The organism is Clostridium aciditolerans (assembly GCF_016316925.1).
GTDB lineage: Bacteria > Bacillota > Clostridia > Clostridiales > Clostridiaceae > Clostridium_AM > Clostridium_AM aciditolerans.
Genome location: NZ_JAEEGB010000014.1, coordinates 115,344 through 173,014 on the forward strand (window position 1 = coordinate 115,344; position 57,671 = coordinate 173,014).

The 57,671-nt window shown below is 31.0% G+C and carries 47 protein-coding genes and 2 riboswitches (2 of these 49 cut by a window edge); of the genes, 46 read left to right on the plus strand and 1 reads right to left on the minus strand.

Features of this window, described 5'->3' with window-relative positions; translation table 11 throughout:
- From I6U51_RS12910 to I6U51_RS13045, 27 genes are all read left to right on the plus strand, one after another.
- On the plus strand, positions 1 to 712 hold the 3' portion of the coding sequence (locus I6U51_RS12910) for a glycosyltransferase family 2 protein (protein ID WP_211143026.1). Its footprint begins 245 nt before the window's first position; the window shows 712 of its 957 coding nt (coding positions 246-957); the start codon falls outside the window, past its left edge; its stop codon occupies positions 710 to 712.
- Positions 713 to 745: 33 nt separating this feature from the next.
- Complete coding sequence (locus I6U51_RS12915; RefSeq protein WP_211143027.1) at positions 746 to 2,200, plus strand: DUF6056 family protein; 1,455 nt, start codon at positions 746 to 748, stop codon at positions 2,198 to 2,200.
- A gap of 17 nt (positions 2,201 to 2,217) precedes the next feature.
- Positions 2,218 to 3,084, plus strand: a complete 867-nt coding sequence (locus I6U51_RS12920) for a glycosyltransferase family 2 protein (RefSeq protein ID WP_211143028.1) — start codon at positions 2,218 to 2,220, stop codon at positions 3,082 to 3,084.
- A 4-nt stretch (positions 3,085 to 3,088) separates the two neighbouring features.
- Positions 3,089 to 4,558: an undecaprenyl-phosphate glucose phosphotransferase gene (locus I6U51_RS12925; protein ID WP_211143029.1), complete on the plus strand. Its 1,470-nt coding sequence runs from the start codon at positions 3,089 to 3,091 to the stop codon at positions 4,556 to 4,558.
- A gap of 192 nt (positions 4,559 to 4,750) precedes the next feature.
- A complete protein-coding gene (locus I6U51_RS12930; protein ID WP_211143030.1) occupies positions 4,751 to 4,975 on the plus strand; it encodes a DUF1659 domain-containing protein in 225 nt (74 codons plus the stop codon).
- A gap of 63 nt (positions 4,976 to 5,038) precedes the next feature.
- Positions 5,039 to 5,257, plus strand: a complete 219-nt coding sequence (locus I6U51_RS12935) for a DUF2922 domain-containing protein (RefSeq protein WP_211143031.1) — start codon at positions 5,039 to 5,041, stop codon at positions 5,255 to 5,257.
- A 54-nt stretch (positions 5,258 to 5,311) separates the two neighbouring features.
- Positions 5,312 to 5,434 (plus strand): YvrJ family protein, encoded by a 123-nt coding sequence (locus tag I6U51_RS12940; RefSeq protein ID WP_211143116.1) that lies wholly within the window; start codon positions 5,312 to 5,314, stop codon positions 5,432 to 5,434.
- Positions 5,435 to 5,748: 314 nt separating this feature from the next.
- Positions 5,749 to 6,366, plus strand: coding sequence for a hypothetical protein (locus tag I6U51_RS12945; protein WP_211143032.1), 618 nt, complete (start codon positions 5,749 to 5,751; stop codon positions 6,364 to 6,366).
- 45 nt (positions 6,367 to 6,411) lie between these two features.
- Positions 6,412 to 6,957, plus strand: a complete 546-nt coding sequence (locus I6U51_RS12950; protein ID WP_211143033.1) for a sigma-70 family RNA polymerase sigma factor — start codon at positions 6,412 to 6,414, stop codon at positions 6,955 to 6,957.
- The gene (locus I6U51_RS12955) at positions 6,944 to 7,777 is read left to right on the plus strand and encodes a DnaD domain protein (RefSeq protein ID WP_211143034.1); all 834 of its coding nucleotides are present in this window, start codon (positions 6,944 to 6,946) and stop codon (positions 7,775 to 7,777) included. Before I6U51_RS12950 ends, I6U51_RS12955 begins: the two co-directional genes overlap by 14 nt.
- Positions 7,778 to 7,792: 15 nt before the next feature.
- Positions 7,793 to 8,980 carry a replicative DNA helicase gene (locus tag I6U51_RS12960; RefSeq protein ID WP_211143035.1) on the plus strand — a complete coding sequence of 396 codons (1,188 nt, stop codon included), beginning with the start codon at positions 7,793 to 7,795 and terminating at the stop codon, positions 8,978 to 8,980.
- A gap of 705 nt (positions 8,981 to 9,685) precedes the next feature.
- Positions 9,686 to 11,509 (plus strand): group II intron reverse transcriptase/maturase, encoded by a 1,824-nt coding sequence (gene ltrA, locus I6U51_RS12965; RefSeq protein WP_211143036.1) that lies wholly within the window; start codon positions 9,686 to 9,688, stop codon positions 11,507 to 11,509.
- Between the two features lie 361 nt (positions 11,510 to 11,870).
- A complete protein-coding gene (locus I6U51_RS12975; RefSeq protein ID WP_211143037.1) occupies positions 11,871 to 15,182 on the plus strand; it encodes a cell wall-binding repeat-containing protein in 3,312 nt (1,103 codons plus the stop codon).
- An 86-nt stretch (positions 15,183 to 15,268) separates the two neighbouring features.
- A complete protein-coding gene (locus I6U51_RS12980) occupies positions 15,269 to 16,957 on the plus strand; it encodes a WG repeat-containing protein (RefSeq protein WP_211143038.1) in 1,689 nt (562 codons plus the stop codon).
- A 142-nt stretch (positions 16,958 to 17,099) separates the two neighbouring features.
- Positions 17,100 to 17,501, plus strand: coding sequence for a hypothetical protein (locus I6U51_RS12985; protein ID WP_211143039.1), 402 nt, complete (start codon positions 17,100 to 17,102; stop codon positions 17,499 to 17,501).
- A gap of 362 nt (positions 17,502 to 17,863) precedes the next feature.
- Positions 17,864 to 18,934: a TolC family protein gene (locus tag I6U51_RS12990; protein WP_211143040.1), complete on the plus strand. Its 1,071-nt coding sequence runs from the start codon at positions 17,864 to 17,866 to the stop codon at positions 18,932 to 18,934.
- Between the two features lie 25 nt (positions 18,935 to 18,959).
- Positions 18,960 to 20,276 carry a TolC family protein gene (locus I6U51_RS12995; RefSeq protein WP_211143041.1) on the plus strand — a complete coding sequence of 439 codons (1,317 nt, stop codon included), beginning with the start codon at positions 18,960 to 18,962 and terminating at the stop codon, positions 20,274 to 20,276.
- 119 nt (positions 20,277 to 20,395) lie between these two features.
- Positions 20,396 to 21,541 carry a TolC family protein gene (locus I6U51_RS13000; RefSeq protein ID WP_211143042.1) on the plus strand — a complete coding sequence of 382 codons (1,146 nt, stop codon included), beginning with the start codon at positions 20,396 to 20,398 and terminating at the stop codon, positions 21,539 to 21,541.
- A gap of 209 nt (positions 21,542 to 21,750) precedes the next feature.
- Positions 21,751 to 22,161 carry a type VII toxin-antitoxin system MntA family adenylyltransferase antitoxin gene (gene mntA, locus I6U51_RS13005; protein WP_211143043.1) on the plus strand — a complete coding sequence of 137 codons (411 nt, stop codon included), beginning with the start codon at positions 21,751 to 21,753 and terminating at the stop codon, positions 22,159 to 22,161.
- A complete protein-coding gene (hepT, locus tag I6U51_RS13010; RefSeq protein WP_211143044.1) occupies positions 22,151 to 22,558 on the plus strand; it encodes a type VII toxin-antitoxin system HepT family RNase toxin in 408 nt (135 codons plus the stop codon). The genes mntA and hepT overlap by 11 nt, the downstream gene beginning before the upstream one ends.
- 96 nt (positions 22,559 to 22,654) lie before the next feature.
- A riboswitch (cyclic di-GMP riboswitch) is annotated at positions 22,655 to 22,737 on the plus strand.
- A 228-nt stretch (positions 22,738 to 22,965) separates the two neighbouring features.
- Positions 22,966 to 29,190, plus strand: a complete 6,225-nt coding sequence (locus tag I6U51_RS13015; RefSeq protein ID WP_211143045.1) for an SdrD B-like domain-containing protein — start codon at positions 22,966 to 22,968, stop codon at positions 29,188 to 29,190.
- A 177-nt stretch (positions 29,191 to 29,367) separates the two neighbouring features.
- Positions 29,368 to 29,453: riboswitch (cyclic di-GMP riboswitch) on the plus strand.
- Positions 29,454 to 29,466: 13 nt separating this feature from the next.
- On the plus strand, positions 29,467 to 30,339 hold the full coding sequence (locus I6U51_RS25335; RefSeq protein WP_211143046.1) for a transglutaminase domain-containing protein: 873 nt from the start codon (positions 29,467 to 29,469) through the stop codon (positions 30,337 to 30,339).
- Positions 30,340 to 30,517: 178 nt separating this feature from the next.
- A complete protein-coding gene (locus tag I6U51_RS13025; RefSeq protein ID WP_211143047.1) occupies positions 30,518 to 31,129 on the plus strand; it encodes a class D sortase in 612 nt (203 codons plus the stop codon).
- Positions 31,130 to 31,414: 285 nt separating this feature from the next.
- Positions 31,415 to 31,912 carry a MarR family transcriptional regulator gene (locus I6U51_RS13030; RefSeq protein WP_211143048.1) on the plus strand — a complete coding sequence of 166 codons (498 nt, stop codon included), beginning with the start codon at positions 31,415 to 31,417 and terminating at the stop codon, positions 31,910 to 31,912.
- A gap of 72 nt (positions 31,913 to 31,984) precedes the next feature.
- Complete coding sequence (locus tag I6U51_RS13035; protein ID WP_211143049.1) at positions 31,985 to 33,034, plus strand: HlyD family secretion protein; 1,050 nt, start codon at positions 31,985 to 31,987, stop codon at positions 33,032 to 33,034.
- Between the two features lie 14 nt (positions 33,035 to 33,048).
- Positions 33,049 to 34,227 (plus strand): ABC transporter permease, encoded by a 1,179-nt coding sequence (locus I6U51_RS13040; RefSeq protein ID WP_211143050.1) that lies wholly within the window; start codon positions 33,049 to 33,051, stop codon positions 34,225 to 34,227.
- Positions 34,224 to 35,420 carry an ABC transporter permease gene (locus I6U51_RS13045; RefSeq protein WP_211143051.1) on the plus strand — a complete coding sequence of 399 codons (1,197 nt, stop codon included), beginning with the start codon at positions 34,224 to 34,226 and terminating at the stop codon, positions 35,418 to 35,420. The genes I6U51_RS13040 and I6U51_RS13045 overlap by 4 nt, the downstream gene beginning before the upstream one ends.
- Before the next feature lie 133 nt (positions 35,421 to 35,553).
- Here the strand turns inward: I6U51_RS13045 and I6U51_RS24790 are convergent, their stop codons facing one another.
- Complete coding sequence (locus I6U51_RS24790; RefSeq protein WP_246517324.1) at positions 35,554 to 35,706, minus strand: four helix bundle protein; 153 nt, start codon at positions 35,704 to 35,706, stop codon at positions 35,554 to 35,556.
- 245 nt (positions 35,707 to 35,951) lie between these two features.
- On the opposite strand from I6U51_RS24790, the gene I6U51_RS13055 reads away from it, so the two are divergent.
- The 19 genes from I6U51_RS13055 to I6U51_RS13145 all read left to right on the plus strand — a co-directional run.
- Positions 35,952 to 37,286, plus strand: a complete 1,335-nt coding sequence (locus I6U51_RS13055; RefSeq protein ID WP_211143052.1) for a transglutaminase domain-containing protein — start codon at positions 35,952 to 35,954, stop codon at positions 37,284 to 37,286.
- A gap of 206 nt (positions 37,287 to 37,492) precedes the next feature.
- Positions 37,493 to 38,365, plus strand: coding sequence for an SLAP domain-containing protein (locus tag I6U51_RS13060; RefSeq protein ID WP_211143053.1), 873 nt, complete (start codon positions 37,493 to 37,495; stop codon positions 38,363 to 38,365).
- A 202-nt stretch (positions 38,366 to 38,567) separates the two neighbouring features.
- Positions 38,568 to 41,948 carry a cell wall-binding repeat-containing protein gene (locus tag I6U51_RS13065; protein WP_211143054.1) on the plus strand — a complete coding sequence of 1,127 codons (3,381 nt, stop codon included), beginning with the start codon at positions 38,568 to 38,570 and terminating at the stop codon, positions 41,946 to 41,948.
- 241 nt (positions 41,949 to 42,189) lie between these two features.
- On the plus strand, positions 42,190 to 42,642 hold the full coding sequence (locus I6U51_RS13070; RefSeq protein ID WP_211143055.1) for a MarR family winged helix-turn-helix transcriptional regulator: 453 nt from the start codon (positions 42,190 to 42,192) through the stop codon (positions 42,640 to 42,642).
- A gap of 83 nt (positions 42,643 to 42,725) precedes the next feature.
- Positions 42,726 to 44,066: a permuted SH3 domain-containing protein gene (locus tag I6U51_RS13075; protein ID WP_211143056.1), complete on the plus strand. Its 1,341-nt coding sequence runs from the start codon at positions 42,726 to 42,728 to the stop codon at positions 44,064 to 44,066.
- Positions 44,063 to 44,770, plus strand: a complete 708-nt coding sequence (locus I6U51_RS13080; RefSeq protein WP_211143057.1) for an ATP-binding cassette domain-containing protein — start codon at positions 44,063 to 44,065, stop codon at positions 44,768 to 44,770. Before I6U51_RS13075 ends, I6U51_RS13080 begins: the two co-directional genes overlap by 4 nt.
- Positions 44,770 to 45,981 carry an ABC transporter permease gene (locus I6U51_RS13085; protein WP_211143058.1) on the plus strand — a complete coding sequence of 404 codons (1,212 nt, stop codon included), beginning with the start codon at positions 44,770 to 44,772 and terminating at the stop codon, positions 45,979 to 45,981. Before I6U51_RS13080 ends, I6U51_RS13085 begins: the two co-directional genes overlap by 1 nt.
- A gap of 278 nt (positions 45,982 to 46,259) precedes the next feature.
- A complete protein-coding gene (locus I6U51_RS13090; RefSeq protein ID WP_211143059.1) occupies positions 46,260 to 46,895 on the plus strand; it encodes a hypothetical protein in 636 nt (211 codons plus the stop codon).
- 123 nt (positions 46,896 to 47,018) lie between these two features.
- Positions 47,019 to 47,717 carry an ABC transporter ATP-binding protein gene (locus tag I6U51_RS13095; protein WP_211143060.1) on the plus strand — a complete coding sequence of 233 codons (699 nt, stop codon included), beginning with the start codon at positions 47,019 to 47,021 and terminating at the stop codon, positions 47,715 to 47,717.
- A 3-nt stretch (positions 47,718 to 47,720) separates the two neighbouring features.
- Entirely contained in the window at positions 47,721 to 48,878 is a 1,158-nt protein-coding gene (locus tag I6U51_RS13100; protein WP_211143061.1) for an ABC transporter permease, read from the plus strand.
- Positions 48,879 to 48,955: 77 nt separating this feature from the next.
- Complete coding sequence (locus I6U51_RS13105; RefSeq protein ID WP_211143062.1) at positions 48,956 to 49,723, plus strand: tyrosine-protein phosphatase; 768 nt, start codon at positions 48,956 to 48,958, stop codon at positions 49,721 to 49,723.
- Positions 49,724 to 50,064: 341 nt separating this feature from the next.
- Positions 50,065 to 50,769 carry an RNA polymerase sigma-I factor gene (gene sigI, locus I6U51_RS13110; protein WP_211143063.1) on the plus strand — a complete coding sequence of 235 codons (705 nt, stop codon included), beginning with the start codon at positions 50,065 to 50,067 and terminating at the stop codon, positions 50,767 to 50,769.
- Positions 50,770 to 50,779: 10 nt separating this feature from the next.
- Positions 50,780 to 51,865, plus strand: coding sequence for an anti-sigma factor domain-containing protein (locus I6U51_RS13115; RefSeq protein ID WP_211143064.1), 1,086 nt, complete (start codon positions 50,780 to 50,782; stop codon positions 51,863 to 51,865).
- Between the two features lie 384 nt (positions 51,866 to 52,249).
- Positions 52,250 to 53,080, plus strand: a complete 831-nt coding sequence (locus I6U51_RS13120) for a hypothetical protein (RefSeq protein WP_211143065.1) — start codon at positions 52,250 to 52,252, stop codon at positions 53,078 to 53,080.
- A 126-nt stretch (positions 53,081 to 53,206) separates the two neighbouring features.
- The gene (locus tag I6U51_RS13125) at positions 53,207 to 54,610 is read left to right on the plus strand and encodes a cell wall-binding repeat-containing protein (protein WP_211143066.1); all 1,404 of its coding nucleotides are present in this window, start codon (positions 53,207 to 53,209) and stop codon (positions 54,608 to 54,610) included.
- A 30-nt stretch (positions 54,611 to 54,640) separates the two neighbouring features.
- Positions 54,641 to 55,324: a YveK family protein gene (locus tag I6U51_RS13130; protein ID WP_211143067.1), complete on the plus strand. Its 684-nt coding sequence runs from the start codon at positions 54,641 to 54,643 to the stop codon at positions 55,322 to 55,324.
- Between the two features lie 25 nt (positions 55,325 to 55,349).
- Entirely contained in the window at positions 55,350 to 56,036 is a 687-nt protein-coding gene (locus tag I6U51_RS13135; RefSeq protein ID WP_211143068.1) for a CpsD/CapB family tyrosine-protein kinase, read from the plus strand.
- A 151-nt stretch (positions 56,037 to 56,187) separates the two neighbouring features.
- A complete protein-coding gene (locus tag I6U51_RS13140) occupies positions 56,188 to 56,856 on the plus strand; it encodes a sugar transferase (RefSeq protein WP_211143069.1) in 669 nt (222 codons plus the stop codon).
- A gap of 41 nt (positions 56,857 to 56,897) precedes the next feature.
- Positions 56,898 to 57,671 carry the 5' portion of a UDP-glucose dehydrogenase family protein gene (locus I6U51_RS13145; protein ID WP_211143070.1) on the plus strand. The gene runs 576 nt beyond the window's last position, so 774 of the gene's 1,350 nt are visible here — the first part of the coding sequence; the start codon lies at positions 56,898 to 56,900; its stop codon lies off the right edge, out of view.

The following is a 57,671-nucleotide window of genomic DNA, read 5'->3' on the forward strand; positions in this document are numbered from 1 at the left end:
AGTCCTTCTTAATAATGATACAGTAGTAGAAAATACTTGGCTTTTAAATCTTGTCAATTGTATAGAGAAAGATAGAAAGATATTCTCTTGTTGCAGTAAAATGATAAGATATCATGAAAAAGATAAAATTGATGATGCAGGAGATGAGTATACTATTTTAGGTTGGGCTTTTAAAAGAGGAGACGGAGAATCCATAAAGCATTACTCTAAAAATAAAAAAGTATTTAGTAGCTGCGCTGGGGCTGCAATATATAGAAAAGAAATATTTAATGAAATAGGTTATTTTGACGAAAACTTCTTTGCTTACATTGAAGATTTAGATATAAGTTATAGAGCAATGATATACGGATATAAAAATTTATATTGCAGTAATGCTTATGTATACCATATAGGTAGTGCAACTAGCGGCAGCAGACATAATAGTTTTAAGGTTAAACTAGCAGCAAGAAATAATGCATATTTAGTATATAAAAATATGCCAATTATTCAGGTGTTATTTAACTTACCTTTCTTAATTGTGGGATGGAGTATAAAACTTTTATTCTTTTATTATAAAGGATTTGGTAAAGAATATTTAAGTGGCATTAAGGAAGGAATTATAAATCTAAAAAGGATTAGTAAAATAAAGTATAGAAATAAAAATTTTATTAACTATATAAAAATTCAGTGGTATATAACGATTAATTTATTTAAAGTTATATTAAAACTTTAAGTAAAATTACAAGAAATATAGGTGATTAAATTTATGATTTTTAAAGAAAAATATAAAAGATATATAAATTTATATATCAAATTTATGATGATATTAATATTTATATTAGTATGCTTATGTGGAGTTCTTCAGCCTATTATGGCAGACGATTACGTATATTATAATGATGTACATAACCTAGGCTTACTTAAATATATGAACAAATACTATTTTAATTGGAGTGGAAGAGTTTTTAGTACATTTACAATAGGTATTATAATGAAGAATGACTTTATTAATAATTTTATTGGAATTTTAAATGGAATAGTATTAATTTTAGTTATATTTTTATCTTTAATAATAGCATTAAAAAGAAAGCCCAAAGTTTTTTCTGAAGACAGACTAACATTTTTGCTTATATTTTGTACTGCCTGGTTTGGAATGCCTGTGCTAGCAGAATGTTTCTATTGGAAAACAGGTGCGGCATTTTATTCTTATCCTATTTGTTTAGCTTTAATATTTACTTTACCTTATGTGTTTTATATAAAAAATTTTAACTGTAAATATAGTAAATATAAAGCACTTTTTTCAATTGTTATGTTTTTACTTGGTATTATAGTGGGTTTTTCACATGAACAAATTTTTGTAGCTATCTTTTTCTCTAGTATAGTATTCTATAGACACTGTTTTAAAAAAGTTAAACATAAAGAAATTCCTTTATACTTAATATTGGGAACCATTGGTTTTATTATAGGTGGTATGATTCTAATATGTGCCCCAGGCAATTTTGCAAGAATGAAGACTGCAGAAGCCTCAGCTCTTTATAAAGTAGCCGCCCTAGGAGGATATTTTTTAATTTATTATTTTATAAATGGAGCTCAAAAGCTTTGGATTTGGATCGTTACAATTTTACTTGTTGTATATATAATAAAAATACAAAGTCCTAAAAAACATTTATTTACTAGAAATATAAAATGGTGTTTATTTTGGATTGTGGTCGCCTTTTGCAGCATTGCACCCATGTTTGTATTGGCTAGTTCAGTAACTGCTAGAACCTGTTCTTCATTCATAATATTTTTATGTATAGCTCTTGCAGCGCTACTTAATTGGGATTCTGATACTTTAAATAAATTTAATAAAAGTAGACTTGGGATAATAGTAACTGTATTTTTAGTCAATATATTATTTGGTGATTTATTAGTGGGTGTAGCCAATAATTATATGTTGGACAATCAGCTTAAAAAAAGAGACAGTTATATAGTTACCCAAAAAAGTAAAGGTATAAAAGATATAGAAGTAGCTCCCTTTGATATATATCCGCATGTAGCTACCTATATTTATGATATAAAAATTGATCCTAATCATTGGACTAATATTAGTGTAAAAGACTATTACAATATAAATTCTATAAAAATAAATTATTCACTACAAAAGCATGAAGTTGAAGAGTCTTTAGATATTGTAGAATCAATTAAACATTATTGGGAAAATAAATTTAAAAAGAAATAAATTTAGGATGTGCTTTTATGGATTTATCAATAATAATAGTAAATTACAACACGAAAGAATTACTAAAACAAACAATACAATCTGTTATAGATACGACAAAAAATATAGATTATGAAATAATAGTATCAGATAATAATTCCACTGATGGAAGCATAGAAATGGTAGAAGAATATTTTCCACAAGTTAACCTAATTAAAAACAAAGATAACTTAGGTTTTCCAAAAGGAAACAATGTTGCCATAAAAAAATCAATTGGTAGATATGTACTCCTTCTAAATTCTGATACAGTAGTTATAGATAACTGCCTTGAAAAATGTATTAAATATATGAATTCACATAAAAATATTGGAGTTTTAGGTTGTCGAGTTGTCCTTAAAGATGGACAACTTGATCATGCATGCAAGAGAGGATTTCCAACTCCAGAATCCTCTTTATTTTATATGTTAAAATTGTATAAGTTATTTCCAGATAGTAAAAAATTTGGACAATATACATTAAGTTATCTACATGAAGATGAAATAAATGAAGTAGACTCCTTAACTGGTGCTTTTATGATGCTTAGAAAAGAAACAATAGATGAAGTTGGTCTTTTAGATGAAGAGTTTTTTATGTATGGTGAAGATATAGATTGGTGCTATAGAATAAAGGAAGCTGGATGGAAAGTAATGTACTATCCAGAAGCTAAAATAATTCATTACAAGGGTGCAAGCAGTAAGAAGAAGCGTTTTAAGACACTTTATGAGTTTCATAGAGCTATGATTTTATTTTATGATAAACATTATAGACTTAAGTATAATATATTTGTTACTATATTGGTATATTTAGGTGTATGTGTAAAATTTATTTTATCTCTTTTTGTAAATATATTTAAGAAAAGAGGATAGGTTTATGATAAAAGAAAATCAAAAATATTTAAATAGGTTTTTAGTAGTAATGGATGCATTAGGTATAGCAGTAGCGCTTATATTGGCTTGGTATATAAGATTTAAAAGCGGAATTTTAAATGCTCCAGATGAAGGTGGATATTTGACCTTTAGAGAATATTTAAAACCTGTTATATGCATAATTCCTATTTATTTATTTATTTATAATATATTTAATCTATATACCCCTTATAGATTTAAGAGTATATATCAGGAATTTGTAAATATACTAAAGGCTAATATAGCTGGTATTTTAATTTTTATACTTGTATTATTTATATTTAAAGAAACAGATTATTCTAGATATCTTCTTTTTATTTTTAATGGAATATCCATATTTTTTACTACTGCTGAAAGAGTTCTTATAAGGGTGTTTTTAAGGCATGTAAGAAAAAATGGATATAATATGAAGCATATTCTCATAGTAGGCTATAGCCCTCTTACTATAGAACTTTTAAAAAGACTTAAAAGAAATAAACAGTGGGGATATAATGTATTAGCTATAATTGATAATAATAAGAATTTACATAAGAAAGATATAGAATATAGTACCTTAAGTGAATATAAAAAGTCTTTTGGAGAAGTAGCTGCATCCGTGCAGGTGCCAGAAGATATATGCGTAATTGACAAATTGCAATTTTGTTTGGATAACTATGACATAGATGAAGTTTTTATAACTTTATCTATTGATGAATATAATAAGTTAGGTCATATTATTAATACATGTGAGAAAAGTGGTGTAAGAACTCAAATTATACCTGACTATTACAAATATATTCCTGCTAAGCCATATGTAGAAGAGGTAGATGGTTTACCAATAATCAATATAAGATATATCCCATTAGATAATTTAGCTAATAAGATGATTAAGAGATTTTTTGATATAAGCATATCTTTAATAAGTATAGTTTTATTTTCTCCTATAATGTTAGCAACAGCTCTAATTATAAAACTAACTTCACCAGGTCCTATTCTTTTTAAACAGGAAAGAGTAGGGCTTAATAAAAAGACCTTTAATATGTACAAGTTTAGATCAATGCATATACAAAAGGATGAAGAAGAAAAAGTTCAGTGGACAACAGAAAATGACCAAAGAAAAACTAAATTTGGTTCTTTTATACGAAAAACAAGCATAGACGAATTACTACAGCTATTTAATGTGCTAAAAGGAGATATGAGTTTAGTTGGTCCAAGGCCAGAAAGGCCTTACTTTGTAGACAAGTTTAAAGAAGAAATACCAAAGTACATGGTAAAACATCAGGTTCGTCCTGGAATTACTGGATGGGCACAGGTTAACGGATGGAGAGGAGACACCTCTATAGAAAGAAGAATAGAGTGTGATATCTATTACATTGAAAACTGGAGCTTTTGGCTTGATGTAAAGATTATGCTTTTAACTGTATTTAAAGGCTTTGTAAATAAAAATGCATATTAAAAATGAGAGCTTATCCTTGTAAAGGCATCGGGGACTGCTTACAGTTGTAAGCGTGTGATAAGTTGGAATCAGAGATATGATAAATATGGTAGGAATAACAGAAAGAAGTCTGTTGTTCCTATTTTTTTACCTCAAAAACCTGCCTATCTCTCCTTCATCTGTGTATATATATGATGAAGGGAGTTGGTAAATATGGCTGCAACAGCAACAAAACTGCAGACTAATCTAGTACTAAAATACAAGGACGGTGTAGACCAAAAAGGAAAAGAAGTAATAAAGAAACAGAGGTTTTCAAAAGTGAAAACTACAGCCTCAGATCAAGACATCTATGACGTATCCTTAGAAATAGAAAAGCTTCTTGGGAAAACCTTAAATGAGATTATAAAAGAAGAGCAAAGCGGATTAATGAACGCATAGTAACTATTTAGGATGTAGTAAAAGTACTACATTCTAAATACAAAAATGAAGGGGGAAAATAATATGGCTAAAACATTAGTTATGAACTTTTTAAATGAATCAGGGAAAAAGGTGGCAATAAGAGTTAATAATATAAAGGAAGATGTAAAAGAAACAGAGGTAAGTGCTGCTATGGATGCTATAATTTCTAAAAATATATTTGCATCCAGCGGCGGGGATTTAAAAATAAAAGATTCAGCAGAACTTACAGATAAGACATCTACTGAACTACAAGTTAAGTAGACATAGCGCCTCTATACAAAGAAGGTGAAGATTTTGAATAGTGAACTGCTGAACATGGTAGGTAGTTTTGGATTTCCTATAGCAGTATCTGTGTATCTGCTAGTTAGGTTAGAAAGCAAGCTCGAGATGTTAACAGTTAGCATTAATAATCTCTCTAATGTAATAAAAAAATCTTAATAAAAAGGCTCATGCAAGAAATTTGATCTTGCATGGGCCTTTTTTTATTTGAAAACAATAAAAAATTTACAGCAAGAAATAAGTAGTAAAATGCATAATTGTATATTATATTGAGTTATTTTATAACAAATTACAACTAATATGGATAGGAAATGTATAATTAGATTGTTAATTGACATATTTTAGGATAAAATAACGAAGGATTTTTTTGAAAAAATGTCTCGGAGCTTAGGGGTAAATCGTCCCTATTATATGTAGAGGGATTTATAGAAGTGAAAAATATTATTCAAAATTAGTATGGGGGGATTATATTAATGCTATTTAAAAGATTAACTGAAGAAAAGAAGAAAGAAATAATGCAAAAAGTAATGAGAAGGGAAATTAAGGACTTGGATGAATTTATAGATGCATTTCAACCATTAATATGGAAGAGGTATTATATAGAATCTAAAAAAGTTTATAACCTCAATCAAGAAGATTTTAGTCAGCAGTGCAGATTAATAATAATAAAATGCTTAAAAAACTTTAAAGGTAATGTATTTGGAGAATTATGCAATTATATTGTTATATCTCTAAATAATGGAGTAAAGGATTTCGTAAAAAAGAAAATTAACTATGACAAGTACAATGTTTTAGGTCAGGAGCCAGACTATGTTTATAACTTAAAAGCATCATATTTAGAATACTCTTTAGAAGAAGAAATAGTGAACAAAGTAACTGTAGTGCAAAACTACGATAAATTTATAAAAAATCGAATACCAAAAAAACAGGAGGCAGTACTTATAGCATTTTGTTCAGGAGAAGAAGCGGTAAAAGATTATATTTTAAAAACAGGGATAAAGAATGAAAGTTTTAGAAAATGTCTAAATAGAGCAATTATTAGTGTAACAAAGATGGTTAAAATAGGTGAGTTACAACAATTGGAAGGATGATGAGGGGGTTTTAGTATAAATAATGAAGATATAAGAAACAAAATTATGCTAGCGAAAACAGGAGACAAAAAAGCACTAGAAGAAATAATTATAAAATTTACTCCTTTTATAGTGAAAACTGCTAAAAGAACTTACATAAGAGGATATGAATATAGAGATTTAATACAAATCGGACAAGTCTCTGTAATAAAAGCGGTGAATATGTTTGATGTAAATAGAATAGGAAGCTTTACTACCTATGTAATGAATGCAATTACTAGAAACTTTTACAACCTAATAAGGTGTAATGTAAAAGAAGGGTGCTGCTGCAGTCTAAATAGTATTATTGACTGCGGCGCAGAATTAATTGATGTAATACCATCAGAGGAAAATTTAGAAGAAGGCTTTGAAAAGAAAGAAGAGAGAATGCTGCTGAAAAAAGGATTAGATAACTTATCTTTAAAGGAAAAAGAAATTATATATTGGTTTTACTTTGAAAATAAGACGTTAAATGATTATGCTAAAGCAAAAGGAATATGCTACAGAACAGCAGTGGAGAGAAAAAAGAAAGCGCTAGAAAAACTTAGGGGGAATTTTTATGGCAACTTATAGACAAATACAAACATCCTTTTGGCAGGATGGATTTATAATGGAGCTTACACCGGAGGAGAAGTATTTTTACTTTTATCTTATGACAAATCAAAAGACAACTCAATGTGGGATATTTGAAATTCCAAGGTTAATTATAGAAGCAGAAACCGGTTATAATGGAGAAACTGTGGACAAACTTATAAAGCGATTTGTGGATTATGGAAAGATATTATATTGCAAAGAAACTAAAGAAATAATGATTGTAAACTGGATTAAATATAATTTTATAAATAGCAAGAACACTATGCTCTGCATAAATAAAGAGCTTAAAAAGGTTAAAAATAAAGATTTTGTAAATGGATTTTATAAAATATGTGTAGATATGGATTATCCTTTAGATATTATTTTTAAAGGAATAAATCTATATGAGAATAGTGATTCTGAGAAGGAAGAACTTAGCGGGGGCTTACAAGCCCCTTGCAATGACCTAGGGGAAGAAGAAGCAAAAAAAGAAATATATAAAAAAGCAGCTAATAAAGAAGCAAATAATACAGATGGAATAGGCCTAGTTATATGTGAATTTAATAAAAATATGGGGGAGGCTGCGCTAGAAGACATTGAAAAAATTGCTGCTTTTGCAGAGGAGTTTGATAATAAGGTCATACTTGAGGCTATATATGAGGCTGTAAAGTATAAAGCAAAAAGCTCTGCATACATATGGTCTATACTTGAAAACTGGAAAAGCTTAGGCTTGATTACTATGGACAAATTAAAAAAATATAGAAATATTAAAAAAGAATCTAATAAGTGCAATGCAGATGCCTATAAATACATAGAATAGGGGGATTAAGCTAATATGAATTTAAGTAATATAAGCAATATAGAAGCTGAGCTAAGTGTAATAGGAGCTATACTTGTAAAAAATGACGCTATATGCGAGGTTATAAATTTTTTAAAGCCAGAGGATTTTTATGATTTGAAAAATGGAATAATATATAAAAATCTAAAGGAATTGTATGAAAGTAACATACCTATAGACATAATAACTCTTGCTGAAAGACTAAAGGATACCTTAAAAGAAATTGGTGGGATAACATATCTAAGTAAGATTATTAATTCAACGGTTACATCTAAGGGCATAAAGGAACATGGAGAAATAGTAAAGGAAAAAGCCAGCTGCAGAGAGTTTTTAAAGATTCTTAACAGTTCTTTGGACAAACTAAGCAAAGGGGAATTTTCTTCAGAGCATTTGATTAGCTACACTCAAAACTCTCTTATAAATGCTAAAAGCTTAGAAAGCAGAGATACTGGAAGAGTTGAGAAAATAATGGAGAGCTTCATGGATACTCTTCAAACAAGGTATGAAAATGGTGGAGATATTCAGGGAATAAAAAGTGGATATAAATTAATAGACAGAATGCTTGGAGGTTTATCCAAGGAAGATTTAATAATACTTGCCGCCAGACCTTCTATGGGAAAAACAGCAATGGCCATTAATTTGCTTTTAAATACTGTATTAAAACAAAATGCTAAAACCGCCTTTTTTAATCTAGAGATGGGAATAAAGCAGATAGTGGATAGAGTTGTGTCTATACATACAGCAATACCTATGAACTCTATAAAAAATGCATCCCTTACAGAGGAGCAGTGGTATGATGTTACTAAATCTGCATCAATTTTAGCTCAATCTAGTATTAAGATGTATGACAAGATACTTACTTTAGCTTCAATAAAGGCTGAGTGCAGAAGACTGAAAATTAAAGAAGGTCTTGATATAGTTGTAATTGACTATTTGCAGCTTATAGACAGTGAAGAAAGACAGGAAAACAGAAATCAGGATATATCAAAGATAACAAGAAGCTTGAAGCTTATGGCAAAGGAGCTTGATATAACTGTAATAATCCTTTCTCAGCTTTCAAGAGCCCCAGAGTGTAGAAGTGACCATAGACCATTACTTTCTGATTTGAGGGAGTCTGGTAGTATAGAGCAAGACGCAGATATAGTTTTGTTTTTGTATAGAGATGAGTGTGCGACACGTTCCTAACTTAAAAGGTTAGGCATTAAAGAAAGTGTTTCTTCTTTAAGAGAACTGATAATTTGAAAAGTCAAATGAGGGAGTAACGTCTTGAATGGCTTTCTCTAATACTCCGAATAGCAATTTCTTTAATAAGAAAGAAATTGTTATAAGCTCGGTGAAGTCGGCTGAGATTACACCCTAAGGAGCGGAAGCTCTAGGAAAAGCGAACCAGAGGTGGTCGAGTGTAAGATAGGTCGGGAGTCCACAAAGTATCTATGGTAAGAATGTCTGAAAACGTAAGACTGACGAAATTCTGAATGTAAGAGTCTAAACTCTAATGAAATAGAAATGTTTCACCTACCTAAGTTGTAAGGCTTGTGAGGATGAGTAAAAATACTCGTTATGAAAATCCTTATACTGTTACAGGCAGTATCAAGCAAGCAGGCTCATAGGAATTACCTAAGGATATATGAAAGGATAGAATTATTGGAACGTGGTAAGCTGATAACATGGAGGACTTATTTCCATTGAAGTGTTAGCAAGGAAAGACTAAAGTTATAACTTGCTTTTATGTCAGTGAAAGCAGTGGCACAGTACCGTTGAAACTAGCGAAAGCTAGCGGAGGGATAGCCACAAGTCAATATTGTTAGAAATTTATTATTGCGTAATATTATTAGGTTCGAGTAAGACTAAAAGAAGCTGAAACTTAGAAATAAGGAAAGAGGCTGACTAATGACAACAGATGATAAGAAGATTAATAAGAAAGATCAACTAAGAAATAACGAATATTACAATTTTCAAGAGATACAAGATAACTTGTACTCTAAAAGTGAAAGAGGAGAAATTTTTAATAATCTTATTCCTATAATAAGTAGTAGAGAAAACATCTTATTAGCTTTTAGAAATATAAAGAAAAATAAAGGGAGCAAAACCAAGGGAACCAATAATACTACTATTAAAGATATTGAGAAGATGGGAGAAGAACAATTAATACTCTATATAAGACATAGAATTGCAAATTATTTCCCACATTCAATAAGAAGAAAAGAAATTGAAAAAGATAATGGTAAAATTAGACCTTTGGGGATACCCACTATGGAAGATAGAATAATACAACAGTGTATAAAACAGGTTATAGAACCAATAGTAGAAGCAAAATTTTATAAACATAGTTATGGGTTCAGACCTAACAGAAGCACTGAACACGCAATTGCAAGGCTATTTCACCTTACAACATGCAATAAACTTCACTATGTCGTAGACATAGATATTAAAGCTTTCTTTGATAACGTAGACCATGGAAAACTTCTAAAACAAATATGGAGTATTGGGATACAGGACAAAAATTTGATATGTGTAATATCAAAAATGTTAAAGGCAGAAGTTGAAGGATATGGGATACAACAAAAAGGTGTCCCGCAAGGTGGAGTAATATCAACAGTTCTTGCAAACATAGTGTTAAATGAGCTAGATTGGTGGATATATAGTCAGTGGGAAGGTATGAAAACTCAAAATACATATAAAAAGAATGAATGTAAAAGACCTGCTCTCAAAAAAAAATCTAATCTAAAAGAAATGTATATAGTAAGATATTGTGATGATTTTAAAATAGTTTGCAGAAATGCAAAGGATGCACAAAAAGCTTTTGTAGCAGTTAAGAGTTGGCTTCAAGAAAGATTAGGCTTAGAAATAAATACAGAAAAATCAAAGGTTATAAATTTAAGAAAAAACTACTCAGATTTTCTAGGATTTAAACTGAAAATAAAGCCTAAGAAGAAAAATATGGTAGCCAAATCTAGTATATGTGACAAATCAAAAAAGAAAATCATCAAAACTATTAAGGAAAAGATTAAATTAATTAAAAATAAACCCACAATAGAAAGTTGTAATAATTACAATGCAACAATATTAGGACTACAAAACTACTATAAAATTGCATCAAATTGTAATATGGATTTTCACAAAATAGCATTCTTAGTTAGAAAGAACCTATATAATAGTACAAAAAATATACGAAGTGGAACAGGAAGAAAAACAAAAATCTACGAAAGGGTATATGGAAAGTATAATTTCAATGTAATCTATATAGCCCAAATAGCGCTGTTTCCGATTGCAGGAGTAGTAACAAGACCATCACAAAGATTTCATCCAGAAATCTGTTCATATACAGAAGCTGGGAGAAATAAAATTCATGAAAAATTAAGCAATCGTATAAATTTAGGTATAAGATATTTGCTCGAAAATCCTGTTAAAAATGAAAGTTTAGAGTTTAACGACAACAGAATATCATTATATTCAGGACAACGGGGAAAATGCTATATTACTGGTGACCACTTAAATTTAACAGAAATAGAGGTACATCGTAAAATACCACAAAATAAAGGTGGAAACGATAATTATAGCAACCTTATACTTACAACGCAACAATTGCATAAATTAATCCACGAAAAAGATATGAATATAGTGAAATCAAATATAGAAAAAATAAATTTGTGTAATGATGGGTTTGAAAAGCTTATGAAACTTCGTAAACTTGTTGAAAATTACGTGAGATAAAAGAGTAAAATAATATTGATGGAACGCAGTGTGCGATGAAAGTCGCACGCACTGTGTGAAGGAGGGGAAAAGAAGGAGATAATATCAAGTTCTTACCTATTCCTATATTATAATGGAGACAGTGAAAGTAAGGGAATTATAGAATGTATAGTGGCTAAAAATAGAAATGGTGAAGTTGGCACTGCTAGGTTAAGATGGAAACCGGAGATTCAGAGAATTGAGAATATGAGTAAGTAATTTTAAATGCATATGGATAAATTTTTAAACAAGAATCTTGTCAACCTTAGTGTTTAAAATTTTGTATTTGTAGTATAATGTTCATATAGTAGATTATTATGGTAAATTAGGAGGGGTTATAACAATGAATTTAAACCGTAGAAAAGCTATGAGCCGAGCAGTTGCTATATCAATAGCTCTGGCATTAGCTTCACCAACAGTATTAGTTAAAGCTGCACCAGGACAAGTTACGAGAATTGGAGAATCAGATAGCTATGCAACAGCAGCTATAGTTGCTACTACAAATTGGTCTAGTTCCAAAGATGTGGTGCTTGTATGTGGTGAAGGATATGCTGATGCAGTAAGTGCCTCTGTGCTTGCAAAGCAGTTAGATGCACCAATACTTTTAACACAAGCTGCATCACTTAATGGAAATGCTAAGGATGCAATAGATAAGTTAAAGCCACAAAATATATATGTTATAGGTGGTAATGCTTCAGTATCTCAATCCTTAAGAAATGAATTAAAAAACAATAACTATAATTTGATAGAACTCGGTGGAAAAGATAGATATGAAACTAATGTATCTGTTGCTAAGCAATTAGTTAAATTGGGAGTTAGTGCTAATAATGTTATGTTAGTTAGTGGGGAAGGTTTCTCAGACATTTTATCAGCTACGCCTATGGCAGCTTCTAAAGGACAAATAATATTATTAGGAAATAACAATAAGAATACAATGAAGCCAGTGTTAGATTTTATAAAGTCTAATAATTCAAGTGTTACAGTTGTTGGTACAAGCTATTCTATTAATGATAATATATATAAAGCAGTAGGAGCTGTTAATAGAATAAATGGTGGAGCAGATAGATTTGAAACTAATTTGAATGTATTAAATTCATTTAGTAGTGATCTAAATACAAATAAGATATTTATTGCAAATGCTAGTGCTGATAGATATGCAGATGCTTTAATAGCTTCATCTTTAGCAGGAAAATACTCTGCACCACTAGTATTAGTAGACGATGAAAGTTCAACATCTACAGACAAGGCTTTAAGTTATATTAAAAGCAAGATAAAAACATCAACGGATTTAAATGTAATTGGAGGATCAACGATAGTTTCTGATAATATTGTTTCAAAGGTGAATCAATCAGTCCCTGTTGTTAGCAGTCCTACAGTAAAATCTATAGCTTGTAATGGACTAAATCAGATTAGAATCGTATTTAATACAGAAGTTGATGAAGATTCAGCAGAAAATTTAAAGAATTATCAGATTGATGGCAGTGATCTAGTATCAGGTGCTTGCTCTGCTGAATTACAGGAGGACAAAAGAACTATAGCTATTACGTTTTCAAACCCTTATACTCAGTCTAAAACTGTAAATTTTAAAGTTAAAAATGCAATATTAGACAAAAATTCAAGCGGTACCATAACTCCAATCGAACAAAAGGTTACTTTTTCCTCAACTGAGGTACCAACACTTAAGTCAGTAAAAGCCAGAGGTGGTAATAAGGTAGTAGTTGAGTTTACTGAACCAATAAGATTAGATGATAAGAATTTATATTTAATAAAAATTAATAGACAAAGCATTACAAATTATGGATTAAATAAAACTTATACTGTATTTGATAATAAATGTGGAGTATGGACAGATAAGGTAGAACTTTACTTTGATGGAATACTTCCAGAGGGAAACAATGTATTAACTATTCCTAATGGTACTTTAGGAAAGGCCTTTGATAACGCTGCTGGATTTTCTGCTCAATCTACATCCTTAAACTTTACTGTTGATGCAGCGCCAACGGGTACTCCAAAGGTGCTTAGTGTAAAGGGAGATAATACTGGAACAGTTTATATAACCTATGATAGACCTATGGATCAACAAACAGCTTTAGAAGATGGAAATTATAAGCTAAATGGTAATACAATTAGTGTAAGCTCATATGATATAAGCTTTGATAAAGACTCTAACGATACAGTAGTTAAAATCCAAGGATTAGAATATCTATTAAAGGATGGAGAAAATAAATTCATTATAGATGATGATGTTGCAGATACGTACGGAAATAGAATTACTCAATTAGAAACAACCTTTAGTAGAGGGTATGATACAGTTAAACCTAGAGTCACAAGTGTTAATGTAGTTAATGATACTACTATACGAATTAAATTTAATAAAGATGTTTATAACAGCTATGCCACAAATAAATCTAATTATGCATTAGTAAATTCTGATGGTACAGATATCAGTTATAAAATTAGTGATATACGACCAGTTTACAGCACAGGAGAAAACAGTAAGAGAACTTTTGATATTAAATTTGATAATAGTAATGCTTTGAAAGGATCAAAGTATACTTTAACTATTAGAAATATTAGTGATGATAGTTCATATAATAATGTAATGGATACTTACACTACAATTATTTCTGGAAATGGTGATGATAGACCAATTGTTACAGATGTGGTAAAAACCTCAGACTATGATCAACAAGTAGTTGTATTCTTTGATAAAGTTATGGATCAATCTTCGGCTTTAAATCCTGAAAATTATCGTTTCATGGATGGTAATGGAGAGTCTAAAAAACTACCAGTTAGTGCTACCATTACGCCAGGTGCAGATGAAAAAAGTGTAATTATTGATTTCCCATCTGGATATATAATAGATGGTGGAGCTGGAGAAAATCATATAAGTAGATTAAGTATTCAAAATGTGACTGATAAGGATGGAAATGTAATTGAGCCTTTTGCTGATATAATAAGCCGTAGTTATACTACTGGACCTAAGCTAATTGATAACACAGGAAAACTTACTTTTGCTGGTAATGATGTAAAGGTTAGATTTTCACTTACAGCTCCTTTAGACATTATAAATTTAAATGATTTTAGAGTTCATGGTCAAAAACCAGATAGTGCGATTATGATAGGTAGTGATGTAGTCCTTACATTTAGAGCTGGCGCTGATAAAAATGATAAAATAGAAAATATAAAGAATGCTGGAAGTACTGCTAGCATTAGTGTATCTGGTGGAAATTGTAAGGATGCTGCAGGAAGACCACTAAGATCTGGTTCTATTACTCTAGTAATGCCTCCAATTACAAACCCAAACTCATGGAGAGCTACTACTAGTAGATCGGCCTACAGTAATCCTTCTGTAGCTATAGATTTTAATCAAAATATTGATGACGATGTTAGAACTTCTTATTTGGATGACTTCTTGTTTAAAAATGCTACAACTGGGAAAACTCTTACTCCTTTAGATGTAAGTATAGATCGCGATCAGGTTATATATAAATTTAATGTAGGATCAATAAGTGTTGGAGATAAAATAGAAGTACGTGCAAATGATGATGCTAATCTTATTAATATAAGAGGGGAAGCGCATAACGGGAACTATTCGGTATATAGCCCATCGAAAGATGACTTAACAGGTAGAACTTTAAATGTTACAAACTAAATGATGCTTTTGGTTCAGGTAAAATCTTAATGTTTTACCTGAACTTCTTTTAATATATGAATAATATAATTTTGGAGGGAAAAATCTTGAATAAAAGTTTTAAGCGTTATTATGCTTTAGGTATAGGTTCCTGCATATTTTTTAGCACTTTGCTTTTTTATGGCGATATTAATAGTGTATCAGCACAAGGCAATGGAAGTTATGTTAATACGAAAATAAATACTCCTTTTCAAAATATATATGGTTATCAAGATGGTTTAGTGAGAGTACAAAAAAATGGATTGTTTGGACTCATGGACAAATCAGAAAGAATTATTACGGAACCTCAGTTTAATTCAATAGATTACTTTAGTAGTGGTATTGCTAAAGTGAAAAAGGGTACAAAATATGGTTTTATAGACAAGTCTGGGAGAGTAGTTGTGCAACCTCAATTTGATGAAATATCTGATTTTAAGGAAGGGCTAGCACAAATATATACTGGTGGAAAATGGGGACTAATAGATAAAAACGGGAAAATAATTTTAGCACCTAATTTTGATAACATATCTGATTTTCAAGAAGGCATAGCAAGAGTAAAGCAAGGAGAAAAATATGGGTTTGTAGATAAGTCTGGAAATGTTGTTCAGGATCTTAGATTTGATTATGCTTATGACTTTAATGATGGAATAGCTGTTGTTAAAAACAAAGAACAATGGGGAATTATAGATAAGTCAGGTAATTTTACTCAATATGATGCTGAAGATATGCACCCTTTTCAAAATGGAGTAGCTCCTGTAAAAAGAGGAGGATATTGGTGGCTTATAGATAAATCAGGAAAGGTTATTACCACAACTAATGCTGTTACAGCTGATAAGTATGATAACATAGATTCTTTTAATGAAGATTTATTTAAAGTACAAAGAAAGGATAAATGGGGGCTTGTAGATAAGCAAGGGGAAATTATTCTTGACATTGACTATGAGAGCATAGTACCAGCAAATGAGGGGTTAGGGATAATAGAGAAAGATGGAATATCAGGATTGATAGATAAGACAGGAAAAGTTATTGTAAAACCTAGATATCAAAGAATATTTGATTTTCAAAATGGTAAAGCTGTTGTAAAGTTAAATGATAAATATTATTTTATAGACAAATCTGGAGAACTTAATTTAAAGCCAAAAGCTGATGAAATGAGTTCATTTAAAGAAGGATTAGCTAGAATAAAAAGCGAAAATAAATATGGTTTTATAGATAAAGATGGTGAAGTCGTTGGAACTCTTAGATTTGATTACGTATCTGATTTTAATGAGGGATTAGCTTTAGCAAAAGTAGGTGACAAGTGGGGGATTATAAACAGAAAAGGAAATACTGTTATTCCCTTTGACTATGACTATGGGTCTACCTTTGACGATGGTTTAGCGGTATTAAAAAAGAATAGTGACAATCATGAAAATGATGCTCCGGACGATTATAGTTTTCTAGAAAATAAGAACATAAAATTTATGCAGGACAAGGTAGAAGTTGATTCTTCTAAGGTGTGGAAAATAAAATTTAGCAAGCCTATTGATGAAAGCACAATAATAGATAACATTGAGGTCCAAGATGATAAAGGCAATGTAGCAGATGTTTCTTTTCAAATGGAAAACTCTCGTACTATTGTCATTAAACCACCACTATCTGGATATAAAAAAGGAGAAAACTACAATATTATAATATTAAATGAAATTAAGTCCACAAGCGGAGAAGTGATAGAGCCGTCAGTTACGAGCATGAAATTTTCAGTAAAGAATAATTAGCTGTAACTTATATGAAAGAAGCTTTGAAAGCTCCTTTCATATTCAGTCCAACAAATATTCTAAATGGATTATATTGACACTTTGAATTAAAAAGTATATTATGATAAAATAATTTAGGATATTTAAAAGGGAGTGATTGAACATGAAAAGATTCACAAAGAGGTTAACAACAGTATCTATGGTAGTAGCTTTGCTTATATCTGTATCAGGATGCTCTTTTGGAAATAAAACTTCAAAGACTAACAATGATACAAAGCAGTCATCACAAAATACTCAAAATAATAATGGACCTAAGTTAGAACAAGACGTGAAAAGAACAGAACAGCTTAAGAAGGAAAAAGAAATAATTGATGGTCAAGTGTATGTTCAAAGTAATATGGTAACAGCAACTATGATAATAAAAGATAATGTAAAAGAAAGTGATGGAAAAGCCCTAGCTGATAAGTACGCTAAAGATTTAAAGGCAAGTTATAAAGATATGAAAGTAAATGTTCAAGCTGTGCAAAAGGGAAAAAATATTGCTAATATAACATTAGAAAAGTAAATATTATAAAAAATAACCTCTAGTTTGTATAAGCTAGAGGTTATTTTAATCTTATTAGATTATAAATAATTCAACTAGTAGTTTTACGAATTTTATTATTGGAATAGTTAACAAAAAATATAAGTTAAAGATATAGAAATATTTTCATCCATATGATAAAATTATTTCAAGATTGAAATATTTAGATATTAAGGAAATAGTACAAGTTATAACAATATTAAGGAAGGAGTTGCTGTAATAGCTTTTTATTTAAAAATATTAAGTGGTTCTTAGTTTCATATGGAACCTAAAAAATGTAATGTTTTAGCTAATGTTTAGAGATAAGATAAAAGAAGAATCAATTTAGGAGGTATAGATGCAATATGAAAAAAGTTAAATTAATTTGTATGTCCGCAGTTATGGCTTTAATGCTTTCTTCTACAACTTTTGTACAGGCTGCAGGAAATACACTGGATATAGATAATGCTATAAATAAAGCTATTGAAAATTCATATCAAATTAAAAATATAGACATATCCATAGAAAAAGCTAAAAATGATTATAAAGAGGCCACTAGAGGTTCAAGCGGAGGAAATGCCGATATAGAAGCAAAGTATAGCATATATCAATATACAAATTTAAAAGAAGCTGCAAAAAACTCAGTAAAGTTTAATTTATATAATCAGTATGCTGCTTTTATAAATGCTAAAGAGGCTTTAGATTTAGAAACACAAAAGTTTCAAAATGCAGAGGCTAAATATAAAAGAGCTCAATTACAGCTAAGTTTAGGACTTATAGGTAAGCCAGACTTAAAAGGTATTGAGCAGTCTTATTACAATGAAAAGTCTCAGTTAGATAAAGCAAAGAGAGCTTTTGATTCTGTTACAAAAAATATTAATCAACTTTCAGGTTCTAATATAGGTGATACATATAATAGTTTTGCTAAAGACATAGTAGAGGAAAAGCCCATTATAAAAAACTATGATGAATATGTAAATGATGCATTAAAATATAGGGCAGAAATTTTAAATGATAACGAAAATATCAAGGTAAAGAAGTTAGAATTTGATAGTGTTAGAAGCAGTGGTAACCCATATGTAACTTCACCTGAATATGTAGTTGGTAAGTTTGCAGTAACAAGTGCAGAAAATCAACTAGAAACAGATAAAATAGATATTTCTATAGAAATAAATGGATTATACAATGACTTACAAAGTAAAGTACAAAAACTTCAATCTTTAACAACAAATTATAACGCTGAAAAGAAAAAATATAATGAAGCTCTTCAGAGATATAATTTAGGGATGATTAGTAAAATAGATTTTGAAGATAGTTTATCAAGCTTTAAGGGGGCAGAAGATTCTCTGAAGTCTGCTCAAAGAGATGTGTATTTATCAAAATTGAAGCTTGAGTATGCATCAGGAATAGGAACCGGTGCTCAGAGTAGTAATTAATCTGTAGTAGAATAGGAGGACAGAAATGATGAAAAAAAATCTAAGCTTTTTAATTGCCTTAGCTCTTTCCTTAACTGTAAATACTGCGGTATTTGCTGATGCAGCTAATTCTGCTGTACCAAGTAATACTAATGTTATAAATACAAGTAGTGACAATATGACTATAACTTTAGATGACGCAATAAATAACTTAGAAAAAAATAATACAGAGTTAAAGCTTATGAATGATAAAGTAAACGCTTTATATAAACAGTATGATATAGATCATAATATGGCTACATCAACAGATACTAGTCTATTAGAGGCTAACATACAACTCTTTAAAAGTAACTTAAACAATAATATTTTTAGACTTCAATTTGATATTCTTCAAAATAAATATTTAGGTGCTAAGTTAGTACAAGAAGTTATACCATTGAGTGATGAGTTAAATATAAAGAAGGCTAAAAATGATAGAGATGAGAGACTAAATGTAATAAAATTTGATTTGCAAAGACAGTATATGAACGTTTTAAATTCTAGAGAGCAAATTGATAACATAAATAAAACTATAGCAAATATAGATGAAAAAATAAGACAAACTGAAGAAAAAATAAAGGTTGGACAGGCAGCTTCTAATGCATTAGATAGCTTAAATGTTCAAAAAACTCAGTTAGAAGCTCAAAAAGATGATATACAAGATTCTATAGAGCAATCTTTATTAAAGATAAAACAGTATTTAAATATAGGTTTAGGAAAAACATTAAATTTGACGCCAGTAAAAAAAGACTTTATTGTTTTTGATGATAAAGATATATTAAATAAAATAAATGATTCAGTTAACAAAGATTATTCCTTAGTCCTGTTAAACGGTAAGATTGATTTATTAAAAAGGACAGAGGATATATATTCTAAATATTCCCATAATTATTTTTCGGATACTAGAAATTTAGCTCAACAAACAGGTGCTAACTATATTGCAAGTGAAGCTAATGCTAAATCTCAATTAGCAGGTGCACAAACGGATTTAATATCAGCTAAAGCTGGTTTGCCGCAAGCTTTATTGGCTAATTATTATGCCTTAAAGAATAAAGAAGGTTCAGTACAAACACAAATCCTTACTGAAAAAACTGCGCAGGATACTTATGATAAATTAAAGAAGAATTTTGAGGTTGGAATGATAGACAAAGTTACTTTAGATTCAGCGGCTTTAGAATTAGATAAACAAAAGAATCTGACAGAAAGGGCTGTAAATGAATATATGGTAGCTCAAGATGAATTTAATTATATGTTACAAGGCCATGCCTCTGGATATCCAAATATGTCAAAACAGTCTATGGGGACGCCTGGAATAGGTTACTAAGTTTAATGGACAACAAATAGTGTGGAGGTTAAAGTCCTAAATGGACTTTAACGGGTAACTTGTGAGCGGAAGCGAAAATCTTAAGTTACCCAGTGTGACCACTAAAAGGAGGAAAGTTTATGAAAAAGAAAATAGGTTTTTTAATTGCTATGGCTATTACCTTAAACGTAACAACTACCTGTTTTGCAGATGCAGCTCCTGCACAAAGCAATGTAGTTAACTTGACCCTAGAGCAAGCTATTGGTAATGTGGAAAATAACAATGAGGAATTGAAAAATATTGATACTAAAATAGAAGCTGCAAATAGACAGTATGATTGGGATAGTCAGCAATCCTTATATATATCTCAAAATAACAATGAGTCACAATATGGACCAGGAAAATATTTAAATGCAGTAATTCAAAGGGATTTGACTCCTTTAACTGACAAGAAAAGTATAGATGATATAAAAAATACTAAAAGCGAAAGGCTAAATACTATAAAGTTTGATTTAGAAAAAAAATATTTGCAGGTTATAACCTATCAGCAGCAAATAGATGCCCTTAATAAATGCATTGTAGATATAGATCAACAAATGAATCAAATACAAGAAAAGATAAATGTAGGTCAGGCAACTAAGGATCAATTAAATCCATTAAAGGTTAAAAGAAATACACTAGTATCTTCTATAAGTGGTCTACAAGCTTACATGCAAACTCCTTTATTTACTATAAAAAAATATCTTAATATAGATATGAATAGTGAATTGAAACTTTCTGCTGCTAAAAAGGATTTTGCTAAGTTTGATGATAGTGATATAGAAAACAAAATAATCACTGCAGTAAAAAATGATTACAGCTACGGAAGCCTTCAAAAGGATATTAATCTTTCAAAGCAAAGACTGGACATAACTACGAAATATGTTTATGATTCTGTAACTGAACCTATGAATACAGAATTGAGTCTTAAGGATTTACAGAATAAATCAGCGGACACTTATACAGCAACAGAGGTAAAACTATGGAATTCATATTATAACTTGAAAAACAAGGAAGATGCAGTACAAACTCAAAATACAGCATTGGAAGTTGCACAGATGAGTTATGACAAAGCAAAGCAGAGCTTTGATAATGGATTGATAGATAAAGTTACTTTAGATTTTGCTGAGTATAATTTGGATAACCAAAAGGTTACCACTCAAGATGCAATAAATGACTATATGGTATCTAAAGAACAGTTTGAATATATGTTAAATGGACACGCTTCTTCTGGAAGTATAAATTAGAATAAAAAACTTGGCTAAAGCCAGGAGGAAAACTACAGAAATTTATAGAGAATAAGTTTCTGTAGTTTTTATTTTAAACGAATATTTAATTAATTCCAGATAAGTGTATTTGATTGAAAAAATGAATATGATACAATGAAATAAATAAAACTAAAGCAGTGATAGGAATATTAAAGAAAGAAGAATAAAAAAGAAAAGTGGTGTTATATTTGAATATAGATAAGAGCTGTGTAGAAAAAATAAAAAAGTTATTAATAGAAAAACTAGAACCTTATATAATATATATTTTTGGTTCTAGTGCAAAAGGAGTTTTTAGAGAAGATAGTGATGTAGATATAGCTTTTTTAAGTGATATGAATTTAAGCGAATATGAAGTTTTTATAATAGCTCAAGAACTAGCAGATATATTAAAAAGAGAAGTTGATCTTATAGACTTGAAAAATGCTTCTACAGTATTTAAAGCACAAATTGTTGGGAATGGAGAAGTAATATATTGTAATGATGATACAAGAAGAATGTATTTTGAAATGAGGGCTTTTAAAGAATATGCTCTTTTAAATGAAGAAAGAGAGAGTATACTTAAAAATATTAAGGAAAGAGGTAATGTTTATGGGGAATGATGTGATTTTCAATAAAATAGCGATTATTGAAAGATGCTTAGTAAGAATTAAGGAAGAATATAATAATAATCCTAAAAACTTAGATAATTACACAAAACAAGACTCTATAATTTTAAATATTCAAAGAGCTTGTGAAGCGGCAATTGATTTAGCAATGCATATAGTTTCAGAGAAAAAATTAGGCATACCTCAAAATAGCAGGGATGCTTTTGAAGTATTAGAAAAAAATAAATTAATAGATAGTGAGTTAATGAAAAAGTTAAAATCTATGGTGGGATTTAGAAATATAGCAGTACATAATTATCAATCTGTAAATTTAAAGGTAGTTGAAGAGATTATAGAAAAACATATAGATGATTTGAAAATTTTTACTTCTATTATCATAAGCAAAATATAGCAAAATTATAGATATAGTATTTTTAAGAAGCTTGATTCAGTTCATGAACATACGGCTAAAATAACTGAAGATATTACAGAAACTAATATGAAAAATATTTTATAAGGGAATCATAATTTGTGTATTTAATTGGGCACTTTATACGCAGTGAGTTAGTAGTGCAACCGACCGTTATATATTTAATATAATGGTCGGTTTTTTGCATATAAAATATATTTTTAATAAAGCAAAAATAGTAAAAACAATTAATTTTTAAAAGCCAATATCTTAGTCATTATACTATTTATATGCGCAGATGCTTTGTAAGAGTTTTGTAAGTGAAAGGTGATAAAATTATGAATAATAACTAATATTTTTATGATTACAACACTTGAGGGACTTTGCAAGTAAATGAAAGGAGGTATAAATTGGTTAAATTAAGAAAAAACAAGGTTTTAACCCTAATGGTGCTAGTATCCTTTATCTTAAACATTTTTTCATTAGCTTTTGAGAATAAGGCAAGAGCAGATACAAATGACATTAACTTTACATTAGAAAAAACTGTAGATAAAAGTGAAGTTTTTGCTGGAGAGGACTTTACCTACACAATAAAATATGCAAATCCCAATACTACTACAGATGCTCATAATGTAGTTATAACAGACGAGCTTCCAGGTAATATAAAGTATGTGTCTTATACTCCATCAGAAGATATAGCAGTAACAACAACAGGTAGTATAAATGGACATGACTTAATAACCTTTACTTTTAAGGAGCCTTTAAAGGCCGGTAAAACTGGATTTGTTAAGATTATAGCAAGATTTCCAGCGGGAACTACACAGGGAGGGACTACTAACTCAGCAATTAATGTGGCAAAGATTAAAGGTGACTATGGGGATGAGGTAACGAGCAATCCAGTTACTGTTACACCAAAGGTAAAAGATCCTGATTGGAGTATAACTAAAACTAAGACAATTCCATCAGGAACTCCAGCGGTAGGTGGAAATGTAACATATCAAATAACTCTTAAGGGTAATAGTGCTACTGGAGGATTAAATCTTCATGGTGTGAAATTGGTAGACACTATTCCTGCTGGAGGAGAATACATTTCTTCATCAAATGGAGGAGTATATGATAGTGGAACTGGAAAAGTCACTTGGGATATAGGCAATGTAAATGTAGATACTTCAGTAAATAGAACTGTAACTGTAAAATATCCTAGTGTTAAAGTTGAAGATTCAGTTACAAATGCAGTAGATGGATATGTGCAATTGTTTGGAGACACTAAGGTGTTAACTAAACAAGCTACCTTTACTCATGGCTTTGCAGCAGCTGCTCCATCAGTAGCTAATTTCACTAAAAATGGAAGACAGGCTGACGACAGGTATTCTGTAGGGCAAACTGCGCAGTTTACCTTAAGCAATATTCAAAATACAGGAAATGTGCCTCTTGATAAAATTGAGATAGTAGATAGCATACCTAAGGAAATAACACTTACATCTATAAGCACTGGAGCTTATAGTAATACTGCTAACGTAGAAGTTCAATACGAAATAAATAGCAGTGGTTCATGGCAGAATTGGCCGGGTACTCCAGTTCCTTCGAATACCAACAAAGTTTTAGATACAAATAGTATTACTCCTAATCCTGGAGAAAAAATTACAGGTGTAAAGTGGATATTAACTAATGGAGCTGAGGGTATTGCTCCAGGGTTTAGGAACACATCTGCAATAGCAGTAAATGGAACTGTATCAAAGCCAGACACTGGAGATAAAATAACTAACAACGCAACCCTTACTGCAACTAAGGATGGAATTCCTCCTATTATAAAAAACGCAAGTAAGGTAATTTCGGTTATAGACCCAATGCCTTGGTTAGTACCTACTAAAACCGTTAAAAACGGACAAACTAAATTTAATATGAATGATACTGTGGAATATAATTTAAGAATACAAAATCATGCTTTTGCCACAGGAGATTATATTAATCCTATAGCAGTAGATATACTTCCAGCGGAAATGGAAGATGTGCAAATTATAGGCTGTGATAGGAGTCATAGTAATATCAGTAATGACCCAGTTGTTGATACAACTCAAACAAAAATAATTGGTGGAGTAACGCACCGGATATTAAAGTGGAACTTTACAGGAACTCTTACACCAGGACAGTATGTAGATGTTAAATTTAGCGCAAAAATAAAGGATAAAACCCTAAGTGGTAAATACACAAATGAGCTTTATATTACAACAAATGATCAAAGTGTATTTGAAAACCCTATTAATGAATTGATAGATGATACTAATGATTTAGATGGAGATTCTAGCAGTACAGATAAAGTAGTTAAATCCAGTAGAGATGTATTTGTAAACTTTGTTGGAACTGCAGATTCGCAAAAGTGGGTTAAAGGAGAGTTAGACACTGACTGGAACTACTATGATATAAGCAATAGGCATGGTTATACGCTGCCAGGAGGTATTGCAGACTATCAATTAAGAGTAAAAAATACAGGAGCCAACGGACCTATAAACAATATTGTCATTATTGACGTGCTGCCATATATAGGTGACATAGGTGTAATTGATACTAAAGCTAGAGATTCTGCATGGAGACCATATCTTGTAAATAGAATAACAGGAGAAAATGGAGGGCCACTTCCAGCAGGTGTTAAAATTTATTATAGTACAAATCCTAATCCTTCAAAAGAGGAGCTTAGGGATCCTAAAAATAAAAAGGGACTTAAAACGGATGGATGGTCTGAAACACCGCCATTAGATATTACCTCCGTTAGATCCTTAAAATTTGATTTTGGTAATAACCCTCTTAATAAGGATGAAGAAAGAATATTACAATGGCCAATGAGAGCACCTTATGAAGCACCAGCAAATCAAATTGCATGGAACTCCTTTGGATATGGAGCAACTTTTGTAGATATAGGTGGAGATCAACCATTCCTTCCGTCAGAGCCTAAAAAAGTAGGTTTCGAAGTTCAGCCTGACCCAGCTGCAAAATATTATATCGGTAACTTTGTATGGGAAGATATGAATAAAGACGGGCTACAAAATGATGGCGAGACAGGCATAAATAGTGTGCTAGTTAACTTATATCAGTATAATAGTGTAATTGGTGATTTTGAATACACAGGAAGATACACCAGAACAGGAGATAGTCACACAGGAAAAACTGGATATTATGAATTTCCTAATGTTGCTCCGGGAACTTATAAGGTAGAATTTGTTTTACCTACAGGTTATAAGGTTGCACCATATAATGTAGGTGGAGATAGAGAACTGGATTCAAATATAAACTATAGTAATAAAGAAGATTATACAGATAATGGTACAACTACATCAGCCATAAAAACAGAGGATATAGTTATTACAGATAAAAATGATTTTTCTATAGATGCTGGGCTTTACAGGTTAGCATCTCTTGGAGACAGGGTATGGAATGACAGAAATGCCAATGGAATTCAAGATGCAGGGGAAGTAGGTATTTCTGGAGTTAAGGTAACACTTCTCGATAAGGATGGAAATCCAGCAAAATATGGAGATGGAAGCCAGGTACAAGATGTAATTACAGATGCAAATGGAAACTATAAGTTTGAAAACTTAGAACCAGGGCTTTATAAGGTAAAGTTTGAGAATCCTAATGGAGACTATAAATTTACCATAAATAACCCATCAGATAGCAGTAAAGACAGTGATGCTATAGCAGATTCAACAGGTTTAACAGCAACTACAGCCATAGTAAGTTTAAAATCAGGAGAAAATAAAACGGATGTTGATGCAGGAATGTATCTTGCTCAGATTGGAGACTATGTATGGGAAGATAAAAATGCAAATGGTATTCAAGATTTAGAAGAGATAGGGATATCAGGAGTTAAGGTAAATCTTCTTAATGAAGATGGTACACCTGCAAAGGATGAATATGGTAACCCTGTACCACAAGCAGCAACAGGTGCAGATGGAAAGTATTTATTTGATAACTTAAAGTCAGGAAAATATGTTGTAGAATTTGTTAAGCCTACTGGTTATGCTAAGTTTAGCAAAAGTATTCAAGGCTCTGACAGTTTAAAAGACAGTGATGCAGATGTAACAACAGGAAAAACAGCAGTTATAACATTAGCTGCTGGTCAGAGAGATATGAGCTGGGATGCAGGTCTTTACAAGTTGGCTTCCCTTGGAGATTTTGCATGGCTTGATAAAAATGCCAATGGAATTCAAGATGCAGGAGAACCAGCAATGCCAGGAGTTACAGTAAAACTTTTAGATAAGGATGGTAATCCAGCAAAATATGAAGATGGAACAATTATTCCAGATGTAATTACAGATGCGAATGGAAAGTATAGCTTTACAAGCTTAGTTCCAGGAAGTTATACGGTACAGTTTGTAAAGGATAGCTATTACAAATTTACAGATTCAGCTAAAGGTGCGGACAGAGGAAAAGACAGTAATGTAGATAGTACAGGAAAAGCAGATGTTATATTAGCATCCGGGGAAAACAATATTACTATTGATGCAGGATATATAGTGAATTCAGGAATAAAGCTGGAAAAAACCGTATACGTAGGTCATGATGGAGGAAAAGGCACAGGAGTAGAAAATGTAAAAGGTGAGAAGGGTACTCCTATAACTTATTTGTTTAAAGTAACAAACACAGGAACTTCTTACTTAAAGGATATAACACTAGATGATACAACTCTTGGAATTGATAAATCTAAAATGACTAAGTTAAGCGGAGATGACTTATTAGCACCAGGAGCAACTATTGTTTACTATTACGAAACAACTATTACTAAGGATTTTACAAATACAGCAAAGGTTGAAGGAACACCGAGTGATGATAAAGATACTGCTATTCCTAATGGAGACAAGGTATCTGCTCAAGATACAGCCATTATAGGAGAGGTGATACCGGGAATAAAAATAGAAAAAACAGTATATGCTGGTCATGACAATGGAGCTCAAAGTGGTGGAGAATTAGTAGTAGGTGAGAAGGGTACTCCTATAACTTATATGTTTAAGATAACAAACACAGGAAATGTTTGTTTGAAGGACATAACAATTGATGATGCTGATCTTAAAATTAATAAATCAAAAATGATTTATAAAGAAAGAAGCGAAAGTGGATTAGCAGAAAATGCACCTTTAAAAGTTAACGAAAATATAACTTATTACTATGAAACTACTATTAATGGAGACTTAACAAATACAGCAAAAACTGAAGGGACGCCAAGTGATAATTTAGGTAATACTATTGACACAGCCAGCAAGCCTTCAGCTCAAGATACTGCGAAAGTAGATGAGGTTAAGCCATCAATTACAGTAGAAAAGACAGTGTATAATGGTCATGATGGTGGAAAAGGCAGCGGAGTAGAAATAGTATCTGGTAAACTAAATTCTGATATAACTTATTTGTTTACAGTAAAAAATACTGGGGAGACTGATTTAAAGGACATAACCATTAATGATACTGATTTAAAAATTGATAAATCAAAAATGATTAAATTAAGTGGAAATGAACCTTTAACTACAGGAGCTTCTATTGTCTACTATTATGAGGGAAAGATTAATGGTGACTTGGTAAATATTGTACAGGTTAGCGGAACACCGATAGATAGCAAAGGCAATACTGTTCCAAATACTCATAACCCAGTAGCAAGTGATACTGCAGAAGTTAAGCTTTCTGCATCCCTAGGAGATTATGTATGGGTAGATGCAAATGCCAATGGTAAACAGGAACCTACAGAAAAGGGAATACCAAAGGTTAAGCTTATACTCACAGATTCAAAGGGAAATACCAAATCTACTGTTACAGATGATAATGGAAAGTATCTTTTTGATGACCTAATGCCAGGTGATTATACTGTAAGTATAGATAAAACCACGATACCAACAGGAATGGTGCCAAGTTATGAGTTAGATATTACATTAGACTATAAGGTTAATGTAACATTATCTAGTAATCAATTTAAAGATGATGTAGACTTTGGATACTATACTCCATCCTCTGGTGGCGGCGGTGGTCCTATAATAATTAAATTAACCTCTGTAGGGGATTATGTATGGTATGATAAAAATGGAGATGGCAAGCAAGACTCTAATGAAAAAGGAATACCTAATGTTAAACTTACATTGACAGACGGAAGTGGAAGGGTTAGTACTACCACTACAGATGCTAATGGAAAGTACCTCTTTAGTGACTTGGTGCCAGGAAAATATATTATAAACTTAGATGCAAATACTCTACCAAAAGATTTAAAACAAACTTATGAATTAGACAAAACTTTAAATGGAGAAGTTTCTGTAAGCCTAACGGCTGAACAATTTAAAGACGATGTAGACTTTGGATATAATAAATCTGGAATCAATATTGATGATGAGAAAACTCCAGGTGGTCCTTCAGAAAATCCAAAAGATAAACCAGAGGATAAGCCAAGCACAAATATTGATGATGATAAGACTCCAGGGTCGCCTACAGACATACCAGCAGGAACTTCAACAAAACCTTCACAAAATAATAATACTCCAGGAGATAAAAATTTACCTAAAACAGGAACAGAAAACTTTAATTTATTGTTTTTAGGTATACTTTCTTTAACTGGTAGTGGATTATTTATTCTAAAGAGAAGAGATAAAAACAAAGCTAAGTAGAGAGAGAGGTCAGGCTTTATTGCTTGACCTTTCTATTATAGAAAATTATAAAATGCAAATCTAAATTTTATATTAAAATTTAGATTTACAAGGATGTTCATTGACAATATATACTATAAAGAGTAAAATTAAGTTAAATAATAAATTTTTAAATAGTAAATTTAATTTCGTGCTTTTCGCCGATAATAGCAAACTATACGAAAGTATAGGACGCAAAGCTATAGGGCCTTACAGTTTGTACTGTGTGGCAGCCAGTTACCGAAGGAGGAGTTTTTTGTGTATAAAAAATTAGGAAAGATAGCTTTCTTTTTAATATTTTCTCTAGGTTTAGTGTCTTTTGGAACTAAAGTACAAGCTCAAGCAAATAATATATCTTCTAATAATAATAAAACTAATCTACTTTCAGCTAATACAGCTATGAGTACTAGTTTACAACTTAATAAAGATTATGTTGGGGACGGATATGTGCAAGTTAGATATAGTAATAGTAGTGATAAAAGAATGAAGGTATCAGTAAAAAAAGATGATAGAGTTTATTACTATGATTTTGACGGTAAAGGGCAATATGAAAATTATCCATTACAAATGGGAAACGGCAAATATATTGTAACTTTATTGCAGAATACTCAAGGAAAAGAATATGTAGAAGTAGAGAAATGGAATATTGATGCTGAAATAAAGGATAGTAGCTCTGTTTATAGTATATCCAATAAAGTGGTAAATTTTGACAAAGCCGTAGAGACAGTTAGTAAAGCAGCTGCGCTAACTGAAGGAATAAGTAGTGATGATAAAAAGGTTGAAGTAATTTACAACTATTTGATAAGTAATGTTAAGTATGATTATGACAAGCTTAATGCTGTACAAGCAGGCTATTTGCCAGATATTGATTCTACAGTAAACTCAGGCAAAGGAATTTGCTATGACTTTTCAGCTACTTTTGCAGGTATGTTAAGAAGTGTTGGAGTGCCAACAAAGGTTGTAATGGGATATTCTAATAATACAAAAGGATATCATGCTTGGAACGAAGTGTATTTGAATGGAAAATGGCTAGTGGTAGATACAAGCGCTGATTCACAAGCAAAAGAAGCTGGTGCTAAGTTTAGTATGTATAAGATATCAGATAACTATCAAAAAGAAAAAGAATATTAATTTTAATAAAATATTAGAAGTTAGCAGGAAACAACCGAAGTTTAGAGAGAAACTCGGTTGTTTTCATTTTTAACAAAACCATATATGATAAAATATATAAATAACTTAAGCGGACAATAGGAGAAGGAGTTTCATATTTGCGATTATATGATGAAAGTTAAATGAGAGGTTTGAAAAAATGAAAAAAGATAAAATTACCTATACAGCTGCTATTGCTATATTTATCATATCTATATTAATAATAGGATATGCTTCCTATGAAATTATATATAGTAAAAGAAAAGTTAATAAAAATATAGAAATATTAAATAATATTGAAAAAAATAAAAGCATAAGAAGTACTAATAGTAATAATCAAAACAATAATGAATCTGAAAAAGATAAAGACATTTATAATAAGCATGGAATTATTGGGAAATTGACTATAGAAAGAAGTAAAAAGACATTGCCAGTAGTTGAAGGTACTAGTGATGAAAACTTGAAAAGTGGGGCAGGACATTATAAGGGTTCGTATTTACCTGGTGAAAGTGGTAATTGTGTTATATTCGGTCATAGAGATGGCGTTTTTTCAAATTTAGATGAAGTTAAAATAAATGATATTATAACTGTTGAAACTGATAAAGGTAAATTTATCTATAAGGTTATTGATACTAAGATAACTGAGCCTAAGGAAGAAGAAATTATTAAAAATTATAATGAGCCAATGTTAACATTAGTAACCTGTTATCCTTTTGGATATGTAGGAGCAGCGCCCCAAAGATTCATTGTAATTGCACAACTGCAAAGATAATCAATTACATAAGAACTAAAAATTTTAAAATAAAATCACAGCAGCAGAAGAATAAAATAAGATGCCTCATAATGCACATTTATGTATTATGAGGTATCTTATTTTATTTTTACCTATATTAGATTATATTGACAATTATAAATAAATTTCATATAATAAACATATAAATAGTTAACATGTTTACTATTTATATGTTTATTATAAATACATAAATGACAAATAAGATAAAAATCACTTTAAATGAGATTTTAAATAGAAAAATTTATTAATTATGGAGGTAATTTAGTGGCGGAGCAAGAGAATAACAACCTAGAGAACTTAATCAATAGCAATTCTACTGATATTGATCCAATGAAATTAGTTGAGAGAATTATCAGAATAGGAGATTTAATAGAGCAATTATTTGATAAATTTTATAAAACCTTTAAATTGTCAAAACCACAATTTACTGCTCTTTATAAAATTTATTTGGCTGAGGAAGAGGGAATTGCCCTATCTGTTCTTGGGGATCAAATGTCTGTAACGAGAGCAAACATAACATCTTTAGTTGATAGAATGGTTGCAAGAGGATTAATAAAAAGAATTGTAAATGAAAATGACAGAAGAAGTATAAAAGCTGTGATAACAAAAGAAGGAAAAGAAATTTTAGAGAAGGTGCTGCCTGATAATCAGGTCCTTAGCTCAGAGGTTTTGAATTTTCTAACGGAAAAAGAGAGAGAAAACTTTTATGAACTGCTTATAAAAGTTGAAAAATACTTAATTGCAAATTATTTTGATAACTAAAATACATATTATTTTAAATATTTATGATGCTCTATAAGTAGCTAATATTATATTATGCAGGGAGGTTTTTCTATGAAACGTAAGAATATAGCATTAATTATGTCTTTGCTTGTAACAAGTAGTCTTTGTACAGCATGTACTAATGCTGCCGCTTTAACAGGAGATAAGATAATAAAGCAAACTAATGGTCATTTAACGGTCCAAGGAAATATAGAAACTAAAGAGATAAAGATAAACTCTAAAACATCAGGAAAAATAAAGGAAATAAAAATTAGCGAAGGTGACAGCATCAAAGGTGGACAAGTTTTGATAACTATCGACAATAGCACCTTACAAGCAAAGCAATCTCAGACACAGGCGCAGATTGAAGCTGCTACAGGACAGAAAAATGCAGCAGAAGCGGCAAAGCAGGCAGCCCAGGCAAAGCTTGAAGCTTTAAAAAATGGAGCAAGACCAGAGGAACTTGCACAGCTTAAAGCTCAATATGATTTAGCAGAAACCACTTATAATAGGGTTAAGGCTTTATATGACCAAAACTATGTTTCTAAGGCTGATTTTGATAACGCACAGACCCAATTTGAAATAGTAAAACAAAAATATGATCTTGCAAAAAACGGAGCTAGAGCAGAGGAGATAACTGCAGCACAAGCACAGGTAAGTCAAGCTGATTCTACAATACAGGCTTATGACGCACAGATCAAACAGGCACAAGGTGGATTAAGTGAAGTACAGACTTATATTAATGATACTACAATTGCTGCACCGGTAGATGGAACAGTAACTCAGCTAAATGTTGAGGTAGGGGAATTAGTAACCCCAGGAATGCCTCTTGTCGTATTGACAAATACAACTGCACCATGGATTGAGTGTAATGTAAAAGAAACAGACCTTTCGAAAGTAAAATTAAACGGAGAAGTATCTGTAAAACTTGCAGCATATCCTAATCAGCAATTTAAGGGTAAAATAGTGAGAATAAATGAAAAGCCTGATTTTGCAGTTAAAAGAGCTACAAATGACAATGGAGAATTTGATGTATTATCCTATGGAGTAAAAGTGGAGCTAACTAATATGGATAAGCCGCTTCATCCTGGAATGACAGCTATTGTTGATTTTGGAAAGTGATGTGAGATGCAATCATGAAAGAAAAGTTAGTAAAGTTCATACATCTAGGCGCAAAATTTAAAAACTTATTTTTTTCATTTTTGTTTGTGCTTGGAATTCCCATTATTTGTAGTTTTATACTAGGATATCAAATGGAAGGCCATCAAGTTCAGCATATTCCAACTATTATTGTAGATCATGATAATTCTCAATTTAGTAAAATGCTGATTAATGAAATAAAAACAAATGAAATATTTAATGTGACTAATTATAGCGATAGAGATGAAGATGTTAAGGATTTAATAGGACAAGAAAAAGTGAGAGTCGGTGTTATAATTCCTAAGGATTTTTCTAAGGATTTGGCCAGTGGAAATGGTCCTAAGGTGCTTATATGTTACGATGGTACACAAATGTCAGTTACTAGTGCTGCTAAAGCAAGAATGAGTGAAATTCTTCTTACTATTAAAACTGGATATTTAAAAAAGGTAGTTGAAGGGAAATTAGGTATAATGCCTGAGGTATCCCAAAACTATGTGCTTCCTATGTATTTTAATTACAGACTTTTAAATAATCCTACTAGAAACTATATAAACTTTTTTATACCTGGGATGATAATTTCTATTATTCAAGTTAGTCTTGTTATGTTGGGTGTAGATATAGTCAGAAAGGATGAAAAGAAGTATTCGTGGCTGTGGATAAAAGGCATTTTAGGTGGGCTTTTAGGGGTGATTTCTATTGGAATAAGCCTCGGAATTCAGTTTAAATATTTTGCAGTACCTTTTAGAGGAACTGTTAATGGAGCTATTATACTAACCCTTTTATTTTGTATAGGTATGGTGAATTACGGGGTACTTATAAGACTTATTTTGCCGGAAAAAATACTTGCACTGCAGGTTGCCTCTATACCTGTTCTTTTTACAACTATTTTGGCTGGCTTTACCTTCCCTTTATTTGCAATGCCTAGTTATTTTCAGGAGATTGCTAAGTTTCTTCCATTCCTTTATTACGGTGAATCCATAAGGGACTTATGTCTTAAAAATATAGGAATAGAATATATTTTGCCACAGATAAATTGGTTGTTTAAATTTGTATTATATATGTGGATAGCTTCTTTTGGGGTTTTCATGTTAAAGAAGATTATTAAAAAAAGGTATGAGAATATAAAAAACGAAAAAAATCACCAGCAGAAAACTGAAGAGGTGGTTCAAGTATGAGTATTAAAGAGAAGTTTAAATTTAAGATTAAAGTTAGGCCTGTAACTATAAAAAATATTATTTTACTTACTTTAGGGCCTACACTTGTTGCTATTATTTTTGGATTGGCATTTAGTAAGATTTTTATAGAGGGAATTCCTATGGGGGTTCTTGATATGGACAATTCTTCTATATCAAGAAATATTGTAAAGCAGTTTAAGGAAACTTCAAAATTTAATGTTTCTTATTTTCCACAATCGGAAGAGGAACTTAACGAGGCCATAAAAACAAAAAAAATTAATGTAGGGCTTATCATTCCTAAGAATTTTAGTAAAGATGCTATTGAAACTAAGGCTCCAAAAACTTTGCTTTTAGTAGATGAAACAAATTTAGTAATAGGAAACACGGCACTTTCCTATGGCAGCGAAATATTAAATACTATTAATGCAGGAATTCAGATTAAGGTTTTAGAGGCAAACAACATGGTGCCTTATGCTGCCCAAAAGTCCATTGCTTCTTTATCCTTTACAGAACGTATGTTATATGAGCCGCAATTAAGTTATATGAGATATCTTTTGTATGCACTTATTGGATTGGCTGTTCAGCAATTATATATTGGAGCTTTAGCACCGGCTTTAATTGAAGAAAAATTGAACATGGTAAAAATTAAGCTCCGTTCAAAGGAAGGAGTTAAAAAGTTAATTAAGATTTGTTCAAAAATTTTAGTTTTTTCTTTCATGACATGCGTAGGCTTTGCGGGAGGCCTTTATGTAGCAGGCAAGTATTTTGATCTTCCTTTGAAAGGAACTATATTGAATTCTTTTATTCTTCTTGCTATTTTTCTTATTAACCTTACAGCAATATCCTTTGTTTTAGCTTTTGTTTTTGATGCTTCGGATCAATGTGTACGCTTCGCTATGTTTTTGTCTGTGCCTACAATGCTTACAGCAGGGTATGTATGGCCTGAATATATGATGCCACCAGGTTTTTTCCATGTTGTGAAAAAATTGTGGCCTCTAGTATATTTTATTAATCCATTTAAAACTATAAACTTAAAAGGTGTTGATATTAGTGCTATAGCCACCTATGTACATGGTGGAATTTATTACGCACTATTCTGGCTACCTTTAGGTGTTGGATTATATTTGTTTAAAATCTTTGGCTTTAAATTTGTACATAGAAAATTATTAAAGCCAAAGGAAGATGTGAGTTAAAAAAATTACGACGTAATTTTTTTATAGAGGACAGAGGACAGTTGACAGAGGACAATAATTGTTGCTTTTCCGACCTTACACTATGGAAAAACTTTAATTATTTTTCAGCAATAGGCGACTTTGTCCCAAGCCGTTAGGCTGTGTCAATTGTCAATCCTCTATGATTTTTAAATTTTTCAGATGCTTCTTTAAGAGCTATATTCATCTTATTTAAAAAATCTCTTCTACTTTGAGCTTTTAGTCCTTCTAAATCTATCAATTCATCTAAAATATTAGACTTATTCATATAAATTTATTCAGTTTTAAAAAAATGTGAAACCTAGATTTATAAATTAAAGATTTTTCGAAGCATAGCGGAGAAAAATCCTCCTTCACTGTCCTCTGTCAATTGTCCTCTGTCCTCTAATAAAAATTTTGCTTCGCAAAATTTTTATATTGAGCCAATAATTTCACTGTGATATATTAAACTTATAAAGAGTGCAAGAGATCAAAAACTCTTACAGCTAGATAGTAAAGGTAGGTGGAGTATATATGAATAAGAAAAATAATACTAACAGATTTAGAATATTTAAAATTCAGTTTATAGTAATTTTATTACTATTGTTGTTTAACTCTAAAGCTGCTCATGCTCAAGAATCTTATGAGGTTTTTCCTACACAACAGAACATAAGCACAGATAAAGTATGGAACGTTAAGTTTTCACAGGATGTTGATCCATTTAGTATAAATGAGAAAAATATAAAGATTGTAGATGAAAGTGGAAATTCGTTAAAGACGAGTCTAACTTGTAGTGGAAGTACTGTAAGCATAAGACCTATTAATAACTATGATCCAGGAAAGACTTATACCATTTTAGTAGATAATATAAAATCTACTAAAGGATATGCTTTAAAATTACCTGGGAAAATGGATTTTACTATTAAAAGTGGTGCACCAACTAATCAAGAGGTTGGCGTAGGTTCTTTTTCCCTCATAGATACACATACATACAAAATTACAGATACTTTAACTGTTACTGCTACAGAGGATACAAGCTTCGATTTAACTTATAATATAGGCACTTTTAGCAATTCACCATATCAAAAAGAATTAGATTTACAGGTTTTAGGTCCCAATGCTAAAATAACTTCTGAAGATTCTATTCGTAGACAGCTTAGCGCTAATACAAATGTGAAACCTGGAGATAAGATTCAATATCAAATTGTTAGAACAGTGCAAGATAGTGGAATAAAATATGTAAAGGATTTGTCAAAGACTACTGGAGATTACAGTAATTTTAGTGACTATAAAAAATACACTTCGCCAAGTGATAAAATAGAAAGTGATAACCAGGATATAATAAACAAAGCTAAGGAGATTTTTGGGACAACAACTAATCCTTATTATAAAGCAAAGAAGGCTTATGAATTTGTAAATACCTATATGAATTATGATAACAATAATGGAAATAAGGGAGCATTAAATGCTTTAAATACAGGTAAAGGAGTTTGTGAAGATTATTCTGAGTTATACGTTGCACTATTAAGAGCATCTGGAGTTCCAGCTAGAGTAGCTACAGGTTTTTGGGTAGATACCAGCAAGTTTAATAGCAGTAGTACAATTGACGGCAGTGAAGATAGACATGCTTGGGTAGAGTATTATTTACCTGAATATGGTTGGGTCCCAGCAGAACCTACTAACATATATTATCGCAATGGTAAACAAACCTTAGATTATAGTTTCTTCTCTAATTTAAGTTCCTCAGGACATATTATTTCAGGATATGACTCAGCTGGGGATAACAAAGATGGCAACATAATCTATTCATATTTACAAGGCAGCGGTGTACATGTAGATAGGCAAACAGTTATTGAAAAATTGAACTAGTATGCTGTGCTCGCCAAGAGGTGGCAAGCTTGTATTTAATTAGATTTGATTTTATAAAATTGTTATGATATATTAAATTAGAAACAAAAATATAGAAGTAAATATAGTTACTAATGGAAATCATATCAATGATTTGAAAGACAAGCCTTCTTGTAATTAGTAACTATTGTGAAAGTATATTGATGAAATAAGCTTGGAGGTATAAAATGGAAAAGAAAATGAAAGAGGCTAACAGCAAGGTCAATGCAAATGATGATAAGTTATATGTTCCTACGGTACTTTCACTTTTAGAACATGATGAAAATGTAATGTCTGATGTTCAAAAAGAGATTTTAGAAGAGGAAATAGCAGAACTTCCACAAATCGTTGAAGGACAACTTAATGTAGCTGGCGTTTATGTTTATGACTTAGGTGAAAAATTAGAAGTTAAAGCTTACATAAGAAACGGACTTTCAGAAAAGGTTATTCTTAGAAAGGTTCCTTTTTACATATTAAATTCTAAAGATGAAATTTTAGCACAACAAATGTTTAATTTAGAATCTTTAGGTGAAATACCAGCACATTCTGCAAGACCAGTAAAACTATATTTTGAAAAGCAAAATGTAAAAGTTGATACAATAGCTATGGATGATTGGAAGGTACAATTTGATTCAAGATTAAAGGCTTCTAAAACTGTTAAAACTCAATATGAAGATTTACCAGAGGACATAGATATAGAGGACAAACTTGTTTTTGATAACTTTTTAAATGAACTTCCAGAGCTAAATGAAGGAGAAGTTTCTGTATCTACTTTTAGTGTAGGTATTCAAAAGGGTGGAAACATACTAGTTACATTAGTAGTAAGAAACGGTAACAATCAGTCAATAAACATGGAAAAGATTCCTGTTACTTTAAAAGATGGTAATGGAACAGTTGTAAAATCAGAGTTATTTGAATTGAAGAATTTTACAGTTAATGCTTTAAAAGCAAGAGTATGCAATCTTATTTTCCCTACTGGCGTAAATGTAGAAGAAGATGTAGCATTAAAGGATTGGTCAGTATCATTTAGATTAGAAGAACTAGGAAGCCAAAGTAATTAATAAATACATAATATAATAGTAATAAAGCTTTTTAAACCACATTAAGGAGAGATTTTCTTAATGTGGTTTTTTAAATTGGATTAATAATGAATATTTTCATTTATATTCACTATTTGGATTTGTTTCATAAGTTGTCTAGTTTATGCCCTAGTATTAAAATATAAGTAATCTTATGTTAATTTTTCTAGGAGGAAACTGGCTAATGAATAAAAAAATGATAAAATTATCAGTACTCATATTTATGATACTAGATATAATTTTACCAATAGTTGTAAGGGCATCAACTATAAGAATCTGTGGCGATGATAGGTACTTGACAGCAATTCAAGTTGCAGAAACTAATTGGCCTAATGGTGCTAAAGATGTAGTTTTAGTATCTGGAGAAGGTTATGCAGATGCAGTAAGTGCGTCGGTTTTAGCAAAAACTATAAATGCGCCTATATTATTAACTGGTGGCTATTCCTTAAATTCTGATAGTAAAGCTGAGATAGATAAACTAAAACCTCAAAATGTGTACATGGTAGGAGGAACTGGCGTTATTAGCCAGTCAATAAGAGATAAGTTAAAAAGTGATAATTATAATTTAATAGAACTTAAAGGTGATAATAGATATGAAACAAATATAGCCGTTGCAAAAAAGTTAATGGAACTGGGAATTAAGCTTGATGACGTTATGCTTGTAGGGGGAGAAGGTTTTTCAGATGCCCTGTCAGCGGCGCCGATAGCAGCAGCTAAAGAGCAAATTTTATTGTTAGGAAGTAATGATAATAGTACAATGAAATCTGTTATTGATTTTGTAAAAAGTAATAATTCAAAAGTTACTGTTATTGGAACCACCAATGTTATAAATGAAGATGTTTATAAGGCTCTTGGTGCTGTTGAAAGAATAAATGGAGGAGCTGACAGATTTGAAACTAATCTAAATGTATTAAGTAGATTTAAAGATGATTTAAAATCAGATAAATTATTTATTGCAAGTGCAGCAGCAAACGCAAAGGATGATGGATATGCAGATGCATTAGTTGCATCCTCACTAGCGGGAAAGTTCTCTGATCCTCTAGTTCTAGTTGATAAAGAAGGTTCAGCTGCTATCTCGAAAGTATTAGAATATGTAAAAGGTAAGGCAAATAAATCTACAGAATTAAATGTTATTGGAGGAAAAGGTGTTATTTCAGATAATGTAGCAGCTCAGATAAGTAATGCTATCAGTGAATCAACCAATGATGTAGAAAACATTAAAGTTTCTTCAATAAGCACTAATGGACTTAATCAAATTAAAGTGGAGTTCAACACAGAGGTTAACAAGGAGACAGCGGAGGCAGTAGAAAATTATCAGTTAGATGGTGTAGCTTTAAATTCTCAAAATGCATCAGCGACATTACAAGATGATAATAAAACAGTATTGATTACTTTGGCATCACCATATTCTCAATATAAGGATGTAGTTGTAACAGTAAAAAATGCTGTATTAGACAGAGATTTAAACAATACAGCACCTAAATACGATAAGTTAGTTACTTTTTCGGATATTACAGTCCCACAAATTGCTTATGTAACAGTAACTGGGAACAATAAGCTGACTGTAAAGTTTTCAGTACCTATTAAAGTTACAATGAGTGATTTATCAGCTATTAAAATCAATGGACAAAGTGTAGTAAATTATGGGCTAAATACTTCATTGAGCACGTTATATGAAAAATGCGATATTTGGGCAGATAAAGTGGAGCTATATTTTAATGTACCGCTGCCAGCAGGTAGCAATACACTTGAAATTCCAAAAGGTATTGCAGATGATAAATTCTATAGTGCTGCTGGATTTGTATTACAAGAAACTAAGACAAGCTTTTCCGTTGAATCTGTTACTAACAAACCTCAAATAGTAAAGGTAACTGGGGATAACTCAGGGATTGTCTATATAACTTTTAATAGACCTATGGATAAAAAAACTGCCTTAATAAATGATTACTATAGAATAAATGGAAACTCAATTTCTTCTGCAGATATTAGTTTTGACAATGGCTCTAATTATATCGTTGTAAAGATAAAAGGAATAAAAGATATTTTAAATATTGGAGCAAATGTTATTTCGGTGACAAGTAATATAAAAGATGCATATGGAAATAAAGTTGATGATAATGCTAATGTAAGCTTCAGCATAGAGGCAGATAATATTAAGCCGCAAATTATTGCTTTAACTATGCTAGATAGCCAGACCATAAGAATTAAGTTCAATAAGAATGTTAACAGCATATTTGCAACAAATAAGTCTAACTATAAATTATTTAATTCTGAAGGCATAGAAATAACAAATAAAATTAACTATGTAAAGGAAGCTAATGGGGTATCAGGAGATAACGTGAGCTCCTATGATATAAAATTTACAAAGGATAACGCTTTGACAGGTACTAAATATACAATACGTATTGCAAATATTGTAGACACCAATTTTAAACCTAATGTGATGGAAGACTATACAACTGTATTTGATGGAATAGACGACATAGCTCCTAGAGTAACTAAGATAGTTAAAAAATCTGATGATAAACAAAAGGTAGTTATTTTCTTTAGTGAGCCTATGGATGAAGTATCAATAAATAATATTTCAAACTACTCCTTTATGAATGGAGTTGGCGATTATAAAAAGTTACCAGCTAATGCTGTTATCACCCATAATGAAGATGATAGTATTGTTATGATTGAATTTCCTTCCAGTTATATATTAGGCAATGGAACAGATGAAAATCATGTATTAAAAGTAGGGGTAGAAAATGTTAAAGATAAGTCTGGAAACATTATTTCAGGGATTTCTTATTCTGACTATATAAGTACAAACTATGCTGGAGGTCCAAGTCTTGTAACAAATACAGTAAAGCTTGAATATAGCGGCGATGATATAAAAGCTACAATACATTTAAGCTCAGAGTTAGACTCATTAGATATTAATGATTTTACCCTTGCAGGGACAACTCCAGATAGTGGATTTATTTCTGGTAAAGATGTTGTGCTTATGTTCAACAGTGAATCTATTGATAGAAGCAATGGGAAGTATAAAGTGGATTTAATAAAGGCAGCTGGTATTAGAGCAGAACTGGTTATCTTAAAATCAAAAACAATACAGGATACAAGTGGTAATAGCATAGATGTTGCAAATTCGTCAGATTTGGCAGGCCGTTATTTAATTGCAGGATCAGATACAGTTTATAATATGCTGCTTGCGCCTAAAACAAACTCAGATGCTTGGAGTGTAATAATTAACGCTGATGGATCTGCTGCCGCTAACATAGTTTTTGATGAGAATATAGATAACAGCATAACAGGAGTATATGATGACGACTTTATATTCATAAATGAAAGAACTGGTAAAAGACTAGATGTGCAAAGTGTAAATGTGAATAAAGATAGCAATACAGTTGTGTATAACTTTGGATATGGAGAAATAACACATGGAGATAAAGTTTACATTAGGGCAAATGATATATCTTCAAATATAAATATAAGAAGTCAGAAAGATAATGGTGGTAACTATACAGTATATAGTCCATCAAGTTATGATCTAAAAATTAGAATAATAACTGCGAGATAGTGGGGACAGTCCGCAATTTTTCAACAGTCTCTTTAGACAAGCTAGGGACAGTTCACAATTTCTCCTCAACTCTATTATGTGAGGAAAAATTGCAGACTGTCCCCTTCTTCTTTATAAAATCTTAAGAATTAATTTATAAAAAATTTAGAAATATGCGGTATAATTGTAAATGTAGAAATATATTTAAACTTGTGATAAAATTGTTTCATAATTGAAATATTTTGTCATGAGAGGAAATAGAATGGATAATCAAGAAGTATATGATATTGCTCACGAAATAATAAAAATACTTAAATTGTTGAAAAGAAAAGCAAGTAATCATGTTGAAGGCAAATGTTTAAATATGTCTTCATATATGATATTACATCTGTTAAAAGAAGAACCAAAGAAAACTTTAACTGAAATCAGTGAGAATTTGGGGCTTCCAAATAGTACTGCATCTGTATTAGTGGATAAGCTTGTGAAAGAAGGTCTTGTTGATAGAGTCAAGGATAGTGCTGATAGAAGAAAAGTTATTATATGCTTAACGGATAAAGCAGTACGTTATTCAAAGGAAATAAAGGATGCACATATCAAAAGTTTTAGTGACCTTTTAAAGCGTGCAAACAATGATGAACTAGAGGATATTTTAAGCGGCTTGAGAATTTTATCAAGGATAATAGAAGAGGGGGATAGCAAATCAAAACTTACATAGGTATAAAGGGAAACTAAGGAGACTGTCCACTAAAAAATGTGTTGCATTTTTCTTAATATAAATTAGATAGAAGGGGAAAGAGTATGGGATTAAAAGCAAAATTAGGCAAAATTAAGTTTAATAAAAAAATTATTATTATAAGTGTTGTTGTACTAGCTATTGTTGGTATAGGAGTATCATCATATGCTAAAGCACAGAAAGCTAAGGTTAAACAGGTAACTATGGCTAAGGTTACAAAGAAGAAGGTCTTACAATCCGTATCTGCAACTGGAAATGTAGAAGCAAAATATAGAAATGATATAGCATTAAATCCTGCACAGAAGGTTGTGAAGGCTTTAGTAACTGAAGGCCAACAGGTAAAAAAGGGAGATGTATTAGTGGAGCTAGATACTTCTGACTATGAAAGTCAGCTTGAAAAGGCAAAACTAACTTTAGCTAATGCACAAGCTACATTAAACCAATTAACTAAAACAGGATTAGATACAGAGAGAAGCAACGCCCAAAATGGACTATCACAAGCACAAATAACTTTGGAAAATGCACAAAGAAATTATGATGATTTAAATAAAAAATATCAACAAAATCAAGGATTACTTAGTCAAGGATACATATCACAAAATGATTTTGATGCTTCTAAAAAAGCCTTTGAGGAAGCGGCTAATGCTGTTAAAGGAGCTCAGTCTGCTTTAGCAAATTCACAAAGTGCATTTAACAATGTCAATGCATCTAGTGGGGACAAAGTAACTGCGCAAAGAACTCAAGTTGCTTTAGCACAGGCGGATATAGATAATTTGACTAAAAAGATAGAAGATAGCAAACTAAAAGCAAATACCGATGGAATAGTAATAAGAATGGATGCAAAAGAAAATCAATTTCCTAAAGCTGGAGACATGGTTATAGTAGATGATAATTCATCATTTAGAGTATCTCTTGATATGACACAGTATGATGCGGTAAAGGTTGTTAAAGGACAAAAGGCAGATATAAAAGTAAAAGGTTCAGATAAAAAATATACTGGTCAAGTAACCGATATAGGAGAAATGGCACAAACAAAGACTAATGGTACAGATCAAGATTATAAGGTTAATATTAAAGTAACTATGGACAATCCTGATGAAAATGTAAAAGCTGGATATGAAGCGGATTCAGAAATAATAATAAGTCAGAAGGACAGTGCACTTGCAGTAGGCTTTGACGGTATTAAAGAAGAAAAATCTACAGGCAAAAAATATGTTTACTTAGTGAACAGCAGCAACAAAGTTGAGAAAAAATACATAAAAGCTGGTCTTGAGACAGATTATGATGTAGAGGTTATAGATGGACTTAAAGACGGAGATAAATATATTGTAAACCCTCCTGAGACTATTCATGAAGGTGATGTAGTTGCAGAAGCAGCAAACAAAAATGGGGGGACTAAAAAGTGATAATTAAGCTTGAAAACCTCGTTAAAGTATACGATACTGGTGCAATCCAGTTAAAAGCCTTAAAAGGTGTTAATCTTGGAATAGAGGAAAAGGAATACGTAGCTATAATGGGTGCTTCTGGTTCAGGTAAATCTACATTAATGAATGTACTAGGTTGTTTAGACAAGCTTACTGATGGTAAGTATTATTTGGACGGTGTTGATATATCATCTCTTGATGACAACAGCATTGCAGCAATAAGAAACAAAAAGATAGGCTTTGTATTCCAGGCATTCAATCTTCTACCAAAGCTTACCGCCTTGGCTAATGTTGAATTACCAATGATGTATGCAGGAGTGTCGAAGCCAGAGAGAGAAAGAAGGGCTAAAATAGCTTTAGGAAGAGTAGGACTTGCTGATAGAGTTCATCATAAACCAAATGAGTTATCTGGAGGTCAGAAGCAAAGAGTAGCTATAGCAAGGGCTCTTGTAAATGATCCAGCAATAATACTTGCGGATGAGCCTACAGGAAATTTAGATAGTACATCAAGCGAAGAAATAATGGGTATATTTCAGGAGCTTAATGATGAAGGAGTAACTATAGTTATGGTTACTCACGAGCCAGATATAGCTCAGCATACTAAGAGAGCTATTATGTTTAGAGATGGAAATATTATTTCAGATAATGTGGTAAATAATAGAACCATAGTCAGGGGGGATAGCTAATGAACATAGCGGAAAGTTTTCAATCTGCACTGCAGAGTGTAAGATCCAATAAACTGAGATCCTTCTTAACTATGCTTGGTATAATCATAGGAATATCTTCAGTAATTACCATAGTATCAATAGGTGATGGAGCAAAACAATATATTACAGGTCAGTTTGAGAGTATTGGAACAAATTTAGTTAATCTTAAGATGAATTCCACTACTGATGATATAGAAAAGAGAGATTATTATACCTTAGATGACATACAACTTTTAAAAGAAAAAATACCTGAAGTTACCTCTGTGGTAGCTGATATTGGTGGTTCCGGTAATTTAAAAACGGAGAATAATAAATCAAAGCGTATGAGCGTTGTTGGTACAACTGCTGACTCAATGAAGCTTTACAGCATAAAAATTATAAAAGGAAGATATTTAAATGAAACAGATATAAATGCAGCAAAAAATGTGGCTGCAATAGATGATAAAACTGCTGTAAAACTTTTTGGAGATACTGATGTGGTAGGAAAAAGAGCTAAATTGAGTATGGGGGATAAAACTATCAATGTAAATATCATAGGGGTATTCCAAGATACAAATGCATCTCTTGGTGGAATGGCTGGAGATAATGCGCCTGGATTTATGGTGCTTCCTATAAGCATAGGGGATAAAATATTTAAGTATACTGATATAAGCAGGATGGCAGTAACACTTTCAGATATGAAGAATGCAGACCAGATAAGTGCTAAAATGATAAGAATTATTGAAAATAAGCACCAAAATAAAGGTAAATACTCTGCTGAGCAAGGTTTTAAAGAATTAGATACTATAAACAAAGTGTTAAATATGTTAACCTTAGGACTTGGAGCTATAGCGGCTATATCACTATTAGTTGGTGGCATAGGAGTTATGAATATAATGCTTGTATCTGTTACAGAAAGAACTAGAGAAATAGGTATAAGGAAAGCCATAGGAGCAAAGACAAAGGATATTAAGATACAGTTTTTAATGGAGTCTGTAATATTATGTTTAATAGGAGGAACTATCGGAACTATAATTGGTATATCCTTAGGTAAGGTTGCTAGCTCCTTTATGCATGTAGATATTCCAGTGTCAATTAGAGTAATATTGATAGCATTTGGGTTCTCTTCAGCAGTTGGTATTTTCTTCGGATTATACCCTGCAAGTAAGGCAGCGAAACTTGATCCTATCGAAGCATTAAGGTACGAGTAATATTAGTCAGCTAATAAGTGAAAAGTCATTTATTAGCTGCTTTTTTGTAAATTATGATAGCGGTCTCATTTAGATATTGTAAGATTCGATGATGAGTATGGCAGAGAATAGAAGAATCCTGCGTCAGAGAGGGTATAATATATAGCAGGTGGATTACAATAATATGGATGAGGCACTAATGAGAGCTAAGACAGGAATAACAGATAAAATTCTGCTATTCCTTATTTATATGATACTATATTTATAAAGATTTTAGATATCTGCTTGAGGAGGGTGTAATGAGAAAGAGAGAAGATAAAAAGACAAAGAGGGTATTACTGATTATAATTGTAGGGATAATCATTGCTTGTGGTGTATTCTTTAAACTCCTAACGTGGAATTCATCATATGCTGCTCCAAGTGCAAAGTTATCTCATGAATTTATAGCCAATGTAGTAAAATCTCAAAGTACTGGAATATTAGAATTAAATAATGAAGACTTAAATTCCATAATAAAGACTTATATTGATAAGAAAAGCTATGGGAATTTAAATATCAAAGCTGTTCATGGAGAAATAGCCGACAAGGAATTAAATTTTTACATTCCCTTTAGTTATAAGGGAGTAGATTTTCTTTTTTCATCAAAAGGTACTATAACCTTTAAGGATAATAAGGTGAAGTATAATCCAGAAAAACTTTATGTTGGGAAGGTTCCTATACCAAGAGAGTATGTTTTAAATAAGCTTAGTGGTTTATTGCATGGAGGCGTTTCCGTAGAGGATTCTAATATATGCTTAGATGCAAGTGTGATACCACTAAAAGTAAATAATGTTTATGTAAAAGATAGCAAGATTGTTCTTGAAGTTAAAAAATTTGATACTACTAATAATAGTAAGTTGAAATTTTTAGAAGAGTTACTTAAATATATTCATTAATACGCTGATCAGTGAAACTCAAACAACATACAGCCAAAAGGCTGTTTTTGTTTTAGTTTTAATATGTTAAAATGTAGATAGAAAATTTTAGCATATATTCAATTTTGAACTTATGGGGGAAGTATGGGAAGCATTATAGAATTAGAAAATATAAATAAGATATACGGGAAATCTATTAAAACTCAAGTGCTTTATGATGTAAATTTATCCTTTGAAGAAGGGTCGTTTAATTCTATAATAGGATCCTCAGGTAGTGGCAAAACTACTCTGTTAAATATAATGGGCACTTTAGATAAACCTACTAGTGGACAAGTATATATTGATAATAAAAGAATAAATGGTATGAGTAGAGCTGCATTAGCTTCTCTTAGGAATAGAAAAATAGGATTTATATTTCAATTTCACTATCTGCTGCCAGAATTTAATGCCATAGAGAATGTGCTTATGCCTTATACAATAAAGAGATTTTTTTATGGGAAAAAAATTCGTGAAAAGGGTGAAGAACTTTTGGATTTAGTAGGATTATCTGAATTTAAGAATAAAAAAGTTTGCGACCTATCAGGAGGTCAACAGCAAAGAGTTGCAATTGCTAGAGCTCTTATGAACGAACCTAAAATTATACTAGCAGATGAACCAACAGGAAACTTAGATTCCAAATCTGCTAAGGCTGTATATGATGTGTTTAGGGAGATAAACAAAAGATTTAAAACTACTTTTATAATTATAACTCATGATGATAGGATAGCTAAAGAAGCAGATAGAATAATAAAAATAAGGGATGGTATGGTTTCTGACATAAATTATGCTAATGAAAGGAAATAGATAATGTTTGCATCACTAAGGATAGCATGGAGGTTCTTAAAAGATAGTAAGGCACAAACCATGATTATAATATTAGGAATAGCTATAGGGGTATCCGTCCAAATATTTATTGGACTTCTAAGCAAAGGACTTGAAACTACATTATTAAACAAGTTCATAGGTAACTCACCACATATAACAGTATATTTTGCTAAGGGAGGAATGGAAGACTGGCAAAGTAAAAAGAGCAAAATAAAAGTTGTGAGCAAGGATATAGATGTAGTGGCTCCAGTAGCTGAACAACAAGCTTTTATAAAGCTCACAGATATAAAAGAACCTGCTAGAATAAGAGGATTTATACCTGAGGACCTTAATAAGTTATATGGTATTAAGAGCAAAATTTATGAAGGTAAAATGATAGAAAATAACGGACAAGCATTGATTGGTAAAGAGCTTAAAGAAAGACTTGATTTAAAATTAGGAGATAAACTTAACATAGTAACAATAGATAAAAGGAATATTGAGCTTACAATAGTGGGCTTTTATGACTTGGAATCAGCAGGATTAAATAGGTTTTGGATTTTTACAGACTTAAAAACTGCCCAAGATTTAATAGGTTTTGGAGATAAAGTCACCTCTATAGAGATTGGCGTTGTAAACCCATATTTAGCGGATAGTTTATCGAAAAAGGTTAGCAATTCTCTTAATGATAAGGATATAAAAGTACAAAATTGGAAAGATGAGAATAAACTTTTACTTAGTGGAATAATAGGACAAAAGATATGTACTGTAATAATTCAGTTTTTTGTTCTTCTGGCGGCTGTACTAAGCATAGTAAGTGTGCTTGGCATAACTGTAACTCAAAAGTATAAGCAAATAGGTATATTAAAGGCTATGGGGATAAGAGATGGTTCTGCTGCATTTATATTTTTAATGCAGGCCTTTGTTTTAGGAATCATAGGAACTGCGCTAGGGGTAGGACTTGCTATGATGTACATAAAAGGTTTTAATACATATATAGTAACAACAGAGGGAAAGCCAGTAGTAGATATTGTTATAGATAATAAGTTTATAATTGTTTCTGCTTTAATTGATATAGCAGCCTCAACTTTAGCTGCATTTTTACCTGCTGTAAAAACTTATAGATTAAGTCCTGTTGAGATAATAAAAAATGGAAACTAGAATTGAATAGGGAAATAAATTAATAAAAAAGAAAAAATATTAAACCTAAAAAGGTAGAACAATAAAGGTGATAAAATATGATAGATTTACATAGTCATATATTACCGGGCATAGATGACGGAGCAAAAGAAATGGCTGTAACCATGGAAATGCTGCAAATTGCAGTTAAGGATGGTACAAAGAAGATTGCAGCCACTCCTCATTTTTATACAGGTTACTATGAAAATATCTATGAAGATGTGTATAAGCTTGTAAAGGAAATTAACGTTAAAGCCAAAGAAAAAGGAATAGATGTAGATGTAGTTCCAGGACAAGAAATATTTTTGGACAAACATACATTAGAGTTCTACAAAGGCGGAGTTATAAAGGGAATAGGTGAAACAAGATATATGCTAATAGAACTTTCAATGGAAAGAATGCCTAAGGATGCCTTGGATATTATATATGAGCTTAAAATAGAAGGAGTAGTCCCTATAATTGCTCATCCGGAAAGATATAATTATATAATAGAAAAACCTTCTAGTATAAATGAGTTCATAGCAGAAGGTTGTTTTTTTCAAATAAATTCAGGAAGTATCAGTGGTATGTTTGGTAAGAGAATACAAAGAATCTCTCAAATGTTTATTCAGCATGGAGTATGTGATTTTATAGCCTCAGATGCTCATTCTACTGGCATGAGATCACCAAAAATGAAAGAAACTTTAGAGCAGTTGGAAAGCTTAAATCATGTTTTATATGAAAATGTCATAAATAATGCTGAAAAGCTTTTAAATAACTCTGAAATATATTCAAGAGCAGAAAAAATTAAAGAAAAAAAAGGACTATTTAGTTTTTTCAAGAGATAGAGAATTGAAAACAGTTAAGATAATTAGCGAAGGAAGTAGAAGTACATTTGGAAGTTAAATAACTTTCAAATGTATTTTTTTTGTAAAGAATTTTTTGAAAATAGCAATATAAGAGTGTAAAAGAAATTTACAATATTACTAGAACAAATTATAATGTTATCAAGAACTAAACGTTATCATCTTTACTAATTGAGAGATGAAAGCTAAAAGGACGGTACGTAATATTTGCTGACAACATAAGGGGTGTGACAATAAAATCAAGGAAATGTCATTATATACCTTAATTTGCAAAGACTACATAGCGAATAGATATTAAGTAGTTTCGAAGTGAGGTGGTAATGATGTTTTTCTTTAAGAGATCTCTTGAAGAAAGAGTAGAAAAAGCGAAAAAAGATAAAGAAGAATTAAATAAATTAATTGAAATATATAAACCTTTTATAGCTAGTACTATTCAGAAAAAAACAGGAAGATTTCTGCAATACGGATATGATGATGAACTTACCATTGGTATGATGGCATTTAAAGAAGCTGTAGATTCATATGATAAGAATAAAGGAAAATTTTTAAACTTTGCTAAAATGGTTATTAATCTTAGATGTATAGACTATTATAGGAAAAATGAAAAATATAAAGAAATGATATATTTGCAAGGGCTTTATGAATCGGAGAATGAAGTAGCATGTAGCCAGATAGAAAATAAGGCAATTGAAGAATATAAAAATCAAGAAGAGAATAAAATGAGAAAATTGGAAATTCAAGAATACGAGAAGGAATTAAAAAAATGGGGAATTGAATTTTTGGAGTTGGTACAAGCTTCGCCAAAACAAGAAAAGCTTAAAAATCTTTATAAAGAAGTCGCTCAATTTATCGTACGTGAATCAGATGTATTAGATAACTTAGTAAGTACAAAAAGATTACCGATAAAAGAAATACAGCAAAATATTCCTATTCATCGTAAAAAAATAGAGAGAGGACGAATTTATATTATAGCACTGGTAATTGTGTTAATCGGGGATTATAAATTTATACGAGAGTACATAGAGTGAAGGTGAAAGTATGAAAGGAATAGTATTACAACGGTTAAATGATAAAATTATTGTATTAACAAAGGGTGGAGATTTTATAGAAATAGATAAGCCTGATGATTTTGTAGATATTGGAGAAGAGATTGTAATTAATACACCAGCAAAAGATAAAAAACTAATTTTTAGACGTTTCATCTATGCTGCAGCTGTATTTTTAATGTTTTTTATAGGAGGTTATGGTGCATATGGTTATTATACACCTAAAGGATATGTAAATGTAGATATCAATCCAAGTATTGAAATTGCTTATAATTTATATGGGGAACCTATAAAACTGCGAGCCTTGAATGAGGATGGAAATAAGGTTATTAAAAAGATAGATAAGTCTCATCTTAAATCCATAGATATTGCAATTAATGAAATTATTAAAATATCTGAAGAAGAGAGGTTTATTTCAAAGGAAAAGGAAAATACAATTATAATAACTGTAACGGAATTGAATAAGAAAATCGATGATCAAAATTTAGAAAAAGCAGTAGATAATTATATTAAAGAAAGTAAAATAGCAGCAAAAATAATTCTTTTAAAAGGAAACAAAACAATATATGAAAAGGCTAAGGAGCAGGGCATATCTCCTTGTAAACTTATTTTAATAGATCAGGCCAAAGAAAAAAGTTCAGGAAATGAATTAAATGATATTGATAAAAAATCTGTAAAAGAAATTATAAATATAATCAATGAAGAAGAACATAAATCTAATGAATTGCCAAAAGAAAAAACAGATAAAATAAAATCAAATGCAGATCAAAAAATAAGTATGGAAAAAGAAGAGGGTAAGTCTGACAATACACAATATGCAAAGAAAGAAAATGATACATCAAAAGAGAAAACAAAAGAATATAAAAATCAGCAAAAAGAAAATAAAGAGAAAGCAAAAGAAAATAAAGAGAAAGCAAAAGAAAATAAAGAGAAAGCAAAAGAAAAAGAAAATAAAGAGAAAGCAAAAGAAAAAGAAAATAAGGAAAAAGCAAAAGAAAAAGATAAAGAAAAAAAAGAAAAAGATAAAGATAAAGAACAAAAAAAGAACAACATAAAAAATAAAAAAGATTTTACATAGAATTTTGTGAAACTGAATTAGCACCAAACTACTCTAAGTCTTATGTCTGATACAAATTGTTTATCATACATAAAGCTTGGAGTTTTTTTTATATTATCCCACTAATTTAACATTAATATACGAATTTATATAATAAATGGTAATCTGATTTAGTCGAACGAACCCAGGGGCGTAGCCGCTCTTTTACTCCCACCTTGGAGAAAAGCAGAGAGCTCAAATCTCCGATTTAGTGCGAATCGCTTTCACAGAGTGTGATGGGAGTATTAGAGCGGGTAGTCATCGGATAACAGAAAAAATAAAGAAGTATTAGCTACTTTGTACATAAATATAGCCATGATAAGGGGCTTTGTACCTTATACATTAATATTAATTGGAGGAAAAGAGATGAAGAAAAACACAAAAAATGTTTTATCAGCATGCACCGTAGCTTCAGTATTAATAACAAGCTCAGTGACAGCAGCAACTGTAAAAGCAGCAGGGGTAGCACCGCCAGAAAATACTAATGAACATGAAACAGCAGTTAAAGTTTCTCAGGAGAAGGGGGCAAGCAACTCCTATTATACAGTAAAATTAAATGGAAAAGAATTAAAGATAAGTAAAAACTCAAGTGGTAAAAAGGATGATAAAAAGGATGATAAAAAGGATGATAAAAAGGATGATAAAAAGGAGGACAAAAAGGACAATAAAAATGAGGATAAAAATGACGATAAAAAGAATGACAAAAATGAGGGTAAAGAGAATGGTAACAATGGTGAACAAAATTTAAGATTATTTGATGCTCAAGTTAGAAATTTGGTACAGTATGCTGAACAAAAACATCCACAAGGCTTACATGCAATTGCTGATGTTTCCCAGTCAAATCATAAGTTAACTATAGAATTAACTAATCCTAATACAACATTATATGGAGCTTATAGTAACTTTGTTAAAAAGTACAATTTACAACATGCCTTAGGTCAGGCTCAAGGTATTCTATTTAATGAGAAAAATGGATATTCTGTGACTAAGGTAGTTAGAGTAGGTCATGGTAATGCAACTATCTATGATTCTAACGTTCAAGATAAAACAGTTAGTGACTTAATAGAGAGTATAGTACCATTAAATGAACAAGCATTAAAGTCCACAAAATATAAGGACTTAAAAGGTAATTATAAAGTTTATCTAAAGTACAAGGGTAAAAACATAAGTACACCTTATATAGTACAAGTTGATTAAAAAGCACATAATTAATTTCTGTAATACCCACATATGAATATGAAAGCCAACAGCATCAGGTTCTGTTGGCTTTTAAAGATAATAACTTAAAAGATTATATAAAACTTACTGAAGGGAAGAGTATTTATGTTAAAAAGAAATAAAAAATTTATCTCATATGTTCTTAGTATGTTTGTTATTACAAATTTTATAGCATTTAGTACATCAATAGTCTCAGCGGCTTCAAATAGATTATGGGGGCAAGATAGATATCAAACATCAGCAGCAATATCTAAAGAAGGTTGGACAAATTCTGAATATGTAGTAATAGCAAGTGGTGAAGGTTATGCTGATGCACTATGTGCTGCTCCACTAGCAAAAAAATATAATGCACCAATACTTTTAACTGAAAGTGCTACTTTAAATGACAATGTAAAACAAGAAATAAAAAGATTAAATGCTAAACATGTTTTTATAATAGGAAAATATGCTTCAGTTTCACAAAAGGTTGAAAATGAAATAAAGTCCTTAGTGGCTGATATAAAGCGTCTTGGCGGGGATGATAGATACGAAACTTCAGTTATAGTTGCAAAAGAACTTGAAAATATAAATGGAATTACAGTTACATCAGGACATGGATTTGCTGATGCCCTTTCTATAGCCTCTATAGCTGCGCAAAAAGGTATGCCTATACTTTTAACTGGTAAAGATAAGTTGCCAGAAGTAGTAAAAAATTATATAGAAGAAAATAATGAAAATATAAAAAAATCATACATAGTGGGTGGACAAGGAGTTATAAGTGATAACACCGCACAACAAGTATCTAAGGCAGCAATAAGACTTTATGGTCAAGATAGATTTGAAACAAATTTAAATGTAATGAAATATTTTAAGCAAGACCTTAAATTTGATAATTTATATGTTGTTCAGGCAGATGGACCAACTGGAAATGAATTTGCAGATGCTCTATCAGGATCAGCCCTATCAGCGAAAACTTCATCGCCAATAATATTAACTTACAAAACTATTCCATCTGCAACAGAAAGCTTTATAAAAGAAAATATAGAAACAAAATCTAATATAATTGCATTAGGCGGAGTTGCAGCAGTACCAGAAAGCATTGTAAAAACCCTTGAAAATGATATTGATTCAAGCAACTTATCTCAGATTTCTGACGGTTCTGATGGAGATATACAATTTGTTTTTGCAGATACTTCTGAATCTTCATTTAATGTTTATCAACAAAATGGACAGACTATTGACATAGTAGATAAAATATCAAAAAGTAATTTAACCAAAATAAGAATTTATTCAGCAACCGCAAAAACTTTAACACTTTCAATAAATGGATACAAGGCAGATGAAAATGTATCAAGTGGATGGACAGATTTTGAAGTTCCAACAGCATTTTTAGGATTTGATAACGGAGCTCCTGGTATATCTCAAGTAGGCCTTGATAATTTAGAGCTTAAAAATAGCATGGATGGAAAGCTTAATTTGATAGTAGGAAATGACACAGATGCTAAAAGTTTAGTTATAAAATATAGGTAAATTTAAATATACAAGGAGGATATACATCCTATGAGTGAGGAAATGACAATAGATTTAAAGAACTTCTTTTGCATAATTAAAAAGAGAATAAAACTAATACTTATAATAACTATTGCATGTACACTTATATCAGGGATTTTAAACTTTTTCGTTATTAAATCTACATATGAAGCAAGTGCAAGTATTGTTATAGGAAAAGCTGATAATGATCCAAATAATAAGTCTCAGTATAATTATAATGACATTATGATGTTTCAAAAACTTGTAAAGACTTATGCTGAAATAGGAAAGTCTAGAGCTGTTGCTGAAAATGCTTCGGCAAGATTAAAAAATATATCAGCAGATAAACTTGAAAGTATAATTAATGTAACACCACAAAACGATACTCAAATAGTTGAATTTAAAGTGAAAAATAACAGTCCACAAGAAGCATATCTTATAATGAATGCTGTTACTGATGCTTTTATACAAGAATCAAAAAGAATATACCCAACTGGAAGTATACAAGTAATGGATGGAGCTAAGATTCCACAAAAACCTATTAAACCAAATAAGACTTTAAACGTAGCTATAGCATTTTTCATTGGACTTGTGGTATCTTTAGGACTTACATTTGCACTTGAATATATGGACAGTACTATAAAAACAGAAGAGAATATAAATAGGTATTTAGGTATTCCTGTTATAGGTGTAATACCAAGGGATAACAATTAATTAACTAATAAACGGAGTGAATAATATGGAAAACGAAAGCATTGTAACAGTAAAAAGCCCTAAATCCCCTGTTGCAGAGGCATATAGGACCTTGAGAACAAATATTCAGTTTTCATCCTTTGATAATAAGGTTCAAATAATAGTTGTAACAAGTTCAGAGCCAGGAGAAGGAAAGTCTACCACTGCTGCAAATCTTGCAGTGGTTATGGCTGAAAGTGGAGCTAAAACTATATTGATAGATTGTGACCAAAGAAAGTCAACATTACATAAGGTATTTTCATTATCTAATCAAGCTGGTATATCAGATTTACTTGTAGGCAATGTAGAATTTCAAGAAGCAGTTAAAAGTACTGAGATTCAGAATCTTGATGTTCTGACTTCTGGTACGAGGCCTCCAAACCCAGCTGAACTTCTAGCTTCATCAAAAATGAAGCAATTTTTAGAAGGATTAAGACAAAATTATGAATATATTATAATAGACACACCTCCAATAATAGCTGTAACAGATGCTCAGCTTCTTTCAACCTATGCCGATGGTTGCCTTTTAGTAGTTGCTTCATCACAAGTAGATAGGAAAGCAGCAAAAAAAGCTAAAGAACTTTTACAAAAGGTTAACGCTAAAATATTAGGGGCAGTACTTAATAAGTTAGAAGTGAACGAAAAAAAATATTACTATAACTATTATTATGGAAATGAAGATCATAAAATTTAGAAAGAAAATATGATTAGTATTTTAATATAACAATCTATATGTGATTAGAGAAAACACATATAGATTGTTATTTTTTTGATTTTTTTTAATTATACCCCATTGATAGAAAAAAGTTTACGTATGTATATAATAAAGGGAGGAGAGGTATAAAATGGTAGAAATCAGAGGGGAAAGTTTAAAGTATATTGTTGGGCCTTTGAAAATTTATGAAAAAAGTACAAGCTATTATATTACAAAAAGAATTGTGGATTTTTTAGGAGCATTATTTGGAATTATTGCATTAAGTCCTTTGATAATTATAACGGCTATAGCTGTAAAGTTGGACTCCAAGGGGCCTATATTCTTTGCACAGAAAAGAGTAGGACAAAACGGAAAAATATTTTATATGTATAAGTTTAGATCTATGGTAACTAATGCAGAAGAACTTTTACACAAGCTTAAAGACAAGAATGAAATGACAGGTCCTATGTTTAAGATGAAGAATGACCCAAGAATAACTAGAGTGGGAAAATTTATAAGAAAAACAAGTATAGATGAGCTTCCTCAATTATTTAATGTGTTAAAGGGTGAAATGTCATTAGTAGGGCCAAGACCTAATCTATCAAGGGAAGTAGAAAAATTTACAGAACGTCAGAAAATTAAACTTTTAGCTAAGCCAGGATTAACTTGTTATTGGCAGGTTATGGGTAGGAATGATATAGATTTTGAGGAATGGATGGAACTAGATATAAAGTATGTAAAGGAAAGAAACCTTTGGATTGATATAGCTCTTATATTGAAAACGGTGAGGGTGTTGTTTGGAGATGAAGGAGCAAGGTAGTATTTTAAGTTGCATGATAAATTAATTAGGAGTGATTAATATTGAAAATTGTAGTGGCAGGAACAGGATATGTTGGATTAGTTACAGGTGCATGTTTAGCACATTTAGGACATAGTGTAACTTGCGTGGATACGAACAAAGAAAAGATAGAACTAATGAAACAAGGAATATCACCAATATATGAACCTGGATTAGATGAAATACTCAAAAAAAATTATGAAGAAAGTAGATTAGATTTTACAACTGATTATAAATCAGTATATAAAGATGCAGATGTAATTTTTATAGGTGTAGGTACTCCAGAAAGAGAAGATGGTTCCGCTAATCTGGATTATGTATATAAAGCCTCCGAACAAATAGCTGAAAATGTAGAAAAAGATTGTTTGGTTGTTGTTAAATCAACAGTTCCAATAGGGACTAATGATAAAGTAGAAGAATTTCTAAAGGAACATTTAAAAAATGATGTTCAAATAGAAGTGGCTTCAAATCCAGAATTCTTATCTCAAGGAACAGCAGTTAAAGACACTTTGTATTCTAGCAGAATAGTAATAGGTGTTAAATCAGATAGAGCTAGAGATACTTTGAGAGAAGTGTATGAAAGATTTAATCAACCAATAGTTGTAACTAATAGAAGAAGTGCTGAGATGATAAAATATGCATCTAATGATTTCTTGGCATTAAAGATATCATTTATTAATGAAATTGCTAACTTTTGTGAAATTGTTGGAGCGGATGTTGAAGATGTGGCAAATGGAATGTCTTATGATCCGAGAATAGGAGACAAGTTCTTAAAAGCAGGAATAGGATATGGAGGG

Bases quoted from the DNA above. Each gene is read 5' to 3' on its own strand.
- I6U51_RS24790 (WP_246517324.1), bottom strand. From the start codon at position 35,706: ATGAATAAGTCTAATATTTTAGATGAATTGATAGATTTAGAAGGACTA.
- I6U51_RS13135 (WP_211143068.1), top strand. From the start codon at position 55,350: ATGGAAAACGAAAGCATTGTAACAGTAAAAAGCCCTAAATCCCCTGTT.
- I6U51_RS13105 (WP_211143062.1), top strand. From the start codon at position 48,956: ATGATAGATTTACATAGTCATATATTACCGGGCATAGATGACGGAGCA.
- I6U51_RS13000 (WP_211143042.1), top strand. From the start codon at position 20,396: ATGAAAAAGAAAATAGGTTTTTTAATTGCTATGGCTATTACCTTAAAC.
- I6U51_RS12960 (WP_211143035.1), top strand. From the start codon at position 7,793: ATGAATTTAAGTAATATAAGCAATATAGAAGCTGAGCTAAGTGTAATA.
- I6U51_RS12940 (WP_211143116.1), top strand. From the start codon at position 5,312: ATGGTAGGTAGTTTTGGATTTCCTATAGCAGTATCTGTGTATCTGCTA.
- I6U51_RS13055 (WP_211143052.1), top strand. From the start codon at position 35,952: ATGAATAAGAAAAATAATACTAACAGATTTAGAATATTTAAAATTCAG.
- I6U51_RS12995 (WP_211143041.1), top strand. From the start codon at position 18,960: ATGATGAAAAAAAATCTAAGCTTTTTAATTGCCTTAGCTCTTTCCTTA.
- I6U51_RS13130 (WP_211143067.1), top strand. From the start codon at position 54,641: ATGAGTGAGGAAATGACAATAGATTTAAAGAACTTCTTTTGCATAATT.
- I6U51_RS13065 (WP_211143054.1), top strand. From the start codon at position 38,568: ATGAATAAAAAAATGATAAAATTATCAGTACTCATATTTATGATACTA.
- I6U51_RS13070 (WP_211143055.1), top strand. From the start codon at position 42,190: ATGGATAATCAAGAAGTATATGATATTGCTCACGAAATAATAAAAATA.
- I6U51_RS13125 (WP_211143066.1), top strand. From the start codon at position 53,207: ATGTTAAAAAGAAATAAAAAATTTATCTCATATGTTCTTAGTATGTTT.
- I6U51_RS13040 (WP_211143050.1), top strand. From the start codon at position 33,049: ATGAAAGAAAAGTTAGTAAAGTTCATACATCTAGGCGCAAAATTTAAA.
- I6U51_RS13035 (WP_211143049.1), top strand. From the start codon at position 31,985: ATGAAACGTAAGAATATAGCATTAATTATGTCTTTGCTTGTAACAAGT.
- I6U51_RS13140 (WP_211143069.1), top strand. From the start codon at position 56,188: ATGGTAGAAATCAGAGGGGAAAGTTTAAAGTATATTGTTGGGCCTTTG.
- I6U51_RS13085 (WP_211143058.1), top strand. From the start codon at position 44,770: ATGAACATAGCGGAAAGTTTTCAATCTGCACTGCAGAGTGTAAGATCC.
- I6U51_RS12935 (WP_211143031.1), top strand. From the start codon at position 5,039: ATGGCTAAAACATTAGTTATGAACTTTTTAAATGAATCAGGGAAAAAG.
- sigI (WP_211143063.1), top strand. From the start codon at position 50,065: ATGTTTTTCTTTAAGAGATCTCTTGAAGAAAGAGTAGAAAAAGCGAAA.
- I6U51_RS13075 (WP_211143056.1), top strand. From the start codon at position 42,726: ATGGGATTAAAAGCAAAATTAGGCAAAATTAAGTTTAATAAAAAAATT.
- I6U51_RS13025 (WP_211143047.1), top strand. From the start codon at position 30,518: ATGAAAAAAGATAAAATTACCTATACAGCTGCTATTGCTATATTTATC.
- I6U51_RS13045 (WP_211143051.1), top strand. From the start codon at position 34,224: ATGAGTATTAAAGAGAAGTTTAAATTTAAGATTAAAGTTAGGCCTGTA.
- I6U51_RS12955 (WP_211143034.1), top strand. From the start codon at position 6,944: ATGGCAACTTATAGACAAATACAAACATCCTTTTGGCAGGATGGATTT.
- I6U51_RS13120 (WP_211143065.1), top strand. From the start codon at position 52,250: ATGAAGAAAAACACAAAAAATGTTTTATCAGCATGCACCGTAGCTTCA.
- I6U51_RS12930 (WP_211143030.1), top strand. From the start codon at position 4,751: ATGGCTGCAACAGCAACAAAACTGCAGACTAATCTAGTACTAAAATAC.
- ltrA (WP_211143036.1), top strand. From the start codon at position 9,686: ATGACAACAGATGATAAGAAGATTAATAAGAAAGATCAACTAAGAAAT.
- hepT (WP_211143044.1), top strand. From the start codon at position 22,151: ATGGGGAATGATGTGATTTTCAATAAAATAGCGATTATTGAAAGATGC.
- I6U51_RS13095 (WP_211143060.1), top strand. From the start codon at position 47,019: ATGGGAAGCATTATAGAATTAGAAAATATAAATAAGATATACGGGAAA.
- I6U51_RS12945 (WP_211143032.1), top strand. From the start codon at position 5,749: ATGCTATTTAAAAGATTAACTGAAGAAAAGAAGAAAGAAATAATGCAA.
- I6U51_RS12925 (WP_211143029.1), top strand. From the start codon at position 3,089: ATGATAAAAGAAAATCAAAAATATTTAAATAGGTTTTTAGTAGTAATG.
- I6U51_RS13100 (WP_211143061.1), top strand. From the start codon at position 47,721: ATGTTTGCATCACTAAGGATAGCATGGAGGTTCTTAAAAGATAGTAAG.
- I6U51_RS12985 (WP_211143039.1), top strand. From the start codon at position 17,100: ATGAAAAGATTCACAAAGAGGTTAACAACAGTATCTATGGTAGTAGCT.
- I6U51_RS12975 (WP_211143037.1), top strand. From the start codon at position 11,871: ATGAATTTAAACCGTAGAAAAGCTATGAGCCGAGCAGTTGCTATATCA.
- I6U51_RS13090 (WP_211143059.1), top strand. From the start codon at position 46,260: ATGAGAAAGAGAGAAGATAAAAAGACAAAGAGGGTATTACTGATTATA.
- I6U51_RS12990 (WP_211143040.1), top strand. From the start codon at position 17,864: ATGAAAAAAGTTAAATTAATTTGTATGTCCGCAGTTATGGCTTTAATG.
- I6U51_RS12915 (WP_211143027.1), top strand. From the start codon at position 746: ATGATTTTTAAAGAAAAATATAAAAGATATATAAATTTATATATCAAA.
- I6U51_RS12950 (WP_211143033.1), top strand. From the start codon at position 6,412: ATGCTAGCGAAAACAGGAGACAAAAAAGCACTAGAAGAAATAATTATA.
- I6U51_RS13115 (WP_211143064.1), top strand. From the start codon at position 50,780: ATGAAAGGAATAGTATTACAACGGTTAAATGATAAAATTATTGTATTA.
- I6U51_RS13060 (WP_211143053.1), top strand. From the start codon at position 37,493: ATGGAAAAGAAAATGAAAGAGGCTAACAGCAAGGTCAATGCAAATGAT.
- I6U51_RS12920 (WP_211143028.1), top strand. From the start codon at position 2,218: ATGGATTTATCAATAATAATAGTAAATTACAACACGAAAGAATTACTA.